Genomic DNA, 57,671 nt, shown 5'->3' with positions numbered 1-57,671 from the left:
AGCCGGATAATCGCCGCTTGTGCCTTGTTGTTGATCGCTCCCAACTCTTCTAACCTCATTCCCTCTAATAACACTAAAAGCTTGTAAAAATCAGTTCTAGCTGTCTGATCCTTAATCAACATCGGGTAAAGGGCATAAACTTGTTGAGATACATACTCAGATGATAAACGCCCCTTCTCTACTTTTCTGAATAATCGTTTAATATCTGCTAACACTGCTTTGTTGTCAGTCCGTATAGGAATCAAGCGATAAGCGAGTAGAACACCCACAACCGCTGTCAAATTCGCAATAGCTGTATTGGTGTAGGAGATAAAGTCCATTGATGGCAGGTTAGTGAGAGGGATATAGTTTGCCCAGAAAATAAGTAATAACATGCAAACCAGTTTGAAGGGCGTTCGTGAAACCATAAAGTGGTAACTCACAAGGAGCAGGAAAACGAAGACCATTGAAAAAAACAAGCCTGGTGCACCAAGAGGTGCATTTACAAAAGTAACGATATACCCAAAAAGAATTGCAATGGGTTGTGCTTTTAAAATAGCAATGTTCCCCATATTGGCATTTGGTATTGTCGCCATCATCGAACAAACTATTCCAACTAGTAGCAGCGCGTTCATACCGCTAGTCCATTGAAGCTCTATCCACATATATGAAAAAACCAGCATCACAACGAGTGCTCTAATCATGTTTCGTAGCATATTGGGGACATCGATATAACTCGTCAGCTTAATCGTTCTCGGCGGAGTTAAGGTTGAATTTTGTCTGCATTCCAATTGAAGCCAAATGATATCTTTGATAAATATCAACAACTGACTATTGATAATTTGTGCTTTATTTCCCCCTTCTACCTTTAGTTTATCAACTATTGATCCTGCATCAGCGTCTGGTTGAGCCGCATCACGAATAGCGCTCATAAGAGAGTCTAACGTTTGAGTTCGACCATCATGTTTTAACAGTGATACCAGCTTTAATGTGCTAAAAGCGATGGAGACACAGTGGACTAAAGAGAGTTTTTCTATCGGCTGTTTGACAGGATTGCCACTTGAGGCAATTAAAGACTCCATCGGTAGCTGCTTGTTTTGCGCTACTAGGCCTAGGAATTTTGTTAAAGCTGTATGAGAAGCACCTGAGCTCTGTGATTGAATCAAAGCTTCAACTAGCTTCATTGTAGCCGTTTTTATCTCATCCAGACGCTCTGTATCATCACCAGCAGGAATGATGAAGCACACCACTTGAGTCACTCCTACACCAAGTAAGATACCAATGGTTCTAGACTGCGTCACATCAAAAGCATGAAAGAGATCGGGAGATACCGTAATCGGAAAACCAACGACTGAGGCCGTCATCCCCGCCATTGCAAACAAATACGCATAGTTTGTGTCATATAGGCTGGCTAATCCCACACATAATACTATCCAAATAATCATGAGCGTGTTAAATAGCCATGGATCAACTAGAGCTGAGGAAGCAATAAAGAGCACGTATCCACAACCTAGTAATGTCCCTACAACTCGCGTCAATGATTTGAGTAGGCTCGCACCTTGGCTATTAGACATCAGCATCATAATGATGGTGACCATCGCAGCGCTGCTTGATTCGACATTAAGCCTTAGACACAACAACCAAGTTATAATAACACTCAACGATACAGACAGCGCAAAAGCCATTGCCTTTTTATCTTGCCAATAACTCATTTATGGCTGGACCCTAACTGTGACAGTGGTGCCCGCAATAAGCCTGACCTCCTCGACAACATCTGAGCTAATGCTAATTCGGACAGGTACTCTTTGGCCCAATCTAACCCACGGGATTGTGGGCTGGACATTCGGGATTAATCCAGACTGATCAGAGCTTTGATCAACAATCGCTCGCCCAATACTATCGATTTCCCCTACAACTTCATCCGAAGAAGTGTACGGGTAAATCATCACTTTCTGACCTTTCTTGATGTGTTTTACTTTTGCTTCATTAAAATAACCGAGCACGTAGTATGAATCAGCTTCAACAAGAGCAACAAAGGTTTCACCCACATTAATATAGTTTCCGACGCGCTGCTTCAAATTAGTGACAAAACCATCTTTAGGCGCCAGCACCTTTGTTCTCGTTAGGTTTAGTTTTGCCTGTGCTAGGTCGGCCTCCACTTTTGCTACTGTTGATTGCTGAGCTTCAACTTCCAGCTTTTCATTAAGCACTTGTTTCTCAGACACAAGTTTTTTGGGTAGCAAAGATCTGTTACGCTCATAGTTATTCTTGGCCTGCTTCAGTGTTGCTTTCGCTTGTGCAAGCTCAGCTTCTATCTCATTTAAGTGGTTAACATAGTCGGTCTCCTCAATGTCGAATAGCGGGCTGCCCTTAGATACATAGTCATTGTCCATAACATGAATGGCTACAATTTCTCCGGAAACTTTAGGCGCAATCTGAGAGATTTCAGCTCTTACTCTGGCATCTCTCGTCCAAGGATCATTCATATAGAGTGACCAAACTTCATTTCCCATAAATGCAGCCGTCACAATAAGAACCATTGGGAGTATAAATCTGACCATAAATCACCCCATTTTAGCTTGGAGGAAAAAGTAGAAAATCACTATGAAGATGGATAGTTCACAGATAGCTGGATGCCACACGTTCCATCGATACAGTAAAGGTAAGTATGCCATCCGAGCGAAAAGCCAAACACCAATACTCACCAGCAGAAGCTGAAAAAACGCGGGCAGGTAATAAGCATCAAATAAAATGATGTCCTTCATTGGTAATCCTTTGGAATTGCGTTACTTTTAGGCTAGTAGAGTGCTATAAGTATTTCCAACTAAATACGATAACCTCGATAGGTTTACTAATCCCATTTCGCGACAAACTACAAATTGTTGCAATTTGAAACGGAGCGTTTTGCAGAAAATTGATGTCAAACACCTCTATTTTTTATTTCGATGCTATTGTTCGTTCGTTGTAAGTTTTTAAAGATAAATCATGCCAAACAAGTCTAAAATCGCCAGTTTTGAATGCGCCAGAGTTCTAGCATTAATCGCCGTCATTTCCATCCACTGCCAACTTTTTATGGATTATGGTTTTGTTAACGGTGAGCCTTGGCTTAACTACATCACCAATCAACTTGCTCGATTTGCCGTTCCGTTGTTTTTCCTTATTGCTGGATATCTTATCTATCCCAAGCTAAACGAAAAGCCATATCAAACCACCAAGGCTTACACTTTGCCTTTGATGCTCATTTGGGTGATTTGGAGCGCGATTTATTTAGTATTGCCTTTCAATTTAGCCGTAGTGGCCGAACATGGTTATTTAGCTGAGCGTCAAGGTTATTGGAACTACTTGCTACAAAGTCCGCTCAACTCACTGTTTGAAGGCGGATTAGTACACTTGTGGTTTATTCCATCGCTTGCGTTAGCGGTTTTAATGATTGCATGGTTTGTAGACAATAAGTGCCGATCACTTCTACTGCCATTCGCCGCCATCTTCTACGTTCATGGCTTAATGGCGGGCAGTTACTTGAACATTACCGAAATCGAAACACCGATCTTTAGTCGAAATGGGCCATTTTTTAGCTTTTTGATGGTCGCAATAGGATTTGAAGTAAGACGTAGAGAGTGGTCAATAACCTCGACACAAGCGGTGGTGCTTGCGTTGTTTGGCATGTTGCTGCACTTCTTTGAAGCGTTTTATCTCAACTCTCTTGGGCAAGTGTTCAACATGAATGACTTCCTACTTGGCACCGTTTTTTGGTCGACTGGCATTTTCTTCTGGCTTCTGAATCATCCAAACTTGGGGAACCATAAAGTCTGGCATGACCTGGCGAAGTGGGTACTTCCTATTTATGTGGTACACCTGCTCGTCACTATCTACATGAATAATATTGCGGGAATGTTGGGCGCAACCCAGTGGACACGTGATCTCATTGTGTTCTTTGGAACGCTATTTGGCTCGTACCTGTTAGTTATCTTGTTAGAAAAAACACCACTTGCATTTAAAAAGCTAAGAGGTCTGCCTAAACCAATTACGCCAAGCTCTTGTGAACCTCGATAAGACCTGTTAGAAAGTGTCCAATTTCAATGATTGGACACTGCAATGAGCCACCCATCTCATCTAGAACTTCTTCTTAATACTCGTCGCTCTGTTCGTAAATACGACCAGAGCGCGACCTTTGACCACAATGCCGTTAAAAAGGCCCTTGAACACGCCACGCTAAGCCCGAACAGTAGCAACATGCAGATGTGGGCCTTCCACCGTGTGATCAGCGAAGACAAACGTGCTGCATTGAGTGAAATCTGCATGGGGCAAAATGCCGCTAAAACCGCAAACGAATTGGTTGTGGTGACGGTGACACCAAACAAATGGAAGCAGCGCGCCAAGATGAATGCTGACATTGTCCGCAGCAACTTTAACGGCCGCGAAGATGAGACCTCAAAGCGAGCATTTAAGTATTACGACAAACTGATCCCAATGGTTTATAACAATGATTCGCTTGGCATCCGTGGGATAGTGCGCAAAATATACAGCTTCTGGCTTGGCAGAAACAAACCGATGGTGCGTGAAGTCAGTAAGGAAGACGTTAGAGTCTGTTTACATAAGAGTGCAGCTCTTGCCTCTATGACCTTTATGTTGTCAATGCGCGAGCAGGGCTATGACACTTGCCCGATGGAAGGCTTTGACTCGGTAAGAGCAAAACAACTTCTCGGCTTAGGTGACAATGATGAAATTACCATGATCATCAGTTGTGGTGTCCGTACCGACGAAGGTATTTACGGCGAGCGTCACCGCGTTCCCAACGAAGAGGTGATTTTTAGTCACTAAATGGGGTAAAGGCTCATACTTAAAACTGATAGTATTTAGCTATCAATATAATACTTACAATCGATTTAACCTAAGTTGTTATTACTCATATACTGGCCTCAACGAAACAAGATTCCACTCTGATTCAAAGAGGACAGTATTATGAAAAACACTAATTTTATCGGTCTAGACCAAGCAGCTTCTGACTCTATTGCGATTGAACTTAATCAGCTACTCGCTAACTATCAGGTGTTGTACATGAACACTCGTGGTTATCATTGGAATATTAAAGGTGAACAGTTCTTCGAATTGCACGCTAAGTTCGAGGAAATCTACACGGACTTACAAACTAAGATCGATGAGCTTGCTGAGCGTATTCTGACTATTGGTCATACTCCAGACCATGGCTTTAGTCGCTATCTAGAGCTAAGTGCAATTGAAGAGCACCAAAATGCCTTTCGTGGTAAAGAGTGTGTCTCTGGTCTAGTGAATGGTTTCTCAGTGCTTATCAATAAACAGCGTGAAATCCTAGAGCAAGCTGGCGAAGCGAGTGACGAGGGTACTGCAGCATTGATGGGCGACTATATTCGCGAGCAAGAGAAACTACTCTGGATGTTGAATGCCTATCTTCAATAATTCGACCGCAACAAAAAAGGCGCTTAAGCGCCTTTTTTGTTATCAATCTGTCTGCGAGTTTAGCGTGATATTCCCTGAATATCGATATTGACCATCTGGCCAAAGATGGGTTGGATAATGATAGTCTCTAGACTCCATTAAAGAAACTAAGTCTGGCAATAAATGCCTCAACTCTTTGCGACTTTTGACTCGCATTTCATCACTTTGCAAATCAGCACTGGACCCTAAATACGCCGCAGTTGCCAAGTAAAAGAACTCAACGGTTTTGCACGCATCATCACACGTTGGGTCATCATAACTGTACAATCCCTTTTGCTCGGCTAGCTGCCATTGCTTATACAGCGCACTTTGTTTTGCCTTTTTGTCGCTAAATACCGCTGGTAAATACGGCTGCCAACCCGCATTGACTATTAAATGATGTATCTCTTCTTGCGACGCATCTCGCCCAAACGTCGGTGCAGTTTCATCGGCGGATAAATCTTGCCCTAACATATGATCAAAGTAGGGCTCGAGCTTTTCAAATGCGTCATCACTAAAGCCCGATTGGCTCATCAACAAAGTAGCGTGATTATTCCGAAGCGGCTCAATGATATTAGGTTCATCAATCTGACCGTTTTGATCGTTGTCTAGCCATTGTGCGGTCACATTGGCGGCATGTTTTAGCTTATCTTGGGGTACTGACGAGGTGGCACAAATCGTAACCACGTCAAAGACTCGGGCTTTCTGGGTAAAGAAATCACCCGGGCACCCAGCAACTGGCGATTCGACAGAAGAAAACTCTCCCGCACTAGATAATGTACTGAAAAATAATAGTAAACCTATACAACGTTTCATCCCTGTTCCTCACGCGTTGCTCATTTCTGATCCTCATTCTAATAACAGCGATAAAGACTTACTGTATTAACAGGTCATTAATTGTCAGTGTGAGCCATTATTCCATTGCCTTAACAAATTAAATAGGTAACAATTATATTGTATACAACTTAATTTTAAGGATATCGATATGATCAAGCTTCACCATCTCAATCACTCTCGTTCAAAACGAATTATTTGGCTGCTAGAAGAGCTTGGTCTCGATTATGAAGTAGTACCATATCAGCGTGACTCAGTTACGTTTCTTGCACCGCCAGAGCTGAAGTCGGTACACCCACTTGGCAAATCTCCAGTGATCGAATTAGACGGCCAAATCATCACAGAATCCGGTGCTATTACTGAATATCTTATCGAGCGATTTGGCGCAGACCAATTGGCACCAGCTCGTCAAAGCCCTATCTACGCCGATTATCTGACTTGGCTACACTTTGCAGAAAGTTCTGCGATGCTTCCGCTACTTCTGAAAGTGTTTCTTGCAAAAGAGCCTGCAGAAACCGCCTTCCTATCAAGCTATGCAGATATGGAACAAAACAAAGTATTAGATTTTTTGAATCAAAAACTTGAAGGTAAACGCTATCTGATTGAGGATCGTTTGACTGGTGCAGACATCATGATGTCGTTTGTGGTAGATGTTGTCACCAATTTAGGCGTCATTAGCCAATACGCTAACATTCAACGCTACTCTGAACAGCTCGAACAAAACCCAAACTACCAAAAGGCTATGGAAGTAGAGCAAGCGAATAATCGTTAAGTTTAACGCTAAAAATAAGCGGCTGTAGAAAAGAAAAAACCGTCACTCCCAACTATGAAAAGAGTGACGGCTAAGTGCTGAAACCAATCTGGATAAGTGGCGATGGAGTCACTTATATAGATTGACCTCACCTCAGTGTCCGGTTTGTTGAGTGCTGAGTTCAACTCAACGGAGCTGAGAGGACGGTATAGCCAGTTCTTGTTTTAGAAACATCAAAGCCTTCATTGGTGAATATGAGCCTTTAAGGTTTCGTTGCCGGGTTCGCCCTGTTAGCTAATGAGATTCGAGCCTCATCGTTGCTTGTGTTATTTCTTGTCTTCTGGTTTGAACTCTTCGTCATCATCCACGGTCAGTGGTTTTCCATCTGGTCCAAAAATCGCAATCGCACTACCCAAACTCACTAGTCGCATCGCCAGTGATGGAGAAACTGCTTTCTGGACCCCTTTCTCTGCCAAGATTTCGCCTTCCCAAGCTCGGTCCATGTAGCGACCACTTTGTGTAAACTCAATAACTGTTCTCATGATCTTTCCTCCGGTTTTAGTATCTAGCTCGCGCAACGGTAAGTTCTACCGCTCGTAGTTGAGCCAGTGCTTTTGCTAGTTCGAGCTGTGCCTGAGCAAAATTAACGTCGTCGGTATACTTGTTAATGTTCTCTTCGGCTGCGCGGCGCGCCGCTTCCGCTCGAGCTTTATCAATATCTTTGCCGTGTAATGCCGTATCTGCGAGTACGGTAACCACGTCAGGCTGTACTTCTACCAAGCCGCCCGATACATACAAGATCTGCTCTGGTTGCTTGAGATCACCAAGGATTCTTGCAACACCTGGCTTGATCTTGCTGATTAATGGGGAGTGGCCGGGACGAATCCCGAGCTCACCATCCGCTCCGGCAACGGCGATTGCATGAGCTGGCCCTGAATACAGCGTCCCTTCCGCACTCACCACATTGAGTTGAAAGGTTGTTTGTGAAACACCTATTGCCATCACGTCACCCCTTACAGTGTTTTCGCTTTCTCAAGCACTTCGTCGATAGAACCGCAGTACATAAATGCTTGTTCTGGGATATCGTCATATTGACCGTTAAGCAAACCTTGGAAGCCCGCAATAGTGTCTTTCAAAGGAACAAACACCCCTGGCTGTCCAGTAAATACCTCAGCTACGTGATACGGCTGCGTTAAGAAACGTTCTACCTTACGAGCTCGAGATACCAGTTGCTTGTCTTCTTCAGAAAGCTCATCCATACCCAAGATGGCGATGATGTCTTTGAGTTCTTTATAACGTTGCAGCGTTTTTTGTACCGCTTGCGCTGTGTCGTAGTGCTCTTGACCAATTATTTGCGGATCAAGCTGGCGAGACGTTGAGTCTAGCGGGTCGATAGCAGGATAAAGGCCAAGTGCTGCAATGTTACGTGACAGTACAACCGTGGCGTCCAAGTGAGCAAACGTCGTTGCTGGCGATGGATCCGTTAAGTCATCCGCTGGTACGTACACCGCTTGAATCGAGGTAATCGAACCATTCTTGGTAGAGGTAATACGTTCTTGTAGTACACCCATCTCTTCCGCCAGCGTTGGCTGATAACCTACTGCTGATGGCATACGACCTAGAAGCGCTGATACCTCCGTACCCGCCAAGGTGTAACGATAAATGTTATCCACGAATAGCAGTACATCACGACCTTCATCACGGAAGCGTTCCGCCATGGTTAAGCCTGTCAAAGCAACACGAAGACGGTTACCCGGTGGCTCGTTCATCTGACCATAAACCATGGCCACTTTGTCTAGAACACCTGCTTCTTTCATCTCGTAATAGAAGTCGTTACCTTCACGAGTACGCTCACCAACACCTGTGAACACCGAAAGCCCTGAGTGCGCTTTCGCGATGTTGTTGATAAGTTCCATCATGTTGACGGTCTTACCTACACCAGCGCCTCCGAACAGACCGATTTTACCGCCCTTAGCAAATGGACAAATCAAGTCGATAACTTTCACGCCAGTCTCAAGTAGTTCAGTACTGTTTGACTGATCTTCGTAGCTAGGCGCTGGACGGTGAATCTCATACGACGCTTGTTCGCCAATTGGACCACACTCATCGATAGGTTGGCCTAGAACGTTCATAATACGCCCTAGTGTTTCCTCACCTACAGGTACGGTAATTGGACTACCTGTAGTTTCTACTTGCAGACCACGTCTTAGGCCATCGGATGAGCCCATTGCGATACAGCGAACCACACCGCCACCAAGTTGTTGTTGTACTTCTAAAACAAGTGAGCTGTTTTCATCACCTACGACTTTTAGAGCGTCGTATACTCGCGGACCGCTGTTTTGTTCGAACTCTACGTCGACAACGGCACCGATGACTTTGACAATTTTGCCAATACTCATAATCTTACCTCTGAATCCTGTTACACCGCTTGAGCGCCGGCGGTAATCTCACTCAACTCTTGAGTGATCGCTGCCTGACGTGCTTTGTTGAACACGAGTTGCAAGTCATCAATTAACTGACCTGCATTGTCCGTTGCGGCTCTCATCGCAACCATTCGCGCTGCTTGTTCACAAGCAATGCTCTCTACCACACCTTGATACACAAGAGACTCAACGTAGCGCAGCATCAAATGGTCCAAGATATCTCTTGGTGCTTGCTCGTAGATGTAGTCCCAACGTGTCTCTTTTTCCGCTTCTTCTTGCTTAGGAAACGGTAACAGCTGCATCACGGTAGGTTGTTGCGTCATGGTGTTTACAAATTGGCTATAAACCAGAAATAGTCGGTCTATCTGCCCTTCTGCGTAATGCTCCATCATGGCGTGGACAGTACCCAGTAGCTCTTCGAGCTTTGGGTGGTCTCCCAAACCTGAGGTTTGAGCAATGACACGCCCTGATGATTGAAAAAAGCTGATTGCTTTTGAACCAATCAATGTGGTGTCAACTTCGACACCTTGCTCCTGCCAGCTTTGCATTTCAGACAAAACTTTTCGGAACAAGTTGGTATTTAAACCGCCACATAAGCCTCGGTCTGAAGAGATAATGATGTAAGCAACCCGCTTAACTTCTCTCTCTTGCAGATACGGATGGCTATATTCCAACGTACCGCCAGACACGTGACTGATTACTTTTTTCATGTTGTCTGCATAAGGTCGAGACGCTTCCATATTGTCTTGAACCTTACGCATTTTGCTTGCCGCCACCATCTCCATCGCACTGGTGATTTTCTGAGTACTTTGAATACTCGCAATCTTGGTGCGTATCTCTTTGGTATTTGCCATTACTGACTCCTACTTGGTTGATGGTTAATATTGCAGCGCAGAAAACTCTTCTAGCAGCGTATAAAGCTTGCCTTCGATTTCCTTGTTGTAATCACCAGTTTTGTTGATCTCTTCGAGTAGATCAGCTTGAGTCTGTTTGGCAAAAGCCACCAAACCATCTTCAAACTCCGCGAGCTTGTTCAGTGCCACATCTTCCAAGAAACCCTTTTCGGCTGCGAAGATGACTAATGCTTGATTCGCAACAGACATTGGTGCGTACTGCTTTTGCTTCATGAGTTCAGTCACTTTTTCACCGTGGTCAAGCTGCTTACGAGTCGCTTCATCTAAGTCAGATGAGAACTGCGCGAAGGCAGCTAGCTCGCGGTACTGAGCCAATGCGGTACGAATACCTCCAGAGAGCTTCTTGATGATCTTGGTTTGTGCTGCACCACCTACACGCGATACTGAGATACCAGGGTCCACAGCAGGGCGTAAGCCAGAGTTAAACAACTGAGTCTGCAAGAAGATTTGACCATCGGTAATTGAGATAACGTTAGTCGGTACAAACGCAGATACGTCACCCGCTTGTGTTTCGATGATCGGTAATGCGGTTAACGAGCCAGTACGACCTTTAACTTCACCATTAGTAAAACGCTCTACATAACCCTCATTAACTCGAGCTGCGCGCTCTAGAAGACGTGAGTGAAGATAGAAAACATCACCTGGGAACGCTTCACGACCCGGTGGGCGTTTTAGTAGTAGTGAGATTTGACGGTAAGCAACAGCTTGTTTAGACAGGTCATCGTAGATGATCAATGCATCTTCGCCGCGGTCACGGAAATATTCACCCATGGTGCAGCCTGAATATGGTGCCAGGTATTGTAATGCAGCAGATTCTGATGCTGACGCCACCACAATAATGGTGTTTGCTAGTGCGCCATGCTCCTCTAGCTTACGAACCACGTTAGCAATCGTTGAGGCTTTTTGGCCAATCGCGACATAAATACATTTAACGCCAGTGTCACGTTGGTTGATGATGGCATCGATAGCCATCGCCGTCTTACCTGTTTGACGGTCACCGATAATCAGCTCACGCTGACCTCGACCGATTGGCACCATAGCATCAACCGCTTTGTAACCAGTTTGAATTGGCTCATCCACTGATTTACGGTCGATTACACCCGGTGCAATCACTTCTACAGGGTCAAAGCGTTCAGCTTTCACTTCGCCTTTGCCATCGATAGGCTGACCTAAAGTGTTCACCACACGGCCAAGCAGCGCAGGGCCAACTGGCACTTCTAAGATACGACCCGTACCACGGACCTTCATCCCTTCACAAAGGTCAGCATAAGGGCCCATCACTACCGCACCAACAGAGTGGCGTTCTAAGTTAAGCGCTAGGGCAAAACGGTTATCTGGTAACTCAATCATCTCACCTTGCATAGCATCCGCAAGACCGTGAATGGTGATAATACCGTCACTGACCGAAATGATGGTTCCTTCATTTCTCGCCTCACTCGCCATGTCAAAATTGGCGATGCGCTCTCTGATCAGTTCACTAATTTCATTTGAATTCAATTGCATCTCTTTCCCCTACTATGCGTGTAGGTTGACAGCAAGACGGTGTAACGATGAGTAAATACTTCCATCTAACACCTGCTCGCCCGCTTTAATCATCACTCCACCAACAAGGGATGGATCAATTTGCTGTTCTATCGTTACCGTTTTGCCAAACTTAGCTTCAAGCGCGTTCTTAATGTCCACCAATTGGTCTTGTTCCAATGGCTCTGCGGTGTAAACCAAAACTTCCATGGTTTTTTCATATTCCGCTTTCATTTCAAAGAACAGCTCAACAGTGGTTGCCAGTAGCTTGAGTCTCTTGTTTTCAGCCATAACACGTAAGAAGTTCTTAACGTATTGGCTAAGCCACTCATCACACGAGGTCAGTATCATATCGAGCAAGACTTGCTCTGAACTTTCTTCTTCAAGGTCTTCAATCACCTCGACGACCGCTGGCTGTGATACCACCATTTTTAAAAGCCCTAACGCTTGTCCCCACTCATCGAGCAGTGCCTCATCAAGGGCAAAGTCAAACGCAGCTTTGGCATAGGGTTGAGCAATTGAGGTAAAGTCATTCATCTGATTTACCCCTACATTTCGCTAATCATGTGCTCAACAAGCTCACGGTTACTCTTAGAATCAAGGTTTTTGCGAATCAGTTTGCTGGCACTTTCAATCACTAAATCTGCCATTTCAGATTTCAGCTCCTGACGAACCTTGCTCTTTTCGCTCTCTACCTCAGCTTTACCTTCAGCGATGATTTTCGCTTTCTCTTTTTGCGCTAGCTCTGCCGCTTCTTCCACTAATTGGTTTTGACGTTGCTGTCCTAACTCAATAATGGATTGTGCTTTTTCGCGCGCTTCCGCAACGATGCTCTCACCGTTTGCTTTTGCTAGTTCAAGTTCTTTTGCCGCGGCTGCAGTATTCTTAATACCAGTCGCGATTTCGTCTCGACGCTCGTCAAGCAGTGTTACCAATGGTGGCCACACATATTTCATGCAAAGCCAAACAAAGATAACGAAGGAGATTGCTTGACCCAGCATGGTTGCATTTAGGTTCATAACATCCTCACCAATGTTTACTTATTAAAAATCAATTAAGCCACTGCGAAGATGATGTAGAGGCCAATACCAACACCAATCATAGGAACCGCATCCACTAGACCCATCATGATGAAGAACTGAGTACGAAGCATCGGGGTTAAATCTGGTTGACGTGCCACACCCTCTAGGTATTTACCGGCAAGGTTACCGATACCTGCTGCCGCACCCGCCGCACCAAGACCAATTAGAAGTGCACCTGCTACATATAAAACAGCACTTACAATATCCATAACAACTCCTGAGAAATATATTTAGTAAATTAAGTTTGAATTAGTGATGTTCTTCTACTGCCATGCCCATATAGACAACAGTGAGAACCATAAATATAAACGCTTGTAATCCGACAATTAATATATGGAACAATGCCCACGGAACACTTAACGCCCATTGCATCCACCATGGCATTAGTGCGATAAGAATAAATATCATCTCACCCGCATACATATTGCCAAATAGTCGCAGACCTAATGAAATAGGTTTTGAAATTAGTGTGACTAATTCAAGAACCAGGTTCACCGGATATAACAAAGGATGTGAAAATGGCTGAGTAGTCAGTTCTTTAATAAATCCTTTTATGCCTTTATGTTTAAAGGTATAACCAAGGACTAGAATAAATACTCCTAACGCCATTGACATGGTGACATTAACATCCGCTGATGGTAGGTCTCTAAAGTGACCAAGTCCTATTGCTCGGGTAAAGGCTGGAATAAAATCGATAGGTAATAAATCGATAGCATTCATCAAGAATACCCAAACAAAGATAGTCAGAGCCAATGGACCTATTAGTTTATCTTGTGCTTGGAAAATTTCTTTTACCAGTCCGTCGACAAACTCAAACACCAATTCAACGAGACATTGCAATCGGCTAGGAACCCCACTTGTCGCCTTGGAAACCGCATAGCGAAAGCCTACGATAAAGACGATACCCAGTAACCAAACCATCAACATTGAGTCTAGGTTTATGCCCCAAAAACCATCACCCGAAGTCCAGAACGTCAAATGGTGTTCAATATAGTCATGTGCTGATTGAACGTTTTCCATTACGCTTTCCTCTGTAGTTCAATGGTTTGCTGATCTTTAAGCATTGGACTGATAAAGAAACCTAATACCGTAATGCAATATCCGGCTAATACAGTAACGTTACTCAGTTCCATAAATCGAAATGTCAAAATGAACATCACTATGGTGTAGATCATCTTGATATTGCGACTCAAACGCATCAGATCTTTTAAATTTTGTTGCGGCTTATATTTAGCTTTTAGCGACGCGAATATCATGCCTATGAACGGAGGTACAACTGCAATAATCACCCCGATTAACGCCGATTCTATATCTAGTTTGTCTTTAAAAAAGAGCTCGTAGAGTATAAATACCGACCCAAGCATCAACTGGCTGTATAATATCCGCTTCCCAGCTAGCATTATATCTTCGCTGGGGATACTAGCTTGCATCAGCAATCCTTAATTGTATTTAAAACATATTGATAAATTTAATTACCTACTAAATTAATTAATGGATAACTAAATTTATCATCGACGCAAAATGTAGTTATTTATCTACACAGCTTGCGAGAAGAAAGATACACCCAACAAAGTGATAATATAAATAATAATTAGCGAAACTTATCATTTCATTTTTGGAGGATTTATTTATTTGTATTCCATTAATGATCAAGCTACGTTTATATAGTAAGCCAATACTTACAGACTAACTTATTCACAAGGATGTGAACTCTTTAGTTATTTACATTTAACCTTTACTATTTTTTGATAAATACACTTATCAACTTAGATTATATTTGCTTAATTATATTTCACTCCTTGATCGTTTATTCTTCCCCACCCAACAGAATAGACTTTCAAGGAGTGATTTTTTTATTTCTAGTCCTTATAAATTTTCCTTCTACCACCACGCTTCGTTAATGTAACGCTTTGTCACTCAAGTTAACTACATTAGTAACAACCTAGCGACAAATCACTCAACAATCCCACCGCCAACCCTTATATATCAATGCCTTAATATGTTTTTATACATTCTTACATTTGTTCATTTTCAAAAATAGAAAGTAAGATATCAGTGATAGAGATCACATAGAGAAGTGCTATAACACTAATACTGATTATCTTGTAAACAATATTACTCATGGATACTCTCTTTGTATTTAAGATTTATCTCATTTACGGACTAGCATTTATAACGCTATTTTTCGCGATATTACTGCGCGATATGTCCAGCAGTGAAATAAAAATTGCTAAAGTTCTTCCTTACTTAGGCATTTCTGGATTGGTGCTTGGCTTCCATGAGTGGAGCGAATTGTATCTTGCTATTTACCAACAAGAGTTCGTCATTACGAAACCGATGGAAGTACTACTTCTATTAAAGTTTGTTATTGCCTATCTTCCTTTAAACCTATTCGCATGGAAGATGACCGAACTTCTAGATGCCACTATTGCTAAAACCGTTCGCCGTGTCTGGTTAGGCCTAGCGACTCTCTTACTCGCGGTTTCCTTCTATCAGTTTTCTACTCAGGATTTTTACGCCTTTACCATTAGCGCCACTCGCAACGCACGACTCCTTTTTAGCTTGATCGCTAGTTGTGTTGCAGGGGTTGGTCTTGCGTTGTATTCAAAACAGTTAGAAGAACAAGATGTTCCCAACCATCTGTACTTCTTGCTATCTGGCATTGCCTTTTTCATATACGGCCTCGGCAGCGCCCTTGTTTTTGCTCAGTATGGAGCTTGGGTCTTGGTCTTCCGCTGTGTTGGTGCTGTCATGCTATTGGCAACACTGTGGCAAGCATTGAAGATGTTTGATCTCGAAAGAAAACAACAAATAGAAGAGGCACTATCACTGTCTTTACAAAATCAGAAGTTAAAAGAGCTTGGAGAACTATCTTCAGCCATCGCCCATGAAATAAAAACACCTATTAGCAGTGCTCTTATGAGTTGTGATTTGTTAGAGCAGAATCGCGAGAACCAAGAAATCGCAGACCGTCAAATCGTCCGTATACGTCGAGGACTTGAGCGAGCGGCTTGCATAAGCCAAGAAGTACTACGTTACTCACATCAGCACAGTATTGAGCGGGAGCGAGTGCATGTTGAGAGCATAGTGAATGCCGCTCTCGATATGCTTCGCTACCGTCTTGCTCAATATGACCTGACGTTAGATATCGACCCTAAACTCTATGTCAGAGGCGATAAAGCCTTGCTTGAAGAAGTCGTTATCAACCTTGTATCCAATGCTCTTGATGCCAGCGCCAATCAACGCAAGCTGGCCATCAGAGTTCAAAAAGATCATGACAAAGTGTCATTGAAAGTACGCGACTGGGGTACAGGAATGTCCCCTAAAACCTTAGAGAAGGCGACACAACCTTTCTTTACCACTAAACCAAAAGGCAAAGGTACCGGTATGGGCCTTGCCCTCGTTAAACAAATTGCCACACAACATAACGGCTCTATTACATTCTCGAATGTTTGCCCGGGGCTACTTGTTGAGTTCAAACTACCAGGAGTTAAATAATGAAACTGCAACTACTTTTAGCTGAAGATGATACGGACTTAAGAGAAGTATTGGAGGAAGCATTGTCACTTGAAGGCTTTGAAGTCACCGCCGTCGATAATGCCGAAGATGCTCTTGATCTCGCGAAAGAAAAGACGTTTGACCTAGCCCTATTTGATGTGGTGATGGGTGGAATCACTGGCATTGATGCGCTGACAACACTACGCCGATTCCAACCCAATATTGGTGTAATTGTCACTACCGCATTTGCTACGGTAGACCTTGCGGTTGACGCCATGAAAAAAGGCGCTGATGAGTTTCTGACTAAACCATTTAACCTTTCCGCACTCTCCGTCACACTCAAACGTGTTCATGCAGAGCGCTCTCCTAAGGACGTGCAAAATGCCGAGTCTCGTGACCAAGTATTCAGCGCACTATCGAACCCAATTCGCCGCACCGTAGTGAGACAACTAAAAGTACACCACAAAATTAAGTTCATGGATCTATGCCGAATTGTCGGTATCGAGGATCATACGAAATTCAACTTCCACTTAAGACAACTTGTAAACTGTGGACTAGTAACTAAGGACAACGGCAAGGTATACACTTTAACTACTTTGGGCCAGCAGGTTTATACCAGCATGCTTCAATAAGTTCGACAAACAGTAATCAGTTCTTGGTAGGCACTTCTATCGCGAGAGTGCCTACTCGATCTTACAGGAGCCATTTGTGTGCTTTCGAATAGAGAATAATCACTCAGATAACTCTGAAATTGCCTCCTGTAATTCCTCTTCAGCATCCGCTAGTTTGCGCTCCTTTTTTTTGATTTTTTTCTGATCACCCTTAGCTTTTGCTTGCTCCAGATCTTGAGCTCTTTCCGCTACCTTTTTCTTCTTGCTCTCCACTTTCTGCATTCGTTCCTCATAGAGCTTTTCATCAGTGCAGTAATTTTGAACATTCTCTATGGCTAATTCGAGGCTTTGGATCTCATGAGTGTTGTTATACTTTTTAGCATATTCCAGCTTGGTTTTGAGTCGCTGCTCTTTGGCCGCACACCCCGTCAACGCTTCTTGGGCAGACACACTGCCACTAACGGCTACGGTAAGTGCTAGCAAGGTCAATGTCATTTTTCTCATAGTGTACCTCAATAGATTATGTCTCTTAGAATTCGGATAAAGAAACTAGTGGCATAAAAAACAAACACCATTTAGCTTAACGCTAAGATACTACATGTAAAGATTAATTATCTAAATTGGCATAAATTGGAGCCATGCGCCCAAAATGACGCATGAGTGCATACACATGACGTATTTTTCTATCAATCGCATACTGCTTATAAATACACTCTAGATATTCATAGGTTCACGTTCACGGACAAAACACAAACTGTACAACACTGGAACAACCAATAAGACAATCGGTAACGAAAACAATAAACCATAGCCTAATGTTAACGACATCGGCCCCATATAAACGTCAGTGCCACCGATACCGTAAGCGAGTGGTAATAAGCCCACTACTGTTGTCAGCGAGGTTAATAATATTGGGCGCAGTCGACTTACGGACGCCTCTATAACCGCATCAACACCACAATTTCCATCAGCTCTTAGTTCGTTGATTCGATTAATGAGAACCAAAGCGTTATTCACAACGACTCCAGTCATTCCGAGTACCCCTATCAGCGCAAATAAAGACAACGCTTGAAAGTGCACAACCAATGCCATCAACGATGCAACAACAGCAAATGGAATCACTGCCATTACTAAGAGTGGTTGTAGTAGCGAATTAAACATGATTGCGAGAACGAAATAGATCGCCACCATAGCGGAAGGAAAAGCAACAATAAATCCACTCATGGTTTCATTAGTTTTTTCCGCTTCGCCGCCAATATCAATAGTTACTGTAGCAGCGTATTTACCCTGTAGTTCAGTAAGTAACTCGTTCGACAGCGCTACTGAACTTAGGGCATCATCCGTTATCTGTGCTGTTACTGTCACTTCTCGCTGTCCATTGTAATGTTTGATCAGTCTAGGGGAGTCAATTTGCTCTACTCTTGCCAAACGACTCAAAGGGACTTGTTTTCCATCTGAGGTATAGATCTTTGTTGTCGCTAACTTTTCTAGAGATCGGTAGTCTTCATTTAAAATCATACGGATATCGACTTCTCGGGTGCTTAACCAGGTGGAAGTGATTTTCTCGCCATCAAAGGCAATACGTAGTGTATTGGCAAGGTCCGCTACCGTGAGTCCATATTTCGCTAGCCATGTGTGCTGTGGCACTATTTTTAATTGAGGATCTTTTAAGGCTTCACTGTTAGTAACATTCGCAAGACCAGAGTGCTCGGCTAACCATTTAGATACCAACTCGACCGCTTGTTGACGATCATGCTCCAATCCTCCCAAGACACGTACTTCGATAGGCTCTCCTGGAGGCGGTCCTCCTGCATCAATGGAAAACTTAACAAACACCTGGTCACTGTAACTGGCAACCTTACGATTCAGTTCAGCGACGATCTCATCTGCTGTGCGCTTTCGTTGGCTATAATCACTCAAGTTGATTCGACCTGTACTCACTGGCGATTGATAAGTCATTTCAAAACTTTCGAGTTCGTCTACGGGTAGTGACTTTATTGCCTGCTCGATTCTCGCATGCATTACGCGAACATTTTCTAACGAAGTTCCCGGCTTTACCTCGGTATGTACCTCTACATATTTTGCAGCTTGTGAAGGAAAGATATCTAATTTAAGAGTCATCACAAGACTCATCCCAGCTAATGCAACAACGATCACCGCGGTAATAACAGACTTTTTGTAGCGAAGACATTTGGTCAACATCCGCTGATACCAGCCAGCTACCTTAGTGAATTTGCCTGAAGTAGCACGCTTTGATTCTAACGATCCAGAAAGGTGTGCAGGTAAGGTGAAGGTACATTCACCAAGAGAAAACAACAGTGCGGTAATAACCGTAATTGGGATAACGACAATCACTTTCCCCATAATGCCAGGAATAAACACCATCGGAATGAATACCAAGGCCGTGGTCGTCAAGCTGGCCAAAATAGGCTTAATGACCGCTTTAGTTCCCTCAATTGCAGCTTCAACTCCCTGTTTCCCCGCCTCTTTTTGTTGATAAATGCTTTCGGCAACAATCACTGAATCATCAACAATGATTCCTATAACTAACAACAATGCCGCCAAGGTAATACTATCGAGATTCAGCCCAAGCATCGGCAATACGATCATGACACCCAATATGCAAAATGGAATTGAAATAGAAACCCAAAAAGCAACTTGTCTTTTAAGTACCATGCTCAAAACTAGTAATACTAAGAGCAGGCCAATAGCACCGTTAGTCGACACGATAGTAAAGCGATTGCTCATGTCATCAGCGAGGTTCATTCCATATTGGAAAACGAACTGCCCCTGGTACGTAGTTTGTTCTTGCTCTAGCAACGCTTTGATACTGGCGACCGTTTTAGTGATATCCGCATTGCCGCTGTTAGAGATATCGAATAACACCGCATCTTGACCATTGATCACTCCTTGTTGCGTCGCTTTCGCAAAGGTATCAATCACTTGTGCAACATCGGAAACTTTCACTATAGTGCCGCTAGGGAGCGCCTTAATAACGATATTTCCAATTTCCTGCGCCGATTGCACTTGAGTCATCGTGATCAGCTTTTGCTCGCTGTTTTTAGCACGTACCATTCCGCCCGATTGTGACAAGTTCGACTGAACAATTGCATTACTTATCTCGGCAAACGTTAATTGATAACGACTCGCCTTTGTTGGATCAATCTCTACCCAAAACTCTCGCTCGCTATACCCAGAGAGTGTGACGGTTTGAACACCTGAGAGTGCGCTTATCGCACGTTCTAAGTGGTACGCATACTCTTGTAACTCTCCATTCCCTTGCGTCTCGCCAACAGCACTGATGCCGAACGATAGAACAGAAAATGAAGATGTTTGCTTTTGAGTCACTAGTGGCGGGTTAGTGATATCTTTCGGTAAACCACTCACTCTATCGACGGCTTGTTGAATATCGCGCATAACTTGTGTGGAATCGACATCTGGAAGAAACTCCAGTTCTATTGCAGAAAAGCCATCCACAGATTGAGAGGAAAAAAAGTTAATACCTTTTACCGTGCGTAACTCTTTCTCCAATGGATTAGTAACATTGACTTCAACATCGGAAGCCGTTGCTCCTGGGTAATGGGTCGTCACCTCAGCGGACTCGAAGGCAACATCGGGGTATTCTTGCAGTTTAAGAGTGTATAGTGAAATCACTCCCATCATTAATACCATAATCGTAATAATTCGGGCGAGAAACGGGCGCTGAGCAAAATAGGAGATTAAAGAAAACATGGTCAAAATCGCCTCTTATTTCACTGAAGTTGTGATTTGCGAAACATCGGTCGTGGCATACATCGACATACCTGGTATCAGCTTAAAATCAGCATTTTTTATATCAACTTCAATCGGATAAGCCATATGCTGAACATCCATTTCCACTCCTATACGAGCAATGGACGACACCACTTTTTGCTCTGGACTTGTCTCTGCCCAAAGTTCTATCGACTGCCCCACCGATAGCAAAGACATATCATGCTCACTAGCTAACAGACGTACCGTCAACGTATCAATATTCACAAGTCGATAAAGCAAATCACCTTGGTTTACCCAAGCACCAACTTGTGTATCACGGCTCACCACAAAGCCTTCGATATCGGCTCGGATACTTGTCTCTTCGAAGTTTTTCTGAGCAATATCAAGTTCAATTTGTGCCAGCTTAACTAATGCTTTGGCATTGAGGTAATCAGCTTTGGCGATATCAAGCTCATTGACAGATAAGTTGTTGTTTTTAATAAGCTCTTGATAACGTTCGTATACGGAACGTTTGAGTTTGAGCTCCGCTTGTGCTAGTTCCAAATTGGCCGTAGTGCGTGCTAGTTCAAACTGAAAGTCTTGCTTTTTGATTTCAGCTATAACCGTGTACTGCTGAACCTTATCACCGACCTCTACGTCCATGGTTTCAATTACGCCATTGACTTCGGCAACCACATTTACCGATGACAAACTGACAGTTTGCCCAATTAGTTCTATGGCTTGAGCCCAAGGCGCCACCAGACTTAAAGCCAAACAAACTAATGATTTTGGTGTTTTCATATCACACACTCCCTTAGTAAATAAGAGCAGTGTGCAGGAGTCGATGTCGAGTTTTTGTCAAAGCGGTTTTACAACTTAACAATCGCGTTTCGACAAAAAATCGACACAAATTTGCTATCATCAATTCACGCTATTGAATTGGAAACATATATGAGTGTGTTATCTGGCAGCCAGATCTTAGTCGTAGAAGACAATGAAGAACTACAAGGCATATTGGCGGACTTTCTTGAAGTCAAGCAAGCGGAAGCGGACTTCGCAAGCAACGGCGAGTTAGGCCTATCGCTTGCTTTATCTCATGCGTTCGATGCCATTATTCTAGATGTAATGATGCCAAAAAAAGATGGAATGCAGGTGGCACGAGAACTGCGCCTTAAAGGCTGCACGACACCTATTCTTATGCTGACAGCACTAAATGGGCAATCTGACCTATTGACCGGTTTCGATTCTGGAGTTGACGACTTTCTCACTAAGCCATTCCAGTTTCCTGAACTCGAAGCCAGACTTACCGCGCTAATTAAACGCTATCGTGGTCAAGTTGCCAAAAGCATGCTTAGATTTGGCGATATTGTTATTGATGAAAAAAGCCATCAAGTGACACGACAAGGCGAAAACATAGAGTTAAGCCCAGCGACCTATCAAATACTAGTCGCCCTAGTAAAAGCTCAAGGTGAAGTGGTATCGAGAGAGTCATTAATTCAGACTCTTTGGGGGGAAAATGTGCCCGATAAAGACGTATTACGAAGTCATATCTATTTACTGAGGAATGTCTTAGATAAGCCGTTCGACTTTCCATGCCTGATGACGGTACCTAAATTTGGCTTCAAACTGGTAATTCAATGATGAAAAGGTCAAAGTCACAACCTAGTTATTACTCCATAAAACAAGTCAAAGCTCGCTTGTTACGAACCTTCTCTCTCATCGCTTTGGTCACTTCTTTTCTGGTCTTCTTTGCCTTTTCGCTTCACTTGGCTCTGGAGGAAGACGACCAGATCGAACATCACCTAGTCTCATTTGAAGAAATTGCTCAATCCTACTATCAACTTCGCCAAGTAAATCAGGCTCAGCTCAGTAAAAGCGTTACCGCGTATTTTGATGCTAATATGCTACCGAAAAGAATCGCACGACAAGGGCCTTTCCCATTAGGAAAAGTAACGAAATACAATACCTTCCTCGAAGATGGCTTTTTGGTCTATCACACCAAGTTTCAGTTTAACGAGCAAACTATTCCGCTTTACCTCACCATTGATTCGAGAGCGATGGACTTTGGAGATGACTCTTGGGACACATTGATGATCATTTCAATGCTACTGATGGTCTTTCTGATTTTTGTCTTGCGGTTATCGCTGAAAAGGGTCTTCGACACATTAATGTCGCCAATCTCATCCCTCAGCCACCAACTCGCAAGCAACCAAGACGGAGCATTCTCTATCACAGAGCATTCAATTTTAGAGCTGCAAACACTCACCGAGCATCTTAATAGTTACACGCAAATGAAAGAGCGTGTCGCCAAACAAGAGCTTATGTTTGCCAAATATGCGAGCCACGAGTTGAAAACGCCCATTGCCGTTGTATTGGGTGCCGCCAACCTACAGGCAATGAAACAAGATGAGGCTTTTCAAACCAAGCAACGTGAACGCATACTCAAAGCAGCGAACGGTATGCAACAGACCGTGGAACTGCTACTAAACATCGTTAAACAAGAAAATGCGAGTCCCGATAGCTTATCGACCAAAGTCACTGAACAAGATTTGGAGCTAGCAAAATACTATTCAAGTGCTTCAAAAGACACAAAAGTAACGGTGCAGGTCGAAGAAGGGACAGCGGTTAACCTACCATTGATAGCCGTGAGAATGATAGTCGGAAATTTGCTAGACAATGCCATACGTTTTACAGCCAAAGGGGAGGTTTCCGTCCGTATCTCATCTCAGGAAATTTGCATTACTGATAACGGCAGTGGACTGAACAATAATAACGATATTGAGCATGGGCTGGGGCTGCTGATTGTTCATCGGATCGCAGAAAGCTATGGCTGGCAATTTACACTTTCGAACAATATTAACGGTAATGGATGCTGCGCGAGACTCATACGGATTGATAGCTAGACGCAAACGATAGGAACCAACTCGTTCCTATCGTTACACGATCATCACCCGTAATCCTCAGTTGTCGCTAGATTGCTTGACTAGATCTGGGAACTGTTCGAACAAAAAGTCTAAGAACAAGCGAATGCGTTTGGGTTGATATTTTTTACTCAAATAGACCACGTTCAAATCCGCACTTGATACCGTTGTCGACGCATTGAAGTTTTTCATATAACCGTTAAGTACTGTTACCAAACGACGATGGTTAATGTCTGCCTGAACATCCAATAGTGATTTAAGAGCAATACCCGCTCCCTCTAACGCCCATCGACGAATCACTTCACCATCATCTGAAAAACGTTTGGGCGTTACCGTAATGGATTTTCGTTGGTCATTTTCTCGAAAGTGCCACGTCTTTAACTCTTCGTTATGACGCAACATCACTAAACAATCATGTCCAACCAAATCTTGAGGGGTAATAGGAGTGCCCCGCTTTGCTAGGTATTCTGGCGAGGCACACAACACACGGCGACTGGACGCTAATCTGCGAGAGATGAGGTTACTATCTGCCATTTCCCCATAGCGAATGACAATATCCATACCCGATTCGTTAACGTTCGACAGGTGGTCATTGAGGTAGAGATAAGGAATGACGTCAGGATAGCGTTCTGAAAACTCATTGAGAATGGGTACAATGTATTGTTTGCCAATGTCTTTTGGCGCAGACACTCTCAGCGCGCCTTTTACCTCTTTAACGCCACTTTGGATAATATTTTCCACTTCATTAACGTTATCCAATATATCCAAGCAAGCTTTGTAGTAGAGTTCTCCTGAGTCAGTTAACGACACGTGGCGAGTGCTTCGATTAAGCAGTTTAACGCCATAACGCTCCTCCAAAGCCTGAAGCCTAGCCGTCATTGAGGCTGGCGACAATCCAAGGTCTCTGCCCGCAGCCGCTAACCCTTGGTGCTTAACAATGCTCGCGAACATCTCCATATCTGAAAACTTATCCATAGGCACTCCATTATTTAACCAATCCGAATAATGATTTCGTATTTTACCCAATTATAAAACTAAGTCGAATAAATATAATGGGCGTTATCAAATGAAGTCATCGAATTGGGAGAAACAATAATGAACCGCGAAAAAACAACTTACGTCATTCTAGGTGGCACCTCAGGTATTGGAGAAGCTATCGCTCAGCTCGTTAATCACGAAGAGAATATCGTCCATATTGCTAGTCGCTCAACTGGTCTAGATATCAGCAACGAGAAAGAGATGCACTGCTACTTCGAATCCATCGGTGCTTTCGACCACCTTATTGTCACTGCAGGATCAGCGGCGCCTGCAGGCAAAGTAACCGATGTAGCCATTGACGATGCTAAAGGAGCATTTGACGTCAAATTCTGGGGCTCCATCAACGCTGCAAAACAAGCTGCTCGCTTTATCAAGCCAAATGGCACCATTACGTTTACGACGGGCATGTTATCTCGAAAAGTCGTTCCTAACACTTATGCAAAAACCGCGATGAATGCCGCACTAGAAGCCGTGACAAAGATCTTGGCTAGAGAACTAGCGCCAATTCGCGTCAATGCCGTCAGCCCTGGCTTAACAAAAACCACCGCATACAAAGGGATGGATCAAGCAACCCGCGATACCATGTACGAAAATGCCAAGAACAATCTACCTGTTGGCAAAGTTGGTGAAGCGCAAGATGTCGCAAAAGCGTATTTGTTTGCTATCGAAAACACCTATATGACTGGCGCCATTATTGATGTCGATGGCGGCGCGTTAATCAACTAAGTCAAAACCAAGCCTACTCTTATTACAGGTATTCAACATGAAGCTTTATATCTATGACCATTGCCCGTTCAGTGCACGTGTTCGCTACGTGGCGGGAATGCTCAACTTATCACTGGATATTGTCACACTAGATTATGACGACGATACAACTACAAAAAATATCATCGGCAGTAAGCAAGTTCCTGTGTTTGTCACAGGTAGCGGAAAAGCCATGGCGGAGAGTCTCGATATCATCGGTTATCTGCTCGACTTAGCAGATTCGGCAGAAAACAGTACGCCATCTCAAGACGTGATGAGATGGCAGAAGGATGCCTTCTTACCACTGCAGAAAATTGGATATCCACGTTGGAGCGCCTTGCCACTCAAAGAGTTCTCCACCGCCAGTGCAAAAAAAGCATGGCGTACTAAAAAAGAAACCTATGAGCTTAATTTCAACAGCTTGTTAGAAGACACATCGCAGATCGCCTCACAAGCAGAGGTGCTGATCACTCAGGCGAATGAACTTCTCCAACTAGGTACCGGAAGTCGCAGGAAATTGGTGGACGAGGCTATTGTATTTTCCATTTTAAGAGGCTTTTTCAGTGCACCTGAAGTGCGCTGGGAGCCAAGTGTTGCCGATTGGATGGTCACTCAAAGTCAAAGTACTCAGGTGAAGTTACTCAACAACGAACAATACCAATAACTCCGAAATTCAATATTTGTGGCCTTTGCCAGTCACGACGAAGGCTACGTAAGGTGTACGATTATGGAAAGCAAAAACTACGCAAATATTATCGTTTTCACAGGATTACTCGCCGCAGCAAGTGCCATCATTAACGCCGATCTTTACGATGGTACCTGGTCTGAAGTCGCTACCATTGCCGCCGCAATAATGATTCCCGTAACTGCCTACTTCAATAGGAAGAATGTCGCACTGTCTTTTCTTTTACCACTATTTTTTACCACCATTGTCGTTAGAAATGCTGATCAACATGATTGGTCAATGATTGGTTGGATAGCGGCAATATCTTATCTGCCGTTGCTCGCACAGTGTGTTGTAGTCATGCGACGTACCTTTATCAAAGACGGTCCGACAGAAACAGCATTAAGTATGCTGCGTATATTCATCGGTATGAACTGGTTAACGCACTGTACAGAAAAACTGTTTGTTTCTTCCCACGACGCTGGCTTGGTTAACTTTTTTGCCAACGGATTTGGTAACTTGGTGGTTGGACACCCATTAACGGATTCAACCGCCAATATTCTGATTGTGCTTGGCGGCCTGGTGGAACTGGCTACTGCTATTTCATTGGGACTAGGGGTACTTTCTCGGTTTGGAGCATTCATGTCAGCAGGATATCTGATTGTTGCCCAGATAGTGGGTGGCCACTTTGCCGTTGGTTATACGTGGATTTTACCGGGTGGAGGATGGGAATTGGCGTTCTATTACTTTATGGTCACCATACCATTTATGCTTCCAAACGTAGGTGGCTCTGTCGCTTTGGAACGGATGAAGTTCGCTCGCTCTTAATCAAGTAAAACAAGGGGGACTTATCATGTCCCCTTGTTCGATAACTACTAAAAACCAGTGCCTACTTGAAAATAAATGGCGTTATCCGATTCACTGGTAGCCACATCGATCCCTGCACGCAAGCCATAGCGACGGGCTATAAGGTAACGAAAACCAACACCATAGCTATAATGGTTATTGGTTGTAAAAATCGAGTCGCCATCATCAACGGCGGTACCTAACCCACCAAAAACAGAAGCTGACCAACGCATAGTCATTTGCCAAGTTAATTGAGTCTCTAACGAGGCTGTTGTATCACCTTGGTATCGCTCTCTAGCAATGCCGCGCATATTGATGTCAGGGTATACAGGTGTTGGTAAGTAACGCTCACTGGTACTTAGCGTGTTGTATTGCCCTTTAAAACCAAGGTTCCACGATTCTCTAATTGGAAAATAGTGTATCCCTTTAAATGTGAACGTATCAAAATCGTAGTCACTACCAAGACTCTTTCTAAACAAGCGATATTCACCACTGTAATCCCCACCAGCAGAGGGGTATAAGAAGCTATTTCGTGTGTCATGTTCAACCAATAACCCCAGCATTGAAAATGTAGAATCTAATGAAGGATGGAACTCTCGCCGATGACGATCCTGCTGACGTTCGATGGAATTTAATGATAACGTAGATTGAACAAAAGCTTGTGAGATCCCTAATAACAATGGCGTGTCAGCGACTCTAAATTGCAATTTCTGTAGCTCTCCATACCCTTTCATATTCAGCTCAAACTTACTGACGTGTTCACCGCTACCATAGAAATCCATATTCACGTCACCATAAAATGCACCACCAAGATAGCGGATACTGTCACGCTTCCATGAGTGCCGATGACCCACAAATCCAGCCCAAGTACCATTATCTGTCCCAAAAGCACCACCTACAGTGATAGCTGGCGTTAGCAATTGAGCACCACCATTTACCGATGTCATCGACAACTTTCTACGCTTTTCTTTCTGCGCCTCCGATTCATGCAAGAATACTCCCATCACACCACCGCCATACCCAACGGCAGGTTCGGTCACGAGTATTGGTACAGGCAAAAAACCATAAGCATTTTCAGCTAGGTATTCACCCATATCAAACTGATGATCAACTGGATCGGTAAAACTAGTAGCAACGCTTTGACTTGAAGCGATTGAAACCGTCAAAACAATAATAGAGAGGGAAGCTCTCACGGTAAGATCCTCGTTACTGGCAACATTAGGGGAAACAACTCATGTGTAAACGTTGGCGTATAGTAACGAGGACGAAGATAAGATTTATCACTAAACAATAAGAGTGGAATAAAACTGAAATAGTGTATGACAATCAATCGCTTTATTTTTATTTTATCTAATCAGACGGGCACTTACAGACCAGCCTAAATGAAAAACAGGTGCTCTGAGAGCACCTGTTTTTCTTCAGCTAAGCAATTTTACGAATAAAGTGCTTGTTCCGTCCTCAAACCTTTTATCAGGCTAAAACACATCAATAGCAGAACAAAAGTAAACGGCAGAGCCGTTGCCACTACGCCAGACTGCAATGCTTGAAGCGCCTCTTTACCGCCAATCCATAACATTACTGCGGCAATTGCCCCTTCAATACACGCCCAAAATATCCTCTGAGGTACTGGCGCATCAATCTTGCCGCCAGCAGTGATGCTATCGATAACCAACGAGCCAGAATCCGAAGACGTTATAAAGAAAATCAAAATAAGAACAATGGAGATCACGGACAAAATAGAGCCAAATGGTAAAGCATCGTATACGTGAAATAGCGTTAGTGAAATGTCGGTTAAACCATTCGCCCCCAACTCACCTACATGATTTGCCACTTGATCTATAGCGATCCCGCCAAATACTGACATCCATATTAACGTCACTGCAGTTGGAATAAAGATAACCGCTAACAAGAACTCTCGTACCGTACGTCCTTTCGAGACTCGAGCAATGAACATCCCAACGAATGGAGACCAAGAAATCCACCACGCCCAATAGAATACCGTCCAACCATGCATCCAGACAGTGTCTTCACGGCCATGAGGACTACTGAGCGCAATGATATTTTCTACGTAACCAAGCGTTGTATTCCAGATTGACGGCAGAGCGACATCCAGACTCACAGCCGTGACAAAAATCAGCAATAAGAAGGCCACAACCATATTGATGTTACTTAGAACCTTTACTCCACCATCAATACCACGCACCACTGACATAACCGCGATTAAGGTAACAAACGCAATCACCGCCAGTTGCATACCAATGCCACCGTCTAGACCAAATACATAGTTGATGCCACTTGTCGCTTGTTGAGCACCTAAACCCAGTGATGTCGCTAGACCAAACAAAGTCGCCAACACCGCCATGATATCAATCACGTGGCCTAGCCAACCCCAAGCTCGGTCACCGAATACTGGATAGAATGCTGAGCGAATAGATAGAGGCAACCCCTTGTTGTAGGTGAAAAACGCGAGTGATAACGCCACAATAGCGTAAATACCCCAACCATGGATGCCCCAGTGAAACAGCGTTGCCCCCATAGCAAGTGATTTAGCTGCTTCCGTATTGGGCTCTACATTGAGTGGTGTTCCCCACCAGTCAGTAAAATAAGCCGTTGGCTCCGCCACTCCCCAAAACAGTAAGCCGATACCCATACCAGCCGCAAACAGCATCGCCAACCATGAAATGGTTGAATGGTCAGTTGTTGCATTTTTACCACCGATACGAATTTTCCCAAGAGGAGAAATCAATAACGCGACGGCAAAGAATAGGAAAAAATTGGTTGCCCACATGAAGAAGACATCAAAGTCATTAATGATGCCATTTTTAAGACCATTGAGAGCGTTGAGTGCGGTTGCAGGCTCGACGATAAGAAGGGAAATTAGGCTGAGAATAACAAGCGCTGCGCTTGTTCCGAATACGGGGTTGTGTATATCGAAACCCCACTTTTGAATGTTGTCCTGACCTACTTGATAGTCAGTGGTTTCGATACTGTACTTCTTTAATGCATTGTCCATAAATACTACTACTACGTGTCCAAATTGCTTTCCTCGAAAAGGAAAAAACTAGAAACCGCCCTCCATTTAATTAGAACTCTAACAATTTATTTCGGGCAAAATGCTATCACAAGCACAAAAATGATTCAAATAGCTCAATTTTTCATAGTAAAAATTAGAAAACACTTAAAATCAGCCATGAAAAGCAATGAACTCTAATCATTAGAACACAAACCAATTAACATTAGACGTGCTTTATCCCACCAATCTACATTAGTGAAAGCAGCGAATAACGGTATAAGCGTATGCCAGAAGTAACGAGGACTATTCGGTCAGCTTTTCAGCAATAAGGTAGGTGTGAAGCTCTGGGTGTTGGTCGAACTCCAAATGACGAATTGTGCAGCCAAGTTTAATGAAAAGCTCTAAAAAGCCATTAGTCCCAAGAGACGAGTAATACACTTCTGGCCCCATGAAATCATCGGTATGCTGCCCTGCTTCTTGTGTGCCTCCAAAAGAAAAAACAAACACACCGCCCGGATTTAGACTAGCAATAATCTTTGTTATAACAGGGACTTGCTGTTCTAAAGGAATATGCCAAATACTGTCCCATGCAGTGATAAAATCATAGTTACTTGGTAAATCAGCGTTACAGATGTCTTGATGATAAAAGGGAATATCTGGATAACGTTCGCGAGCAAGCTGAATCATTTTACTCGAGATATCCATCCCCTCAGGTTGAAACCCTTCTTGTTGCAACAGATTGATAAATCGTCCGGTACACCCACAACCGATATCGAGCGCCTTGCCTCTAGACGAAATAAACTCAATCGCTCGTTTATGAGCTTCGATGCCATTATCGAGATTAAACTCTTCACTTAACCACAGGTGAGTAATCTGATCGTAAGCTTTCCCTATTTGTTCTGGCGTCATCTCGTTCCCAACTTGTCTGTTTACCTGTGCACTATAGCTATCTCACTATAAAACATATTGATGTTTAACGCTTTCTTTAGAGTGACCGCCAACGAATTTTGCAGAAATACCTTTAAGCCCATCCTAGACTCTTAATGACAACCGTGGTTACTTACGTTATTGCTTACCTTATTACTCACCATGGGTAGTAGCCAAGCCGTGAACGCTTCCCAAGCAATCGTCGGTCAAGGAATTCAACTGGTTCAAGTTGGACAAGTCACACAAGCCAAGTCAAAGTTGAACCAGTTGCCACAGCCTTATTCAGGAGAAGCACTATTCTTGGCAGCGCGTATTGCAGAAGCAGAAAACAACTGGACAACAGCGATGACCTTGTATCGCGAATATTTAGCCAGTAACCCTTTTAGCGTGCACCAATTAGAAGCAAGGGCGGCATTTGCACTATTGCGAGCCTATCAAAATGATCCGTTACTTGGCGACTTCTTCACTCTAGTTAAGCTACGCGACCTAAATCATATTCAGCAACTTCAAAACACTAGCGCCAGGCTATATGCCGCACATCCGCAAGCGCCACTTGCTATTCGCGGACAGCTTCTCACCGCATACAGTTTGTTAGAGCTAGCTCAACAACCCCAAACAGCACTGCAACTTTACCTTTCCATTGCAGCAGATACTCAGAATGCCGATGCCGATTGGTACATTCAGGCATTGTTTGGGGCGGCTTTCGCAGCCATTCGCGCCAACCGTTTACCGCTAGCCCAACGATCTATCAATGACATACAGGGTAAATTGAACTCTAGTTGGGGCAACCGCAACAGCCTGTTAGCGAGAAGTTGGCAACAGCGCATCAACGCCATGACCTTCATGTTACCTCTCGCACAACAAACGACAGTATCAAAAACACCCTTTTTATGGGGAGTCGGCGCAAGGTTGCTGTTAGATAACCCTGTAGGCAGTGGTAACAACTTCGCGCCAATCTGGCACACCCTTACCAATAATGATTTACGGGTAAACAGCGTCAGTTTGTGGATCACTCAGGACAGCGATTGGAATTGGCTGCGCACAGATTTACTTCGCGGCGCTCATTTGCATGGTTATATTCCTATGATTAATTACTGGTTTTTTGGTGACAAAATCAGCCCTGACTACGTCATAGCCAATCGTCAACGTTATCTTGAACAGATCAAAAACCAGCTGATTCCGTTATTGCGAGACCTTCCTCAAGCCTATCTGATTTTGGAGCCTGAGTTTAACAAACAGGGTATTGAATCTTGGGACGAGTGGGATCCATTAATGCTGGAGGTGATCCAACTAATACGAAAAGGGGCACCGCAAGTTAAAGTAGGATTGGGGCTGGGTGATTGGGATAAACCCGGTGGCACACCGAGTTACGCAAGCGCTGAGCAAGCCATTAAAGCCAGTGATTTTGTGGCAAGTATGCTAATGCTCTCTAGTTATACTGAGCGTGCTCACGCCGCGCCAGATTGGTCCGCTTGGGTTCGAGCTTTACGACTAGGCGATAGGTTAAAAAAACGCTTCAACAAACCGTGGATGCTGGCGTACTTATCAATCGCATCTCAACCAGCATGGGAGCAACAGCAAACGGTGGAGATTGAAAAGCTGGCATTTTACCTGCCGATGCTTCGTAGCCTGGGTCTGTTTGCCCTCAATTGGTTTTCTCTTACTGATGAACCCGAGCAGCAAGGTTGGTTTGCCGAAGCAGAGCAAAGTTTTGGCCTTCTTAAAGCCAGCTACCAACCCAAGCCCGCATTGGCTGACTATCAACAACTCATCAACGCGCATCGTAACGAAAAAACGCCTCAAGTTAAGCAGTTTCACGCCAAACTAATGGCAAATCGTCAGCTCGAAATCAAAGCTCAGTTAGAACACTGGACTCGCTGGGAAGTCGTTATTCAACAAGACACCAACACATGGCTTGAAAAAGGCGTTGGTGATGCCTTTACTATTCATTGGAATGGACAAATGCTGCCAACTTGGGCTGAAAATGGCGAGGTGTCTGTAACGCTAGTCCTCAATAGTACTATTCACAACTCACTGGTAACGAACTGGAAGGCCCTTCCTATCTTCCACCAGCAAGCCTTCAATGAGCAGGTTTCACTCAACAGATGGCAAACCTGGCAGCAAGCACCGGAACAGAGCATTGCACTTGAGCAGCTAAGTTCGGGCATTCCTGCAGCCATTGAGCTTGTTCTAAAGCAGCTTACTTCCCCTCAACTCGAGGCGCTGCATATCGGGATCATCGACCAAATTGGCTTCCAACAAACCGTCTCCGCCTCTTCTTACGCCTATCAAATCGGTGAGAGCATCGCCATTTATGTCCCATTGCAACAATTCAATCGACAGTGGGTCAAATACGTCGACGGTAAACCAATATGGCGAGATAAACCCAGCGGCGTCATTTCTGTCGTATTACAAAATAGTGGCGCTGAGAGTGTGGCATTTGAAGTGAGTAGGTTGAACTACCTTAAACCGTAATTTTAGACATACCGTTAATAAAAAAGGCCACCTATGCCGCTAAACATAAATGACCTCATTTAGAAAACCGAGAGACTTATTTGCCTAACACACAAGCGTCAATCAGTGACTTAATATCTAACACGTGCTTTCTCAGCATAGACTTAGCTTCTTCAATCTCGCCATCGCTAAGCATTTGGTAAATACGTCGATGATCATCGAGAATCTCAGCATAAGCGTCTTCTGTGCTGGTTAGATGACTACGAATGGCACCAATATGGAACTGAACTAACTGGTAGCTCTTTTGCAGCAACGAGTTGTTGCAGTGTTTGAAAAAGGATTCATGAAACTCACCGTCTAACAATAAGAACGCTTTGAAGTCTTTGTTCTTAAATTTATGTTCCATTTTAACGATGCTAATTTCTAGGCTTTCCAAAAATGCTTGAGAGTCATTTCGCATTGATTCTTCAATTGCGATTGGCTCTAAATAACTTCGAAAATTGCATAGCTCAACGATAGACTTTTCATCTGGTTGAAAAACAAAACTACCTTTTTGAGGGATGATATCGATTAACCCTTCTTGCTTAAGAATAAACAGCGCTTCTCGCACAGGCGTTTTACTAACGCCAAAGGTCTCTGACAAAGACGCTTCTGAGAGTGGTTGACCTAGCTTCAATTCACCACTTACTATTGAATAGCGTAAATTCTCAGCAACATTTTCTGTTAAACTTTTAGGGCGAGTGATGACTTTCAATCTCGTTACCTCATGATTAATTCTACTGACGTTAGTCTACCCCAATATCTTATTGTTGACAGCAACTAATAAGTGGCGAGACCGGCTTGCTCATGCATGTTAATAACACATATTATATTTATGTAATTTAGCTATCTCACTAGTTGTTTCAGTGCGTTAAATCGCATTTGGTTAAAGACCTCGAGACTTAAACTAGAAACATTGCCGTCATCGCTAGGTACATACTACCGGAGTATAGAAACGCTTTTTTCTTCGATTCCGGGCTTTCGAATTGAGCTCCCAAAATGAAACCCACAAAGTACAGCGCGGCACTAGCAGCGACAAAGCCGAGTATATATAACATAACGGCTGCGTTTGTTGGCATTTCGAATAAATGCACGTAGCCATGAAAACAAGCAAAAGAGGCTAGCATATAGACTAACCATCGACTCAATTGTCGACCCGAAACACCAAACGTCAACACCACTCCTACTAAGACCACCGATAAGGCGATCAAACTCTCAAACATCGGGATATAAAAACCCGTCACTGCGATTCCGGCACCGAAAACCAAACTTAACGCAAGCACGCTAAGTGAGACCCATTTCATTGATTTGTCACGGCCAAAGTACAAGCTGCAAACTAAACCAATACCCATCATAGCTGCAACATGGTCAACACCGGAAAGTGGGTGCAGCATACCCGATAGAAATCCTACTTCAGAGTGACCGGGATGGGCACTTGCCAAAGAAGGAAAGAGTAAAGCCAATAGCATCCACGCGTTTTTCATAAACCTAGCCTTTTTGTTTATTAGAGAGTTCAAATGACGGCAACGTCTTATTGCAACCAAATTACGACAACTAACATATCAGATGCCAATGGTTATTTTTTATAAATATTTTCTTTTAATGGCATCGATCACATTTAGAGAAAAACATCATTAAACTTAGTATGACAAACTAGATAACTATCAATTTTGAACTTAAAGTATCTGACATATCACATTAAAGAAAAATCACTACCATTTTATAAACGTGGCAGATAATGACGACTCGGAGTACGAAAATGCATATTCATTTGGATCTTGTCGGTGGAATTGCTGGTGACATGTTTACAGCATCCATGCTTGATGCATTACCAGACTTGGAGTTACCGCTGCTAGCTGCTCTTGATGCGGTGAAAGAGACCGCACAAGTTAATTATTGGACTGAGAGTGCGTTAGATAAGGGCTTAACCGGTAAACGCTTCTATGTTGAAAGTCAGCATGGTGCAACGGATGACCATCACCATCACCATCACCATCACCATCACCATCACCATCACCATCACCATCACGAGCATAGAAGTTGGAAACATATACGACAGCTAATTTCTGAGTTGCCGTTAGATGAACCGATTAAAAAAAACGCGCTTGGTATCTTTGGACTTCTCGCGGAAGCAGAGGCGAAAATCCACGGTAAAAGTGTCGAGGATGTCCACTTTCATGAGGTAGGCGCGTGGGATTGTATTATCGATATCCTATCTGCTAGTTGGCTGATTGAACACTCAAAAGCCACATCATGGTCGTGCTCAGATATTCCATGGGGCGGAGGCACTGTAACATGTGCTCACGGCGATATCCCTGTTCCTGCTCCGGCGACCTTATCGTTGCTAAAGGGCTTTCAGATGATAGATGACGGTATCAAAGGAGAGCGCGTGACACCAACTGGCGCTGCCATCCTTGCATGGCTCAAGCCTTCACATAACGTAGCTAAGGGGCAAGTCTTTTACATAGGTTACGGTTTTGGCAAACGCAAACTAGATGGAAGAGCAAACCTTCTGCGAACCACCTTGCTAACAACAAAGGAAGGCTTTCACAACAACCATGAAGAAATCTGTGTCATTCAATTTGATATTGATGATATGACTGGAGAGTTACTCGCCATCGCTAGGGAGAAAATTCGCGCTCAACACGGCGTACTTGAGGTGACAGAGACCGTGGCGCATGGTAAGAAAAATCGCCATATTAATACCATAACGGTGCTCACTCAGTTAACAGTTCAGAACCCTATGATTGAGTTTATCTTCAATCATACCTCAACTCTTGGCGTACGTTATTGGACCTGCCAACGAAAGATATTACCTCGCCACCATCATCAAGTCACAATCGATGGTAGTCAATATGACGTAAAAACGGCAGAGCGACCTGATGGTACCTTGACCAGTAAAATAGAATCGAGTCAATTAGAGCAGCCCCGCATGAACCTGAGCCGTCAGATTGAAATCAAATCACTTACAGAGAAGCTAGCGACCCATGAATTCAATAAACAACAAGATTGAGAGACTAGAAAATCAGCTCCAACAACTTGGTAAGGTCACTGTTGCGGTAAGTGGCGGTGTAGACAGCATGACACTCGCCTTTGTTGCTCATCGAGTGTTAGGTGCCAACGCAAAAATGGTTCACTCCATCTCTCCCGCTGTCCCGCCACAAGACACCCAGCGGATTGAGGACTTTGCTACCAGGTACGGATGGAATATGATGTTTGTGGAAAGCGGCGAGATAGATACTCCAAACTACCAATCCAACCCTGTCAATCGCTGCTACTACTGTAAATCATGCCTCTACACGACACTCGGAAGCTTATCATTTGGACAAGTGGTATCAGGCACAAACTTAGACGATTTAGATGATTACCGACCTGGCTTAATCGCTGCAAAGGAACACCGAGTGGTACATCCTTTTGTCGACGCTTCAATCAATAAGCAAGATATCCGTGATATTGCTAATCAATTAGGACTACCTAAGCTGTCTAAGTTGCCCGCTTCTCCTTGCTTAGCCAGCAGGATAGAAACCGGTATTTACATCAATGAAAGTAACTTAAATCTGGTCAATTCGGTCGAACAATACTTACGAACCAAAGTAGAAAGTAATACGCTTCGTTGTCGTGTTCAAAAGCAGCGTTTAAGCATAGAGCTTGATACTCAAACCATAACAGCCCTAAGTGAATCTGACATTAAAGTACTAACACAGCAAATAACGGTCATAGCCAGAAAGTTTGAGGCTTCCGTTCCCATTCAGTTTATGCCCTACCAGAGAGGCAGTGCGTTTATTGGAGAGAAAGAATGTCAGGCATAATAATCGATTTTGAACGCAAGCAACGCTGTGGTGTTGAAGAAGCTATCTTATGTTCTAGCAAGAGCCCGCTTCAAATAGAACAGATTATTCAAATGGCTCTAGAACGAGATGCGCGAATGTTGTTCACTCGCTTATCACTAGAAAAGTGGCAATCTTTAAGTCCCACCTTTCATCCAAAGCTATCTTATTGCTCAGTTTCTGAAACCGCTATTTTGGGAACAATAACAGATCTCACACAACAAGAAAGCCCTATTGCTATCGTGTCAGGAGGGTCTTCGGATACTAACATCTGTCATGAAATCTTACGGACGTTAAACTATCATGGCGTGAGTGCTTCACTGTATGAAGATGTTGGAGTTTCTGCGTTGTGGCGCTTAACAAACGCACTGGAAGACATTAACAAGGCCAAGATCATAATAGCAGTCGCGGGTATGGAAGCGGCACTGCCAACAGTTTTAGCGGGTCTAACACCTAGACCTATTATTGCGGTGCCCACTTCTGTTGGCTATGGCGTGTCAAATGGTGGTGAACTCGCCCTACACTCTTGCTTAGGGAGCTGTGCTGCAGGCGTCATGACTATGAATATTGATAATGGATTTGGTGCTGCCTGCGCAGCGATCAAGCTACTAAACAGTTTCCAGCCTAATTGATCACGAAAGAAAAAGGGCTCAGATGAACCCTTTGTAACGATTGCTATTCAATCCAAGGCAATAAACTGCCTGATTCATCAAACTCAAACGCTATCGATTCCGAAATACAATCTACGCCCTCTAGCGACTCGACGACATCTTTCAGCCCTTCTGATACATAAATATTGTCGAGTTCAAGCGTGTTTTTTATCCACACGATTTTCGCATTCTGAATATCATGAATCGGTCCTGTTTTCAGCGCAAATACAATCGCTTCTCGGTCATTCCCCATAACCATAGGTATCTTTGCAGTCGCTAACGTACCCGCCGTGGCTGCGTTAGTGTACATCGCGGAGAAGTCTAGGTTTTGCACCAATTGACGAGTAGTAATGTCAGCCATGCCAATCCCAACGCCATTACCGTGAGTTGCTTCTGTAAGAGAAAGTACTACAGTGCTTGAAATATTAGGCCCAGTAAAGCCACTGACACCGGATCCCGGACGTCCTGTCACGTTCGGGTCCATCCCTTCACCGCTGATGTTCTTGCCGATTTCTTGAATAATCAGTACATCGATATCCGGTATCTTAATCGTCGCAATATTCTGCTTGGCTTTTTCCAAGTACTTCGGTTCGAGCGATAAGATATCGGCCTGTTCTACCACCTCAATATCCATTAACTCATCATAAGCATTCTCTACTAAGCCAATAGCGAAAGGCACGTTGACTTGTTCCAGCAAACGACCTCCTGCTTCAGGAATTACTCGATGAAAATTGTGGAATCCATACCGGTGAAGTGATGAAGCACCAACGTGATTCCCTAAACCAATACACAGCATTTTCAATAAACCGCTTTCGACCTGACCTTTGAAATCAGCATGAGGCTTAATTTTGTTACAGAGAATAATGCCGTCCGCTTCCATCGCCACTCTATCTAAGTAGAGCGAGACTCCATCAGACATTTGAGCAACTTCAATAACCTCCATGGAGGAAACGATAGGTACCTCCATCGAGCTTTCTGTAATGCCGTAAGTTGCCAGTATCTTGGTTTGCCCTTCAGCATTCGCCGAACCATGACTACCCATAGAAGGAACAATAAAAGGGATAGCACCATGGCGCTTTAAAAACTGTATCGTTTGTTGGAGCACTGGTATTAGCCCAGAGATCCCACGACTACCAACCGTAATGGCCAAGCGTTGTCCCTGCAAACGTTCTGGGTTAGGGTAACGTGCTAATTCTTGGTTTATACGCTGAGGAATATCTTCCAGCTTGTTTCGGCTAAAGTGCTGACGCACCTTCACCATTTTAGGCAGCTCGCACTCAAAGCCACCATCTAACGTAAACTTTATTTCTCTATCAAACATGACTTACTTCTCACCAAGAATGAAAACGAAAAGAGAGGGCATTGCCCTCCCAAACAGTGGATGTAGAATTTGTGACTACTTAGCTTTTAGATGTCACTTCTTGAATAGTTGCCATCCATGCGTCATAGACGTCAGCACCTAGTTTTTCTTTGTACTCTTGACGTACTGGCTCAGTCGCATCAATAAATAGTTGAAGTTGTTCTTCACTCAGTTCGTTCACTTGTGTACCCTGCTTCTTAAACTCTTCAATCTGTTGACCTTCTTCCGCAGACACTAGTTCCTGTTGATAAATTTCTGCGTCACGCATAGAGCCCTTGATTAATTCTTGGTCTTCTGCAGATAGGCCGTGCCAAAACTCTAGATTCATTACAGGGATGTAGAAGGTAACTACGTGACTTGTCAGGCTTACATAATCCTGTACTTCATAGAAACGCTGCGCGTAGATATGCGCGATTGGGTTCTCTTGACCATCAATCACTCCTTGTTGAAGTCCAGAGTATACCTCACCAAAGTTCATTGGTGTCGCTGAAGCGTTTAGCGAGTTAAATGTCTTAACATGCGCAGGAACCTTCATTGTTCTAATTTTCAGACCTTTTAGATCTTCAGGTGTTTCTACTGGACGGCTGTTATTTGTAACGTGACGAACACCATTCTCTAACCAGCCGATACCTTGAAGGTTCATGTTGTTAAGTTTTGTTAGTAACTGGTCGCCAGCTGGGCTATGCACCGTATCTAGTGCCGCCTGCTTGCTTGGGTAGATAAATGGAAGTTCTACTACGTCAAAGGATGGATCCCAAGATGAATAAAAAGAAGAAGGAGATACCGCCATTTGAAGCATGCCAGATTGAACACCTTCAATCATCTCACGATCAGGGCCCATTTGAGAGTTGGCAAAAATTTGGACTTCGAATTTACCCTCTGATTTCGTCTCAACGTCTTCTTTGAATTTTTCTAGAGCTCTATGTAAGTGATAGTTTTCATTAGCACCATGTCCAATTCGGATTGTCGTTGCTGACATTACAGAAGTTGATAGTGCGAGCATAGATACCGCGGTAGCCATAATTAGTTTTTTCATTGTGCCCTCGTTTCTCGTTTGCAGGGTGACTCTGGTTCATCGTTAAAGGCCGCTACATAGCGTGCAGCAACAATATAAGTATTCTTCATTCCATCTAACATCTGACATATCAGATGCTAGATGTTAATTATTACCGACTAATCTAATTATTGCTGTGAGAATGGTCACGAATATATAACGCTTTTTATTAATACTAGAAATAAAAAAAGCCTTAGTATGAACTAAGGCTCTTATTTACTACTCTAAAGTATTAGTACTATCCAATTAATTCTGTAAGGAATAGTGACAGCTCTGGTATAAATGTAACTGCCAATAATAATACTAACATCGATAATAAGAATGGAATTAATGCTCTTGATATTTTCTCTATACTTACATTAGAAACTTGGCTTGCAACAAATATATTAACTCCCAACGGAGGGGTACAGAAACCAATTGCCAAGTTAACCGTTAATATTACACCAAATACAATAGGATCAACGCCTATCTGTTTGACTACAGGTAATAGAATCGGGGTAAGTATGATAATCGCCGAAATGGTCTCCATAAACATACCAATTATCAACAACATACCATTAATTAGTAGCAATAAGACTACTGGATTATCAGACAATCCTACCAGAGTACTAGCAACCACAGATGGTATTTGTTCAAACGTAACCAAGCGACCAAATGCTGCTGCAAATACTACAAGAACTAGAATTGTTGCTGATGTTAGAGTCGAACGAGCGAATATTTTTGGCAAGTCGGAGAATGAGATTTCCTTATATATAAATAGACCACAAATCACTGCATAAACAACCGCAACCGCCCCTGCTTCAGTTGGTGTAAATACACCACCATAAATACCACCAAGAATAATACCTGGAACAATTAAAGCCCAAATTGATTCTTTAAACTGTGCACCAACACCAGCCCATGAAAATGGCGTAGGTTCCACATCCATAATAGGCTGATTGCGAACAACTACTCGGCTCATTGCCATAAAGGTAAGTCCGAATAAAACGCCTGGAATAATACCAGCTAAGAATAACTTACCAATAGAGACTTCTGCAGATACACCATAAATAATAAATGGAATACTTGGCGGAATCATAACCCCAATCATACCGGCAGATGCCGTTAATGCTGATGAGAAATCCTTTTTATAACCCTGCTGAGTCATTGAAGGAATAATATTAGAGCCGATTGCTGCCACCGTTGCTGGCGCTGAACCAGAAATAGCCGCGAAAAACATAGAAGCAATCACGTTTACGTAACAAAGAGAAGCTCGAATATGCCCAACAAGAGAATATGCAAAACCGATAATACGTGCAGATAGACCACCTTTTTGCATCAAATCACCAGCCAAAACAAACAGCGGTACAGCAATAAGTGGGAACGAGTCAGCCCCTGTCACAATTGAGCGAGCCATCAAACTTAATGGCGGCGTGCCGTCAACAAAGCTCATCACGAACAGAGAGCTCATTCCTAAACTCATTGCAATGGGCATACCTAGGATTAATAAGAGGCCCAAAGCGCAAAATAGTATAATTCCAGACATTTTATACCTCTACTGGCGATGATGTTTGTGTTGGTTTTACAACGTAAAACTGAATAATTCTAAATACGGATAGCAGCGAACCTACCGGAGCGGATGCATACATAATGGCAATTGGAAGGTTAAGTACCACTGACTTTTGCGATAGAACATAGGGAAGAGTAATAAGTTTGTAAGACTGGTATGCCATTGTTAATAAGAAGGCAACAATGGCAACATCAATCAAAATTTCTAGTACTCGTTTTGCCTTCGCCGGAAGTAGGTCTTGGAAAAACGTAACTTTTACATGCTTTCTTTCTTTAAAAGCATAGGCGATACCAATCCAAATAAACCAAATAAACGTCCATAAGGTGAGCTCTTCAGACCAAGACAATGCATTTTGAAATACATACCGCATCACTACTTGGACTGTAATTAATATTACAATTCCCGCGAGAAGTAACCCGCCAAGGGCTGCTTCTAAATTGTCATTTAACCATTTCATCATACTAGTCTCATCGTTACCTGATTACTGATATGTCAGATATCATAGACCTCAAATAACGCCAAAAACAGCCAAAAACATCAATTAAACCGTCAAATATCGAGTTTCTTGTGATTGATCACAGTTTGAAAACATCAGAATTCCGATCTTAAAATTCAACTGATATGTTAGATCTCAGATATCAAATATTACAACAAAGAGGTGATGTGACATGACTGCTGAGACCAAATTCAAAGTCTATGTATCCGACTATGACTATCCAGATCTGGAGATTGAGCGCAGTGTTTTGGAACCAATTGGCGCAGAAGTTATCGGCCTAAAATGTAAAACCGGTATTGGACTTGGTGAGTTAGCTAAAGACGCTGACGCTATTTTGCAGCAATATGCCAAAATCCCTCGCACCACTATTGAGCAGCTAGACAATTGTAAGATCATTTGCCGTTACGGCATTGGCGTGGATATTTTGGATGTAGAAGCGTGTTATGACCACGGCATCAAAGTATCTAACGTCCCAGACTACTGTATTGATGAAGTCGCTGATCACTCAATTTCACTAGGCTTGACACTGTTTAGACGCATTCCTGCCTACAACAAATTCACCCATGAAGGCCAATGGCACTGGGATATTGACGGCTTAGTTCCTAAACGTTTTCGCTCTTCTACATGGGGTTTGATTGGCTTTGGTCGCATTGCCCAAAATATTGCCAAAAAGATGACTGCATTGGGTTTCAAAGTTATCTCTTTTGATCCTTATGTATCAGGTTCTTATATGAACACCTTTGGCGTAGAGAAAGTCGATCTTGATACTCTGATCAGTACGTCTGACGTCGTTAATGTGATGTGTCCACATACACCAGAAACCGACCGCTTAATCAATGAAGATCGTCTACGTCAAATGAAGTCGAATGCCGTACTTGTTAATGGTGCTCGCGGGAAAGTTGTTGATAACAAAGCACTTTACAAAGCACTTGTTGAAGGTTGGATAGCGTCTGCCGGTCTTGATGATCCAGAAGAAGAGCCTGCGAAACTCGATAATTGGAACCCTAATGACAACCCAATTTTTGGTTTAGACAACTGTATTGTGACACCACATGTTGCTTATGTTTCACAAGAAGCTTTCCAAGAATGTCGTCGCATTGCCGCAGAAAACGCGAAAGCCGTCTTATTAGGTGGTGAGCCTCTAGATCCAGTAGCGCGTGTCAAAACTCCAATTTCGGAACAGTAATCATGAGACAAACAACTATTGCCGCCATTGAAGAGCATCAGGTGTTCGCTATCGTTCGTGGCCTTGATCCGGACAATGTTCGCCCAACGATGGAAGCACTATACAGCGGCGGAATTCGTTTAGTCGAAGTGACATTTGACCGAAAAAACGGTGACGAAAATACGTTGGCAGCACTCGATATTCTCGCCAGCGAGTTTCAAGACAAACTGATCTTCGGGGCAGGCACCGTCACTACGGTGGAGCAAGTCAAAGCTGTCAAAGCCATGGGTGGACAATTTATTGTTTCCCCGGACTTTAATGCGGACGTCGTTAAGGCAACCCGCGAATGCGATATGGTGTCCTTGCCCGGCGTGATGACACCAACCGAAGCCGTACAAGCCAATGAAGCTGGTGCTGACTTTATCAAGCTGTTTCCAGGTGGTTTGTTAGGTCCTGAGTATCTAGCTGCATTAAGTGCCCCCCTGTCGGATCTTAAATTTATTGCTGTTGGTGGTGTTGATGCAGACAACATCCCTGACTTCGCTAAAGCTGGCGCAGTTGGGTTTGGTATTGGCTCTAACTTGGTCAACAACACTCTCGTTGCAAACAACGAATTTGAAAAAATCTACCAAAATGCTTGTCGTTTTAAGCAAGCGATTGAATCTATTAGGAAGTAAAAATGGAATACGCAAAAAAAATCATTAACCCTCGTCCAGAAGTAAACGAAGAGCTCATCGCAAAATGTGCAGAAATGACTGATGTTTTGAGCGTAAGTGCGGTCTTTAGTGATGCGTTTAAACGCGATGGTGTTATGGATCACGAGATCAAATTCCGTTCATCAAACAAGCCATTTATTGGTACTGCACTTACTGTAAAACTTAAGCCAGGCGACATCGTTGATTGTCTTCCAATCTTCGACATTGCTAAACCGGGCGATGTGGTTGTTATAGACGCAAACGGCACACCAAATACCTCAATCTGGGGTGGCTTAATGTCTGGTCTAGCTCGCGCTGCAGGTGTTGTCGGTGCAGTTGTTGACGGTTCTGTTCGTGATACTGATGAGTCAAAAGTGCTCGGTTTCCCAATCGCATCTCGCTCTGTATCGCCTCGCGCAGCACACTCTGCAGAGACTGGCCGCACTGAACCAATCGAAATCAACGTACCAGTTGTTGCTGGTGGCCAAATTGTTAAACCTGGTGACCTAGTGGTTGCAGATGAGCTAGGTGTAACCGTAGTTCCTTACGAATTTGTAGAAGAAGTTTATCCAGCAGCTAAACAGCTTGCTGAAAATGAAAAGAAAGTGCGTGAAGAGATTCTTAACGGTGCAACAGTAGAGCAGCTTCTAGCTAAGTTTGGCCGCATCTAAACAATGATAGAGGCCCATTGAAAAATGGGTCTCTTCAGAGGGATATTCCATTGATCATTACAATAGATACTGGCACTACCAATACTCGCGTAGCGCTATTTGATGGTAAACAACGCGTTGATCTGGTTAAGGCGAATATCGGTGTTCGTAATACCAGTATCGACGGCAATAATCAGCAATTGATTAGTATTATTGCCAATGCTATTAGTCAGCTGAAAAAGACTCACTCTCTGCAAGATTCGGATATTGAAGCCATACTAGCTGCTGGGATGATTACCTCTAACTTAGGTTTATACGAGGTTCCACATCTTGTCGCTCCAGTTTCTCTCGAGAGCTTTGCCAACAACATCAAATCGGTCGTGATTCCAGAAGTTTCAGCTTTGCCAATCCACTTTATACCAGGCGTGAAAAACCTCGACACTGAAAACCTTCAGTCTGTTGTTGGTTTGGATATCATGCGAGGTGAAGAAGTTGAAGCACTAGCGATTGTTGATTTGTTCAACATTGAACAGGACGCCATAATTGCTCTCCCTGGTTCACACTCAAAGTTTGTTGCGGTTGATTCTAAGCAGACAATTAGAGGGTGCTGCACCACGCTTGCTGGTGAATTAAATGCCATCGTGACGCACCACACCATTCTTACCAACTCATTGGAAGACCGTTTTTCTGATACGTTGTGCAACGACTCTCTATTAGAAGGTTATCAATCGGCTGACCGTTATGGTCTTGGTCACGCTCTGTTTATGATTCGACTTCAGGAACAATTCGGTGGCAAACAGCATGAGCAGCTCGCCAGCTTCCTAATCGGTGTGATACTGCATTCTGACATAAAGGCTCTAAGCTCCGCTCCACAACTGCACTTTAACTCAGAAACTCCAGTGTACATTGGTGGCTCAGGATTGCTCTGCGAAGCGACCGCTACGCTACTTAATTACCAATTCCCTGATAACTCTGTGACTCGCTGTGAAGATGTTCATGACTTGTCAGCTATTGGCTCTATTTATGTCGCCCAGAAGGCGAACCTTATTTAGTCACTCACCCCAAGTGACCTTTCTGGAGCTTTCGACCCCAATCGAAAGCTCCTTTATTGTTTTGGAGACTCACAACATGAAAGCTCTGACCTATCAGCCTTCCATCGATAAGTTTCAGATTCAGGATTTGTCTATTCCTACTCCTAATACTCATCAAGTCTTGGTAAAAGTTCTTGCTTGCAGCTTAAATCCCGTCGATACCAAAATTATAAACTGGCACACATTGGTGAATGACATGAAGGACGATTTTGTTGTAGGCCTCGATGTGGTTGGTGAAATCGTCACTATCGGCGACCAAGTCGACAACTGGAAAGCTGGGGACAAAGTGCTATTTCACGGCAATATGTTTAGCCAGCATGGTGGCTTAGCCGAGTTTTGCTTACAAGACCATCGTACATTAACACGACTACCGAATGTTCCTATTGCAATGGCTGCCTCCACACCTTGTGCAGGTTGGACCGCGTGGCGAGCGTTGTTCGACAAACTGAAGATAAAAAACCGTAACTCAATATTCATTGCCGGCGGTTCTGGTGGCGTGGGTAGCTTTGCTATTCAAATTGCCAAGCATTTTGGGCTTGAGACAATTATCACGACCTGCTCTGGTCGCAATATTGATTACGTTAGAAGCCTCGGCGCTACTCATATCATCGATTACCAAGCACAAGATGTGGTTAAAGAAATCATGGCAATAACTCATGGTTCTGGCGTTAATATCGCCCTTGATTGTGTGGGTGGCGAATCTGAGTTTTATTGTGCGGAGGCACTGGAATTTGACGGCGAGATGGTAGAGCTTGTCGGAACAGCAGACCTAAACCAATATCGACAAGCCAAAGCAAGAGGTTTAGGAGTTCATCAACTGAGTCTGGGCGCTGGCTACAATAATGGCATCAAAGGTCGGAACTCAATTTTAAAGGCGGGAGAGTCATTCAACCTATTGCTCAATCAAAACGCGATTAAACCTCCTCACATTCAAACCATCGATCTTGAACAAGCAGCTCAAGCGCTAATGGAAATGAGAAAGCAGAGGACGGTTGGCAAAATTGTTGTCATGTTCCCAAAGGCTGAATAAGGAGAAAAGCTATGGTGCGTTCTGTCAGGGGAGAATGGTATCTACTTATCGCTACTCTTTTTGCTGCCGTTGGCTGGGTCGCGTCAAAATATGTTTTACAAGAGATGGCTAGCAGCGCCTTTATCGGGGGGCGTTTTCTTATTGCTAGCGGGCTATTGCTTCCTTTTTGTTGGAAGGAACTAAGACATATCTCGATGACATTGACTCTGAAGCTGAGCGCCATCGGTATCTTGCTAGCATTATCGATTCACGTTTGGGTCTACGCTGTCAGCATCACCAAAAGTCTCTCCGAGGGAGCATTTATCATGAGCTTGGCGATGATTATTGCTCCGCTCACTCGCTGGGTATTGTTCCGGCAACGTCCCAACAGAGCATTCTGGCTTTCCTTGCCTATCGCTATAGTAGGCATGGTCTTTCTCACCCTGACAAATGGTTGGAGGATTGATATCAGTCAGGGGTACTTTTTGCTTTCTTCCTGCCTTTTGTCCGTTCATTTTGTCTTAAACAAACGCGCCAGTAGCGCCGCATCCCCATTATCTTCTATTTGTTTGCAAATGTGGGTGGTAGGAATGAGTGGTTTGCTACTTTATCTCATTCATGGTGCGCCTTCCCTGCTTTACTCTGGCAATACTTGGGTTTGGTTCGCAATCGCGACTTTTGTCGCAACTGCATTGAGATACTTAACTCAGACTGTAGGTCAGCACTCAGCCAATATTGAAGTCGCAGCACTAATTATGATCTTGGAGCCTATATGGACACTGATTATGAGCGTAACCTTACTCGGTGAATCACTAAGTGGCTACAAATCACTCGGTAGTGGATTAGTCGTATTGTCCTTGTATCTTTATATTCGTCTTTCTAGGCGGAGGTAGTGTGCGTTTCAGGAAGCAAGTTAAAAGCATTCAAAACCGTTTCTTTTGAATGCTTTTAGTTTTATCGATTAATGAACACGAAGTCTGTCGGTACTGGGCAAAGTATTATTTGAGGGTTTTGCTGTAACTTTCCATTTTGTTTGTCGATCTTAAACCGAGCAATCGTGTCAGAGTTTTGGTTACCCACAACCACATAATTTCCATTAGGTTCTATTGATAAGCCCCTTGGAATACAACCTTCTGTCGAAACCCAGTCGATTGCCGTCACCTTGCCAGATTCTCCGCACACAGCATATACCACGATACTGTTCATTCCGCGGTTAGTGGCATAGATATAACTCCCATCGTCATTAATACAAATTGCTCCTCCAGTATTACCTCCTACGGGAACTTTGCCTGGATTGGTTGGGTCAAATATCGGTCGTTGAAAGTCTGTGTCTGCTGGTAGCAGAGACGTTGATTGTTTCCAAACCATACTCCCAGTCGCTTCATTAACAATGAAGACATCTAACGTTGACGACAGCTCATTGAGTACAAAAGCAAACTGACCATTGGGATGATTGACCATATGGCGAGGTCCACTACCAGAAGCCACTTGTGTTGAAGCTTGAGCGATGGGAGACAGCACCCTATCTTCTTGCTGTATTGACCATGTGTAAATTTTATCACTCCCTAAATCGACGCCAAATAAGAACTTTCCTGAAGGATGGGCCGTCATCATATGTGGATGTGATGCTGATTGACGATTAGGGTCGGCACCTATTTTGTCCAACTTAATAACGACTTCATCAGCCATTAAACCGATTGAACCGTCTTGCTCAATTTGATGAGCAATAAAGTTTCCGGTTCCATAATTGGCACTTACTAAATAGCGGCCACAAGGCGCAACCTCGCAATGACAAGGCCAATTACCATTGGTAGATTGCGTGTTCAAAAAGGTTAATAAACCGGTGTGAGCATCTATTCGATATGCACTAACTCGACCTTCCATCTTCCTATCATCCACGCCCAACTCATTGACACAATATAGGATGGACTGTTCAATATTACATGCTAGATAAGAAGGATTGGCGGACTCCATGACTTGAATAAGTTCGTGGTTACCGCTGTCGTCAATCTCATACACTGATATGCCCTTGGCTGTACTGACCGTGTCTGAGCCAGGTGCAGAATGAGGGTAAGTATAGCTAGCTACATACATATACTTCTTGTGTGTCGACGGACTTTTGTGAGCATCAATCATTCAATATTCCTTTTACAACATCACCTAAGCGAAGAAACTTCGCTTAGGTGAAAGGTCTTTATGCTTTCGCTGAGCTTAGTTCGCTCTGCTCTTCTTCGTTCGACTGCGCTTTCCAGTGCTGCTCAATCTCTTCAAGCGACATTCCTTTGGTTTCTGGCATCACTTTGAGTACAAAAAAGATCTGCGGTACCAGAATTAGAGCAAAGAAAATGAAAATTGCGCCAACAGGGATGATTTCTCGAAGCATCGGGAAGAACTGGTTCAAGAATGCTTGGCACACCCAAATAGTGATAGTGGCAATCGCGACGGCTCGACCACGCACCTTAGTTGGAAAGATCTCGTTCATAATAACGAACTTGATAGGTCCCATTGAGAAGGCGAAGAATGCGACAAATGCACACATCAAGAATACAAGAGCAAAGCCCGTGTCATAGTTATTCAAGAACAGAATACCGATCGCTGTATGAGCCAAGATCACACCAACAGTACCTGTAAGAAGCAGTTTTTTACGACCGGAAATATCCATGAGCCAAAGCGCCACTACGGTAAACAGCACATTTACAATGCCAATGATAGCAAAGCCGCCTAACGAATCACCCAGTGAAAGTCCTGCTTTTTCAAGAATGGTAGGCCCATAAAAGAACACAACTGTGATCCCACTCATTTCAGAGAAGATTGATAATGCAACGGCAATCGTTAGTGCCGTTTTATAACCACCCTTGAATAAATCAGAGAACTTACCCGTTTCTTCCGAGATAACCTCTTTAATTTCACTGATCTGCTTTGATGCCCATTGCTTACCAGCCACTCGTGAAATGATCTGTTTGGCTTTATCTTCTTGGCCATTACTAATCAGCCAACGAGGTGACTCTGGGATTAATAAACAAAGTAGTACAAAGAAAATGCCCGGGATACCTTCCGCCAAAAACATTCCACGCCAAGGCTCTGAACCGAACAACCAGCCTAAGGTGCCTTCTAATTCTCCGCTTGCGATAAGAGAGTCTGACCAGTTCTTAATCGCTGCGTTAGAGAAGAGTGATATCATTATCCCAACTGTGATAGCGAACTGGAACAAAGTAACCATTCTACCCCTCACATTGGCTGGAGAGATTTCAGCAATGTAGAGAGGCGATACCAGCGTCGCAACGCCTACCCCAAAGCCACCAATTAATCGGTAAAAGATTAACGAGTTAGCATCGGAGGCAAACGTACAGCCCATAGCTGAAATGAATAGCACTAACGCTGCCAAAAATAAGTTGTTTTTCCTGCCAAAACGGTCACTTAATTTCCCTGCAACCGCCGTCCCTGCAATAGCGCCAACTACCGCACTACTGACAAAAAAGCCTTCCTGCCATGGCAAAAATCCGAATTGAGCTTTTACCAGACTTATCGTCCCTGAGATAACAATTAAGTCAAACCCAAAGAAGAATCCACCTAAGGCAGATACTAAACAGATAAACCAGAGGTAGTGATTACTCCCACTCATATTTTTTCATTCCTTTTGTTTGTTATTTTTAATTAAAAGCTTGGTTTGTTTACCCATTTCCCTAGAGATGGAATGAACCTTTGTCCTAGCCAAGCAATGCACTCTTTAATTCTTATCGTTATAGGTAATTCAGCTGTTGCACTGTCCTGAGGTTGGTAACCGATCTGTTGAGCCGAACTTTCAAGACACCATTTCATGCCTTTGTTGTTTGACATCAGGTTAACAACGACGTGACCTTCAACTTCAGCAAAAAGTGAACGCTCCATTCCATGCAGATAATCTCGGTCACTCAGCCACATTAGTTGCCCCCAACGCCCCATTTCCATGTGCGCACCAGGCTGGTTATCATGAGTCCATTGAGTCCAGCCAATTCTTGCGCTGACCACACTCATGTCATATTGCTCACTAAAGAAATTACCCATACGTTCACCAACTAATTTGGTTACGCCATAAGGGTTTACAGGATTAGGTAAGATGTCAGGTGTAAGGCGTGCATCGACAAATCGATAGCCACCTACAACCCAATTGGAACTGGCGAATACAAAACGCTTCACACCATGTTTTGCCGCTGCTTGAAAAACATTGATAGTCGCATCGATATTATTGGGAATTGCTGAGTCCCAATTACATTGATTATCTCGGTCTGCAGCTAAGTGGACTACACCATAACAATCTGCAAATACATCCGCCCAAGCGTCATCATATTGGGTAATGTCACCAACAATAATCTGGGGATTATCACTTGGTCTTATATCAAGACCCCACACATCCAGTTGATCGTTTTGCGATAAGTACTCATATAGCTTGTTTCCCAGATGACCTGTCGCACCTGTTATCACAATTTTTCTCATACATTCACTCTATATTAAACTCATTAACATTTCGCAAACTAATATATCAGATGTTAGATATGATATTTCGATCGAGGTCATATTTAGAAAAATGCAGTTTAATAACCCAAAATAGCCGGAATATTAGAAATCATAAGTTACAAATAATAATATTTATAGCAATTGATTCTATTTTGGTTTTATAGACAGAGTGATATGTAATTCAGAATAGAGTAGTAGCAGGATACGAACCTTAAACAAAGCTTGATCGAATTAAAAATCTAAATCGCCGTTCTATAAAGAAAGCGGATACTTTATAAAAATGTTGCAGATTTAACCGGAAATTAAAGAGATATTTTATTTAGGTCAATTCAAGCTACTTTGTTAGACTTCGCGCTTTATTTCCCTTGAGTAATGTATGCTCATAAGCATCGTCTTACTAATCACCGACTGATGTAAGGACTTTTCATGATGACAGATGAAGAAAGAATCGAACTCCAACAAAATAACCCATTACATGGCCTTAAATTAGAAACAATGTTGCAAGAGCTAGTGGACTTTTATGGGTGGGATATTCTTGATACAGCGATGCGCTTTAACTGCTTTCATACTAACCCGTCGATTGCTAGCAGTGTGAAATATCTCAAGAAGACCGAGTGGGCACGAGAAAAGTTAGAGAACTTCTATCTGTATCGTTTTAAGCGTATGCCTCGTGCCTCTGCTGAAGAGTACGATTTACCTCCACGTGCGCGCACTTTTCCTCATGGATTAGAACCTAAAGAACCAATGGCACTGACCGTTGATTCAATTTTGAAGTCTCAAGCGAAAGCTGCCTCTGCTTTCAAAAACCGCTCATCTCGTGGACGTCATTCTCGCTGATAAGCACATTCATAAACTATGAATAAACAACAGCCGCAGCCCTTTTAAGGGCGCGGCTGTTATGATAATAAATAGCAAGAAAATTGCTCACAGAGACTTCACTCGTGTAGGTAGAAACACTTCTCCCAACATACATCTCACGCTACCTCCACCAATGTTCTCAATGGTAGAAACATCAAAAGGAAGCAGTTTTCCGTGGGTAGACAATTGCTGTTTTTGTGCGGGACTGAACGCATCGAATGCGGATTTAGACATCGCGATCACCTTGTCACCATTAACCGTTTCAAGTTGCAAAATATTGCCGCAAAACTGATTAACTTGCTCAAGTGTAATATCAATCACCTGCTTTGTGTTTGCCAAAGACTTCACTACAAATCGACGTTCGTATTCAGGGATCACTTCTGAGCAAATCACCGCAAAGTGCTCACCAACCGCCATCATCACATTGGTGTGGTAGATCGGTTGCCCAGATGGCAGAGCCGTTTGAAATGATACGACGCGATGATAACCAATGCGCTTAGCGTAGTCTTCGAGTGCTTCTCGCTCGCATCGTTGAGAGAGTGCCGCATAAATCGTTTTGTTAACATGATCTTTTACCATCACACCCGTGCTCTCCAAAAAAGCACCTTGCTCGATGTAATTGGTCAACGAGTCCACTGCGACTACTTTTCTTCCCGCAGCTCCAAGACTATCAATCAGCGCCTGTGGCCTCACTTCTTGTTGCCGATTCTTACAAGCCATAGGGAAAGTATAGAAGGCACCTTCATGGGTGGTGCTAAACCAGTTGTTCGGAAAGACTGCATCAGGTGTTTCACTGGCATCCATAGGATAGTCAAACTCAACCACTTGAACGCCAGCGCGGCGCAAGCCAGAGACCATCGCTTTAAACTCAGACATTGCATTTTGCTTCACAGAATCGGCATCAAGAGAAACTTGGTGTTGAAATTCATTATCGGCAGCTGTCTGTGCATTAAAACCAAACTCCTTCGGCGGTACCATCACCACACAATTGGCATTTTGAATTGATTGACCAAGATGCGTCGGCTCAGTTGTTTCGATACTAACTGTCATTCCATGATTCATAGAGGGTCCACTTAACTACTTTTGCGTGCAACAATCTTTAAATTGTAAATAATGTGTTAAATATTAATTTACTGAATACATGACTTTTTCGTTTTTTCAGTACTGTTAATTACTGTTTATCTTTAAAAATACAGTAATAATCACTGCAACCTTTGCCGTAAACCTACTTTCATCAACGGAGTAAGTTAACGGTAAGATGAGAGTCACAGCCAATATTCTGCTGTTAAGTTGCTACAATTGTTGAGCAGTTTGGTTAAAGGTTATACACTGTTTCATATCTGAATTTTCAGACTTCTTTCTCTTGTTCTAACCCGCGAAATGGATCTTTCGCCATGTAAAATTACATTATAAATTCGCTCTTACTATTACTCTTATCCTCGGATTGGAGGATTTTCTGTCTCTTCTCGAAAGCCCTGAATGAACGTTGAAACACGGGCTTTCTAACGATTTAGGTGAATCATGTTTAAGCGCTTTGAAAATTTCACAGAAGCTTTTCCAAAGCAAGAACCCGATCAGCCGCCTGAGGGCATTTTTGCCTTTTGTCGACACTACACACGTGGCTTTGAAAAACCATTACTGCTTATGGCGCTGCTCAGCACGACAGTGGCTATTATCGAGGTTGCCCTTTTTGGATTTATGGGTGAGCTTGTTGACTGGCTGACTTCGAGTAATCCTGAAACCTTTATGGATGAAAACGGCGCAACACTTATGTGGGTGGGTCTGGTGATATTGTTTGTAATGCCTGCGTTAATCTTGGTGTATTCATTAATTACGCACCAAACCTTGCTCGGCAACTACCCAATGTCTATCCGATGGCAAGCGCACCGTTACTTACTCAAGCAAAGCTTATCGTTTTATCAAGATGACTTTGCTGGACGTGTCGCTACTAAGGTGATGCAAACGGCTCTTGCTGTACGTGAAACAGTCATGAAGACGGCGGACGTGTTTATCTATGTTTCCGTTTACTTTACTTCCATGTTGGTAATTTTGGCACAAGCTGATTTACGTCTAATGTTACCTATGCTTTTTTGGCTTTTTGCATATATTGGTATCCAAATATACTTTGTACCAAAGCTCAAAAAAGTGGCGTCTGAGCAAGCCGATGCACGCTCTTTAATGACAGGTCGTATCGTTGATAGTTACACCAATATCTCTACCGTTAAACTGTTTTCGCACAGCCGTCGTGAAACTGAGTACGCGGAAGAAGGCATGGAAGGCTTTTTAGATACCGTTCATCGTCAAATGCGTTTGGTTACTGGCTTTGACGTTGCCGTTCAACTGGCCAACTACATTCTACTGTTCTCAATCGCAGCAATTTCTATCTACCTGTGGATGGGCAGTGCGATTACCGTCGGCTCAATTGCTATCGCAATCAGTTTAGCACTACGTATTAACGGGATGTCGATGTGGATCATGTGGGAAGTGGGTGCACTGTTTGAAAACATGGGTACGGTTGTTGATGGTATTAAAACCCTATCAAAACCTATCGCTATCCAAGACGAACCAAATGCTAAACCAATTAAGGTCGATCAAGGCGGTATTGAGTTCGATGACGTCAGCTTCCACTATGGTGAGAACAAAGGTGTCATCAGCAATTTAAACCTCAATATTAAACCAGGTGAGAAAGTCGGCTTAGTCGGTCGCTCCGGCGCAGGTAAATCCACCTTAGTGAACTTGCTACTGCGTTTTCACGATGTTGAAGGTGGCAGTATTCGTATTGATGGACAACCCATTGATAAAGTTACCCAAGATTCACTGCGCAGCAAGATCGGAATGGTGACGCAAGATACATCGCTGCTTCACCGCTCGATTCGTGACAACATCTTATATGGTAAGCCTGATGCAAGCGAAGAAGAACTTTTGGCTGCAACTCGCCAAGCTCATGCACATGAGTTCATCGATACCCTAACCGACCCATTTGGTAACGCAGGCTACGATGCTCAAGTAGGTGAACGTGGTGTAAAATTGTCTGGCGGTCAAAGGCAGCGTATCGCTATCTCGCGTGTACTGTTGAAAAACGCACCGATTCTTATTTTGGACGAAGCCACCTCAGCACTTGATTCCGAAGTAGAAGCAGCCATTCAGGAAAGTCTCAACGAGTTAATGGAAGGGAAAACGGTTATCGCGATTGCGCACCGACTCTCTACTATTGCCGCAATGGATCGCTTGATTGTTCTGGATAAAGGTGAAGTCATTGAGGAAGGTTCTCACCAAGAGCTTATTAACCACGGTGGTATTTACGCGCAGCTATGGGCTCACCAAACTGGTGGTTTTATAGGTGCGGATGAGGACAACGAACAAGATATCGTTGCCTAACCCTCACCCCTGTGAAAAACGGAGCTCATTCGAGCTCCGTTTTTTATTTACACTTTTATTTCAATAACATATGAGAACAAACCTGCAACAATGTGACCCACTTTTGAAATTTACACTCTCATCAGATTATGCAAACTTTTTCCTACCCAGATCAGTATTTGGTTTGCCATTGATGCGCATTATAACTCTGTCGTTATAAAAAAGGAGTTGTTATGTTTTATGTTCATATGCTGCTACTTTTGGCAGTAATATTTGTAGGTATTCGGTACGGTGGTATCGCTTTTGGTTTGCTAGGCGGACTGGGCGTCTCCATTTTAAGCTTCTTCTTTGGTATCGCACCGGGACAACCTCCCATCGGTGTTATGCTTATCATCCTTGCTGTCGTTGCTGCTTCCGCTACATTGGAAGCCACAGGCGGCCTCAAACTGCTAGTAAAGTACGCTGAAATCTTGTTGAGAAAGCACCCTTCAAAGGTGGTTTTTCTCGGCCCTCTATGTACTTACTCTCTAACAGTTCTAGTCGGAACTGGTCACTCTGTTTACCCACTGCTTCCTGTTATCTATGATGTCAGCATCAAGCGTGGAATTCGCCCCGAGCGTCCAATGGCCATCTCTACCATTGCGTCGCAAATGGGTATTACTGCAAGCCCAATTGCTGCAGCGGCGGCTGTAGTTATGGCAACAGCGGCCACTAACAACTTGGACATTACTTTAGGTCAGGTATTGCTCGTCACTATTCCGGCGACTCTTACTGGCGTTCTCATCGCGGCGACGTGGAGCCTTAAGCGTGGTAAAGATCTTAACGATGATCCAGAGTTTTTAGAACGTTGTAAAGATCCACAGTTTAAAGCGCAATTAATTGATACTAGTGAAGCAAGTACAGGTGCTGCTGGACAACAAGAAGATCAAAAAGCAAAACGAGGACTGACAGTCTTCTTGCTCGGTATTCTAACGGTTATCTGCGTTGCCATGTTTGGCAAAGATTTAGGACTACTGCCTGATGGCGTGAGTACATCCACAGCACTGCAATTTTTGATGCTGTCGGTCGGTGCCATTATCTTGCTAACCACAAATGTTGACCCTAAAAAAATCGTCAATACCAATGTGTTTATTGCTGGTATGAGCGCCGTCATTATCATCTTTGGTATTGCTTGGATGAGTGACACCATCATTGCTCACAACAAACCGTACATTATTAGCTTGGTTGAAGATGTCGTTCAAACTCATCCTTGGACATTTGCTATCGCCATGTATGCCTCTTCGGTATTCCTTAAGAGTCAAGCTGCCGTTCTAACCATCATGTTACCGCTTGGTTTTGCTTTAGGTATTCCTGCAGAAGTACTAATCGGTGTACTACCGGCTTGTTACGCTTACTACTTCTTCCCATTCTATCCGTCAGACTTGGCAGCCATCACGTTTGACCGCTCTGGAACAACGAAAATCGGCAAATACATCCTGAATCATAGCTTCTTGATCCCAGGTTTCATTGGCGTATTTGTGGCAACTTGTATTGGTTATGCACTATCTACCGGCGTATTGCCAATCTGGTTATGGGCTATTGCGGTTGCTGGATTAGCCTTCGCTGTAAACAGCTATATGAATCGTTTGAGCAGTGAAACACTTAAACTGGCTTAATCGATAATCACCACACTTCAAACGGAGCAATTTAGCTCCGTTTTTTTAATATAGATGCTAACAACCACTCTTCGTAAAGCTCGCTGTACTGCTTTTAGCCAAAATTTACACCCTGTAGCACATTGTGAACCCTCTCACAGGCAGCAGAATCCTCTCTTAGTTTTCAATTAGTTATTTTTGCGCTTAGTGTTTGTTATGCCCATAAAATCCACTATGTAGCAAAAATGTTACAAAACTGACTATCACTGCCCTTCTTTGCTAAATCCTTGAGTCAGTTTCTTTTTCTTCGCTAATTAGCCAAATTTTATAGAGGAAC

Annotated in this window: 55 protein-coding genes (1 of these 55 only partly in view); 24 read left to right on the top strand and 31 right to left on the bottom strand. The window is 43.5% G+C overall.

Annotated elements, in window-relative coordinates:
- The 3 genes in view from VME0621_RS23740 to VME0621_RS26950 are tightly spaced (at most 27 nt apart) and all read right to left on the bottom strand, a layout consistent with a single transcriptional unit that may run on beyond the window.
- Positions 1-1,664: the 5' portion of an FUSC family protein gene (locus tag VME0621_RS23740; protein WP_231893001.1), read on the bottom strand. It extends 169 nt beyond the left edge of the window; 1,664 of the gene's 1,833 nt are visible here — the first part of the coding sequence; its start codon is at positions 1,662-1,664; its stop codon lies beyond the left edge, outside the window.
- A gap of 27 nt (positions 1,665-1,691) precedes the next feature.
- Positions 1,692-2,540 carry an efflux RND transporter periplasmic adaptor subunit gene (locus VME0621_RS23735; RefSeq protein WP_231892998.1) on the bottom strand — a complete coding sequence of 283 codons (849 nt, stop codon included), beginning with the start codon at positions 2,538-2,540 and terminating at the stop codon, positions 1,692-1,694.
- 3 nt (positions 2,541-2,543) lie between these two features.
- Positions 2,544-2,744, bottom strand: a complete 201-nt coding sequence (locus tag VME0621_RS26950; protein WP_231892997.1) for a hypothetical protein — start codon at positions 2,742-2,744, stop codon at positions 2,544-2,546.
- Between the two features lie 220 nt (positions 2,745-2,964).
- Between VME0621_RS26950 and VME0621_RS23730 the strand changes: the two genes are divergently transcribed.
- The 3 genes from VME0621_RS23730 (at position 2,965) to VME0621_RS23720 (ending at position 5,415) form a co-directional block, all read left to right on the top strand.
- Complete coding sequence (locus VME0621_RS23730) at positions 2,965-4,032, top strand: acyltransferase (RefSeq protein ID WP_062461958.1); 1,068 nt, start codon at positions 2,965-2,967, stop codon at positions 4,030-4,032.
- Positions 4,033-4,074: 42 nt separating this feature from the next.
- Positions 4,075-4,800 carry a nitroreductase family protein gene (locus tag VME0621_RS23725; protein WP_062461955.1) on the top strand — a complete coding sequence of 242 codons (726 nt, stop codon included), beginning with the start codon at positions 4,075-4,077 and terminating at the stop codon, positions 4,798-4,800.
- Positions 4,801-4,941: 141 nt separating this feature from the next.
- A complete protein-coding gene (locus VME0621_RS23720) occupies positions 4,942-5,415 on the top strand; it encodes a Dps family protein (RefSeq protein WP_038230808.1) in 474 nt (157 codons plus the stop codon).
- Positions 5,416-5,457: 42 nt separating this feature from the next.
- On the opposite strand, the gene VME0621_RS23715 is transcribed toward VME0621_RS23720, so the two are convergent.
- A complete protein-coding gene (locus VME0621_RS23715; protein ID WP_062461953.1) occupies positions 5,458-6,249 on the bottom strand; it encodes a hypothetical protein in 792 nt (263 codons plus the stop codon).
- A 169-nt stretch (positions 6,250-6,418) separates the two neighbouring features.
- Here VME0621_RS23715 and VME0621_RS23710 point away from each other — a divergent pair, with 169 nt between their 5' ends.
- A complete protein-coding gene (locus VME0621_RS23710) occupies positions 6,419-7,039 on the top strand; it encodes a glutathione S-transferase family protein (RefSeq protein WP_062461950.1) in 621 nt (206 codons plus the stop codon).
- Positions 7,040-7,344: 305 nt separating this feature from the next.
- Here the strand turns inward: VME0621_RS23710 and VME0621_RS23705 are convergent, their stop codons facing one another.
- Genes VME0621_RS23705 through VME0621_RS23660 form a run of 10 tightly spaced genes read right to left on the bottom strand, consistent with a single transcriptional unit; the run spans position 7,345 to position 14,388 of the window.
- Positions 7,345-7,560: a hypothetical protein gene (locus VME0621_RS23705; protein WP_051868391.1), complete on the bottom strand. Its 216-nt coding sequence runs from the start codon at positions 7,558-7,560 to the stop codon at positions 7,345-7,347.
- A 16-nt stretch (positions 7,561-7,576) separates the two neighbouring features.
- Positions 7,577-8,020 (bottom strand): F0F1 ATP synthase subunit epsilon, encoded by a 444-nt coding sequence (locus VME0621_RS23700; protein ID WP_006070145.1) that lies wholly within the window; start codon positions 8,018-8,020, stop codon positions 7,577-7,579.
- Between the two features lie 11 nt (positions 8,021-8,031).
- Complete coding sequence (atpD, locus tag VME0621_RS23695) at positions 8,032-9,417, bottom strand: F0F1 ATP synthase subunit beta (RefSeq protein WP_006070146.1); 1,386 nt, start codon at positions 9,415-9,417, stop codon at positions 8,032-8,034.
- A 20-nt stretch (positions 9,418-9,437) separates the two neighbouring features.
- A complete protein-coding gene (gene atpG, locus VME0621_RS23690; protein ID WP_031493101.1) occupies positions 9,438-10,295 on the bottom strand; it encodes a F0F1 ATP synthase subunit gamma in 858 nt (285 codons plus the stop codon).
- A gap of 24 nt (positions 10,296-10,319) precedes the next feature.
- Positions 10,320-11,858 carry a F0F1 ATP synthase subunit alpha gene (gene atpA / locus VME0621_RS23685; RefSeq protein WP_038230813.1) on the bottom strand — a complete coding sequence of 513 codons (1,539 nt, stop codon included), beginning with the start codon at positions 11,856-11,858 and terminating at the stop codon, positions 10,320-10,322.
- Positions 11,859-11,870: 12 nt separating this feature from the next.
- Positions 11,871-12,413: a F0F1 ATP synthase subunit delta gene (locus VME0621_RS23680; protein WP_038230814.1), complete on the bottom strand. Its 543-nt coding sequence runs from the start codon at positions 12,411-12,413 to the stop codon at positions 11,871-11,873.
- A gap of 11 nt (positions 12,414-12,424) precedes the next feature.
- Positions 12,425-12,895: a F0F1 ATP synthase subunit B gene (locus VME0621_RS23675; RefSeq protein ID WP_006070150.1), complete on the bottom strand. Its 471-nt coding sequence runs from the start codon at positions 12,893-12,895 to the stop codon at positions 12,425-12,427.
- Positions 12,896-12,930: 35 nt separating this feature from the next.
- Positions 12,931-13,167, bottom strand: coding sequence for a F0F1 ATP synthase subunit C (atpE, locus tag VME0621_RS23670; RefSeq protein WP_004727739.1), 237 nt, complete (start codon positions 13,165-13,167; stop codon positions 12,931-12,933).
- Between the two features lie 40 nt (positions 13,168-13,207).
- Positions 13,208-13,978: a F0F1 ATP synthase subunit A gene (atpB, locus tag VME0621_RS23665; protein ID WP_006070151.1), complete on the bottom strand. Its 771-nt coding sequence runs from the start codon at positions 13,976-13,978 to the stop codon at positions 13,208-13,210.
- Complete coding sequence (locus VME0621_RS23660; protein ID WP_006070152.1) at positions 13,978-14,388, bottom strand: ATP synthase subunit I; 411 nt, start codon at positions 14,386-14,388, stop codon at positions 13,978-13,980. Before VME0621_RS23660 ends, atpB begins: the two co-directional genes overlap by 1 nt.
- 691 nt (positions 14,389-15,079) lie before the next feature.
- On the opposite strand from VME0621_RS23660, the gene VME0621_RS23655 reads away from it, so the two are divergent.
- Positions 15,080-16,456 (top strand): sensor histidine kinase, encoded by a 1,377-nt coding sequence (locus tag VME0621_RS23655; RefSeq protein WP_006070154.1) that lies wholly within the window; start codon positions 15,080-15,082, stop codon positions 16,454-16,456.
- Entirely contained in the window at positions 16,456-17,088 is a 633-nt protein-coding gene (locus tag VME0621_RS23650) for a response regulator (RefSeq protein ID WP_006070155.1), read from the top strand. The genes VME0621_RS23655 and VME0621_RS23650 overlap by 1 nt, the downstream gene beginning before the upstream one ends.
- A gap of 99 nt (positions 17,089-17,187) precedes the next feature.
- Here VME0621_RS23650 and VME0621_RS23645 read toward each other — a convergent pair whose 3' ends face one another.
- The 3 genes from VME0621_RS23645 to VME0621_RS23635 form a co-directional block, all read right to left on the bottom strand.
- Entirely contained in the window at positions 17,188-17,571 is a 384-nt protein-coding gene (locus VME0621_RS23645; RefSeq protein WP_062461947.1) for a DUF1090 domain-containing protein, read from the bottom strand.
- A 210-nt stretch (positions 17,572-17,781) separates the two neighbouring features.
- A complete protein-coding gene (locus VME0621_RS23640) occupies positions 17,782-20,799 on the bottom strand; it encodes an efflux RND transporter permease subunit (RefSeq protein WP_062461945.1) in 3,018 nt (1,005 codons plus the stop codon).
- A gap of 15 nt (positions 20,800-20,814) precedes the next feature.
- Positions 20,815-21,600, bottom strand: a complete 786-nt coding sequence (locus VME0621_RS23635; RefSeq protein WP_062461943.1) for an efflux RND transporter periplasmic adaptor subunit — start codon at positions 21,598-21,600, stop codon at positions 20,815-20,817.
- Positions 21,601-21,750: 150 nt separating this feature from the next.
- Between VME0621_RS23635 and VME0621_RS23630 the strand changes: the two genes are divergently transcribed.
- Positions 21,751-22,440, top strand: a complete 690-nt coding sequence (locus tag VME0621_RS23630) for a response regulator transcription factor (protein WP_062461940.1) — start codon at positions 21,751-21,753, stop codon at positions 22,438-22,440.
- Complete coding sequence (locus VME0621_RS23625; protein ID WP_062461937.1) at positions 22,437-23,702, top strand: sensor histidine kinase; 1,266 nt, start codon at positions 22,437-22,439, stop codon at positions 23,700-23,702. Before VME0621_RS23630 ends, VME0621_RS23625 begins: the two co-directional genes overlap by 4 nt.
- Positions 23,703-23,759: 57 nt before the next feature.
- Here VME0621_RS23625 and VME0621_RS23620 read toward each other — a convergent pair whose 3' ends face one another.
- Positions 23,760-24,695, bottom strand: a complete 936-nt coding sequence (locus tag VME0621_RS23620) for a LysR family transcriptional regulator (RefSeq protein ID WP_038230823.1) — start codon at positions 24,693-24,695, stop codon at positions 23,760-23,762.
- Between the two features lie 120 nt (positions 24,696-24,815).
- Between VME0621_RS23620 and VME0621_RS23615 the strand changes: the two genes are divergently transcribed.
- The 3 genes from VME0621_RS23615 (at position 24,816) to VME0621_RS23605 (ending at position 26,994) form a co-directional block, all read left to right on the top strand.
- Positions 24,816-25,484 carry an SDR family oxidoreductase gene (locus VME0621_RS23615; RefSeq protein WP_062461934.1) on the top strand — a complete coding sequence of 223 codons (669 nt, stop codon included), beginning with the start codon at positions 24,816-24,818 and terminating at the stop codon, positions 25,482-25,484.
- 37 nt (positions 25,485-25,521) lie between these two features.
- Complete coding sequence (gene grxB / locus VME0621_RS23610; RefSeq protein ID WP_006070163.1) at positions 25,522-26,166, top strand: glutaredoxin 2; 645 nt, start codon at positions 25,522-25,524, stop codon at positions 26,164-26,166.
- Between the two features lie 63 nt (positions 26,167-26,229).
- A complete protein-coding gene (locus VME0621_RS23605; protein ID WP_062461932.1) occupies positions 26,230-26,994 on the top strand; it encodes a DoxX family protein in 765 nt (254 codons plus the stop codon).
- 47 nt (positions 26,995-27,041) lie between these two features.
- Here the strand turns inward: VME0621_RS23605 and VME0621_RS23600 are convergent, their stop codons facing one another.
- The 3 genes from VME0621_RS23600 to VME0621_RS23590 form a co-directional block, all read right to left on the bottom strand.
- Positions 27,042-28,205: a BamA/TamA family outer membrane protein gene (locus tag VME0621_RS23600; RefSeq protein ID WP_062461929.1), complete on the bottom strand. Its 1,164-nt coding sequence runs from the start codon at positions 28,203-28,205 to the stop codon at positions 27,042-27,044.
- 239 nt (positions 28,206-28,444) lie between these two features.
- Positions 28,445-30,025 (bottom strand): BCCT family transporter, encoded by a 1,581-nt coding sequence (locus VME0621_RS23595; protein ID WP_062461926.1) that lies wholly within the window; start codon positions 30,023-30,025, stop codon positions 28,445-28,447.
- Positions 30,026-30,328: 303 nt separating this feature from the next.
- The gene (locus VME0621_RS23590) at positions 30,329-30,934 is read right to left on the bottom strand and encodes a class I SAM-dependent DNA methyltransferase (RefSeq protein ID WP_062461923.1); all 606 of its coding nucleotides are present in this window, start codon (positions 30,932-30,934) and stop codon (positions 30,329-30,331) included.
- A 159-nt stretch (positions 30,935-31,093) separates the two neighbouring features.
- Between VME0621_RS23590 and VME0621_RS23585 the strand changes: the two genes are divergently transcribed.
- Positions 31,094-33,427: a hypothetical protein gene (locus VME0621_RS23585; RefSeq protein ID WP_197498266.1), complete on the top strand. Its 2,334-nt coding sequence runs from the start codon at positions 31,094-31,096 to the stop codon at positions 33,425-33,427.
- A gap of 76 nt (positions 33,428-33,503) precedes the next feature.
- Here VME0621_RS23585 and VME0621_RS23580 read toward each other — a convergent pair whose 3' ends face one another.
- Both VME0621_RS23580 and VME0621_RS23575 read right to left on the bottom strand, forming a co-directional pair.
- A complete protein-coding gene (locus tag VME0621_RS23580) occupies positions 33,504-34,160 on the bottom strand; it encodes a GntR family transcriptional regulator (RefSeq protein WP_006070170.1) in 657 nt (218 codons plus the stop codon).
- A 187-nt stretch (positions 34,161-34,347) separates the two neighbouring features.
- Positions 34,348-34,929 carry a HupE/UreJ family protein gene (locus VME0621_RS23575; RefSeq protein WP_062461917.1) on the bottom strand — a complete coding sequence of 194 codons (582 nt, stop codon included), beginning with the start codon at positions 34,927-34,929 and terminating at the stop codon, positions 34,348-34,350.
- A gap of 275 nt (positions 34,930-35,204) precedes the next feature.
- On the opposite strand from VME0621_RS23575, the gene larC reads away from it, so the two are divergent.
- The 3 genes from larC to larB are packed head-to-tail and all read left to right on the top strand — an operon-like array spanning position 35,205 to position 37,904.
- Positions 35,205-36,458: a nickel pincer cofactor biosynthesis protein LarC gene (gene larC, locus VME0621_RS23570; protein ID WP_062461914.1), complete on the top strand. Its 1,254-nt coding sequence runs from the start codon at positions 35,205-35,207 to the stop codon at positions 36,456-36,458.
- A complete protein-coding gene (larE, locus tag VME0621_RS23565) occupies positions 36,433-37,254 on the top strand; it encodes an ATP-dependent sacrificial sulfur transferase LarE (RefSeq protein ID WP_062461911.1) in 822 nt (273 codons plus the stop codon). The genes larC and larE overlap by 26 nt, the downstream gene beginning before the upstream one ends.
- Positions 37,242-37,904 carry a nickel pincer cofactor biosynthesis protein LarB gene (larB, locus tag VME0621_RS23560; protein WP_006070174.1) on the top strand — a complete coding sequence of 221 codons (663 nt, stop codon included), beginning with the start codon at positions 37,242-37,244 and terminating at the stop codon, positions 37,902-37,904. Before larE ends, larB begins: the two co-directional genes overlap by 13 nt.
- 43 nt (positions 37,905-37,947) lie before the next feature.
- On the opposite strand, the gene VME0621_RS23555 is transcribed toward larB, so the two are convergent.
- The 4 genes from VME0621_RS23555 to VME0621_RS23540 all read right to left on the bottom strand — a co-directional run bounded on the left by VME0621_RS23555 (position 37,948) and on the right by VME0621_RS23540 (position 42,345).
- Positions 37,948-39,243, bottom strand: coding sequence for a nickel pincer cofactor-dependent isomerase, group 22 (locus VME0621_RS23555; RefSeq protein WP_062461908.1), 1,296 nt, complete (start codon positions 39,241-39,243; stop codon positions 37,948-37,950).
- Between the two features lie 79 nt (positions 39,244-39,322).
- Positions 39,323-40,318, bottom strand: a complete 996-nt coding sequence (locus VME0621_RS23550) for a TRAP transporter substrate-binding protein (protein WP_062461905.1) — start codon at positions 40,316-40,318, stop codon at positions 39,323-39,325.
- Between the two features lie 256 nt (positions 40,319-40,574).
- Positions 40,575-41,861, bottom strand: coding sequence for a TRAP transporter large permease (locus VME0621_RS23545; protein WP_062461902.1), 1,287 nt, complete (start codon positions 41,859-41,861; stop codon positions 40,575-40,577).
- A gap of 1 nt (position 41,862) precedes the next feature.
- Positions 41,863-42,345, bottom strand: coding sequence for a TRAP transporter small permease (locus VME0621_RS23540; protein ID WP_231892996.1), 483 nt, complete (start codon positions 42,343-42,345; stop codon positions 41,863-41,865).
- A 208-nt stretch (positions 42,346-42,553) separates the two neighbouring features.
- On the opposite strand from VME0621_RS23540, the gene VME0621_RS23535 reads away from it, so the two are divergent.
- The 6 genes from VME0621_RS23535 (at position 42,554) to VME0621_RS23510 (ending at position 47,884) form a co-directional block, all read left to right on the top strand.
- Positions 42,554-43,567, top strand: coding sequence for a C-terminal binding protein (locus VME0621_RS23535; RefSeq protein WP_006070179.1), 1,014 nt, complete (start codon positions 42,554-42,556; stop codon positions 43,565-43,567).
- A 2-nt stretch (positions 43,568-43,569) separates the two neighbouring features.
- Entirely contained in the window at positions 43,570-44,223 is a 654-nt protein-coding gene (locus tag VME0621_RS23530; RefSeq protein ID WP_062461899.1) for a bifunctional 4-hydroxy-2-oxoglutarate aldolase/2-dehydro-3-deoxy-phosphogluconate aldolase, read from the top strand.
- Between the two features lie 2 nt (positions 44,224-44,225).
- The gene (locus VME0621_RS23525) at positions 44,226-44,912 is read left to right on the top strand and encodes an RraA family protein (protein WP_006070181.1); all 687 of its coding nucleotides are present in this window, start codon (positions 44,226-44,228) and stop codon (positions 44,910-44,912) included.
- A gap of 50 nt (positions 44,913-44,962) precedes the next feature.
- Positions 44,963-45,943, top strand: coding sequence for a 2-dehydro-3-deoxygalactonokinase (locus tag VME0621_RS23520; RefSeq protein ID WP_062461897.1), 981 nt, complete (start codon positions 44,963-44,965; stop codon positions 45,941-45,943).
- A 76-nt stretch (positions 45,944-46,019) separates the two neighbouring features.
- Positions 46,020-47,012: a zinc-binding dehydrogenase gene (locus VME0621_RS23515; protein WP_062461893.1), complete on the top strand. Its 993-nt coding sequence runs from the start codon at positions 46,020-46,022 to the stop codon at positions 47,010-47,012.
- Positions 47,013-47,023: 11 nt separating this feature from the next.
- A complete protein-coding gene (locus VME0621_RS23510; RefSeq protein ID WP_062461890.1) occupies positions 47,024-47,884 on the top strand; it encodes a DMT family transporter in 861 nt (286 codons plus the stop codon).
- A 61-nt stretch (positions 47,885-47,945) separates the two neighbouring features.
- Here VME0621_RS23510 and VME0621_RS23505 read toward each other — a convergent pair whose 3' ends face one another.
- Genes VME0621_RS23505 through VME0621_RS23495 form a run of 3 tightly spaced genes read right to left on the bottom strand, consistent with a single transcriptional unit; the run spans position 47,946 to position 51,464 of the window.
- Positions 47,946-49,127 (bottom strand): lactonase family protein, encoded by a 1,182-nt coding sequence (locus tag VME0621_RS23505; RefSeq protein WP_062461887.1) that lies wholly within the window; start codon positions 49,125-49,127, stop codon positions 47,946-47,948.
- 58 nt (positions 49,128-49,185) lie between these two features.
- Positions 49,186-50,613, bottom strand: coding sequence for a sugar porter family MFS transporter (locus VME0621_RS23500; protein ID WP_062461884.1), 1,428 nt, complete (start codon positions 50,611-50,613; stop codon positions 49,186-49,188).
- A 32-nt stretch (positions 50,614-50,645) separates the two neighbouring features.
- A complete protein-coding gene (locus tag VME0621_RS23495; protein ID WP_062461882.1) occupies positions 50,646-51,464 on the bottom strand; it encodes an NAD-dependent epimerase/dehydratase family protein in 819 nt (272 codons plus the stop codon).
- 447 nt (positions 51,465-51,911) lie between these two features.
- On the opposite strand from VME0621_RS23495, the gene VME0621_RS23490 reads away from it, so the two are divergent.
- Complete coding sequence (locus VME0621_RS23490; RefSeq protein WP_062461879.1) at positions 51,912-52,322, top strand: VF530 family protein; 411 nt, start codon at positions 51,912-51,914, stop codon at positions 52,320-52,322.
- Positions 52,323-52,409: 87 nt separating this feature from the next.
- On the opposite strand, the gene VME0621_RS23485 is transcribed toward VME0621_RS23490, so the two are convergent.
- The gene (locus VME0621_RS23485) at positions 52,410-53,393 is read right to left on the bottom strand and encodes an arginine deiminase-related protein (protein WP_062461876.1); all 984 of its coding nucleotides are present in this window, start codon (positions 53,391-53,393) and stop codon (positions 52,410-52,412) included.
- Positions 53,394-53,864: 471 nt separating this feature from the next.
- Between VME0621_RS23485 and VME0621_RS23480 the strand changes: the two genes are divergently transcribed.
- Together VME0621_RS23480 and VME0621_RS23475 are read left to right on the top strand one after the other, a co-directional pair.
- Positions 53,865-55,721: an ABC transporter ATP-binding protein gene (locus VME0621_RS23480; protein WP_038230834.1), complete on the top strand. Its 1,857-nt coding sequence runs from the start codon at positions 53,865-53,867 to the stop codon at positions 55,719-55,721.
- A 212-nt stretch (positions 55,722-55,933) separates the two neighbouring features.
- On the top strand, positions 55,934-57,355 hold the full coding sequence (locus VME0621_RS23475; protein ID WP_038230835.1) for an anaerobic C4-dicarboxylate transporter: 1,422 nt from the start codon (positions 55,934-55,936) through the stop codon (positions 57,353-57,355).
- The last annotated feature ends 316 nt before the right edge of the window (positions 57,356-57,671 follow it).

The organism is Vibrio mediterranei (assembly GCF_900088415.1).
GTDB lineage: Bacteria > Pseudomonadota > Gammaproteobacteria > Enterobacterales > Vibrionaceae > Vibrio > Vibrio mediterranei.
Note: the sequence above shows the minus strand (reverse complement) of the source record. Positions and strands in the feature narration are given on the sequence as shown.

What these genes read in the sequence shown, in the direction of transcription:
- VME0621_RS23735 (WP_231892998.1), bottom strand. Translation starts at nt 2,540, where the DNA reads ATGGTCAGATTTATACTCCCAATGGTTCTTATTGTGACGGCTGCATTT.
- VME0621_RS26950 (WP_231892997.1), bottom strand. Translation starts at nt 2,744, where the DNA reads ATGAAGGACATCATTTTATTTGATGCTTATTACCTGCCCGCGTTTTTT.
- VME0621_RS23730 (WP_062461958.1), top strand. Translation starts at nt 2,965, where the DNA reads ATGCCAAACAAGTCTAAAATCGCCAGTTTTGAATGCGCCAGAGTTCTA.
- VME0621_RS23725 (WP_062461955.1), top strand. Translation starts at nt 4,075, where the DNA reads ATGAGCCACCCATCTCATCTAGAACTTCTTCTTAATACTCGTCGCTCT.
- VME0621_RS23720 (WP_038230808.1), top strand. Translation starts at nt 4,942, where the DNA reads ATGAAAAACACTAATTTTATCGGTCTAGACCAAGCAGCTTCTGACTCT.
- VME0621_RS23715 (WP_062461953.1), bottom strand. Translation starts at nt 6,249, where the DNA reads ATGAAACGTTGTATAGGTTTACTATTATTTTTCAGTACATTATCTAGT.
- VME0621_RS23710 (WP_062461950.1), top strand. Translation starts at nt 6,419, where the DNA reads ATGATCAAGCTTCACCATCTCAATCACTCTCGTTCAAAACGAATTATT.
- VME0621_RS23705 (WP_051868391.1), bottom strand. Translation starts at nt 7,560, where the DNA reads ATGAGAACAGTTATTGAGTTTACACAAAGTGGTCGCTACATGGACCGA.
- VME0621_RS23700 (WP_006070145.1), bottom strand. Translation starts at nt 8,020, where the DNA reads ATGGCAATAGGTGTTTCACAAACAACCTTTCAACTCAATGTGGTGAGT.
- atpD (WP_006070146.1), bottom strand. Translation starts at nt 9,417, where the DNA reads ATGAGTATTGGCAAAATTGTCAAAGTCATCGGTGCCGTTGTCGACGTA.
- atpG (WP_031493101.1), bottom strand. Translation starts at nt 10,295, where the DNA reads ATGGCAAATACCAAAGAGATACGCACCAAGATTGCGAGTATTCAAAGT.
- atpA (WP_038230813.1), bottom strand. Translation starts at nt 11,858, where the DNA reads ATGCAATTGAATTCAAATGAAATTAGTGAACTGATCAGAGAGCGCATC.
- VME0621_RS23680 (WP_038230814.1), bottom strand. Translation starts at nt 12,413, where the DNA reads ATGAATGACTTTACCTCAATTGCTCAACCCTATGCCAAAGCTGCGTTT.
- VME0621_RS23675 (WP_006070150.1), bottom strand. Translation starts at nt 12,895, where the DNA reads ATGAACCTAAATGCAACCATGCTGGGTCAAGCAATCTCCTTCGTTATC.
- atpE (WP_004727739.1), bottom strand. Translation starts at nt 13,167, where the DNA reads ATGGATATTGTAAGTGCTGTTTTATATGTAGCAGGTGCACTTCTAATT.
- atpB (WP_006070151.1), bottom strand. Translation starts at nt 13,978, where the DNA reads ATGGAAAACGTTCAATCAGCACATGACTATATTGAACACCATTTGACG.
- VME0621_RS23660 (WP_006070152.1), bottom strand. Translation starts at nt 14,388, where the DNA reads ATGCAAGCTAGTATCCCCAGCGAAGATATAATGCTAGCTGGGAAGCGG.
- VME0621_RS23655 (WP_006070154.1), top strand. Translation starts at nt 15,080, where the DNA reads ATGGATACTCTCTTTGTATTTAAGATTTATCTCATTTACGGACTAGCA.
- VME0621_RS23650 (WP_006070155.1), top strand. Translation starts at nt 16,456, where the DNA reads ATGAAACTGCAACTACTTTTAGCTGAAGATGATACGGACTTAAGAGAA.
- VME0621_RS23645 (WP_062461947.1), bottom strand. Translation starts at nt 17,571, where the DNA reads ATGAGAAAAATGACATTGACCTTGCTAGCACTTACCGTAGCCGTTAGT.
- VME0621_RS23640 (WP_062461945.1), bottom strand. Translation starts at nt 20,799, where the DNA reads ATGTTTTCTTTAATCTCCTATTTTGCTCAGCGCCCGTTTCTCGCCCGA.
- VME0621_RS23635 (WP_062461943.1), bottom strand. Translation starts at nt 21,600, where the DNA reads ATGAAAACACCAAAATCATTAGTTTGTTTGGCTTTAAGTCTGGTGGCG.
- VME0621_RS23630 (WP_062461940.1), top strand. Translation starts at nt 21,751, where the DNA reads ATGAGTGTGTTATCTGGCAGCCAGATCTTAGTCGTAGAAGACAATGAA.
- VME0621_RS23625 (WP_062461937.1), top strand. Translation starts at nt 22,437, where the DNA reads ATGATGAAAAGGTCAAAGTCACAACCTAGTTATTACTCCATAAAACAA.
- VME0621_RS23620 (WP_038230823.1), bottom strand. Translation starts at nt 24,695, where the DNA reads ATGGATAAGTTTTCAGATATGGAGATGTTCGCGAGCATTGTTAAGCAC.
- VME0621_RS23615 (WP_062461934.1), top strand. Translation starts at nt 24,816, where the DNA reads ATGAACCGCGAAAAAACAACTTACGTCATTCTAGGTGGCACCTCAGGT.
- grxB (WP_006070163.1), top strand. Translation starts at nt 25,522, where the DNA reads ATGAAGCTTTATATCTATGACCATTGCCCGTTCAGTGCACGTGTTCGC.
- VME0621_RS23605 (WP_062461932.1), top strand. Translation starts at nt 26,230, where the DNA reads ATGGAAAGCAAAAACTACGCAAATATTATCGTTTTCACAGGATTACTC.
- VME0621_RS23595 (WP_062461926.1), bottom strand. Translation starts at nt 30,025, where the DNA reads ATGGACAATGCATTAAAGAAGTACAGTATCGAAACCACTGACTATCAA.
- VME0621_RS23590 (WP_062461923.1), bottom strand. Translation starts at nt 30,934, where the DNA reads ATGACGCCAGAACAAATAGGGAAAGCTTACGATCAGATTACTCACCTG.
- VME0621_RS23575 (WP_062461917.1), bottom strand. Translation starts at nt 34,929, where the DNA reads ATGAAAAACGCGTGGATGCTATTGGCTTTACTCTTTCCTTCTTTGGCA.
- larC (WP_062461914.1), top strand. Translation starts at nt 35,205, where the DNA reads ATGCATATTCATTTGGATCTTGTCGGTGGAATTGCTGGTGACATGTTT.
- larE (WP_062461911.1), top strand. Translation starts at nt 36,433, where the DNA reads ATGAATTCAATAAACAACAAGATTGAGAGACTAGAAAATCAGCTCCAA.
- larB (WP_006070174.1), top strand. Translation starts at nt 37,242, where the DNA reads ATGTCAGGCATAATAATCGATTTTGAACGCAAGCAACGCTGTGGTGTT.
- VME0621_RS23555 (WP_062461908.1), bottom strand. Translation starts at nt 39,243, where the DNA reads ATGTTTGATAGAGAAATAAAGTTTACGTTAGATGGTGGCTTTGAGTGC.
- VME0621_RS23550 (WP_062461905.1), bottom strand. Translation starts at nt 40,318, where the DNA reads ATGAAAAAACTAATTATGGCTACCGCGGTATCTATGCTCGCACTATCA.
- VME0621_RS23545 (WP_062461902.1), bottom strand. Translation starts at nt 41,861, where the DNA reads ATGTCTGGAATTATACTATTTTGCGCTTTGGGCCTCTTATTAATCCTA.
- VME0621_RS23540 (WP_231892996.1), bottom strand. Translation starts at nt 42,345, where the DNA reads ATGATGAAATGGTTAAATGACAATTTAGAAGCAGCCCTTGGCGGGTTA.
- VME0621_RS23535 (WP_006070179.1), top strand. Translation starts at nt 42,554, where the DNA reads ATGACTGCTGAGACCAAATTCAAAGTCTATGTATCCGACTATGACTAT.
- VME0621_RS23530 (WP_062461899.1), top strand. Translation starts at nt 43,570, where the DNA reads ATGAGACAAACAACTATTGCCGCCATTGAAGAGCATCAGGTGTTCGCT.
- VME0621_RS23525 (WP_006070181.1), top strand. Translation starts at nt 44,226, where the DNA reads ATGGAATACGCAAAAAAAATCATTAACCCTCGTCCAGAAGTAAACGAA.
- VME0621_RS23515 (WP_062461893.1), top strand. Translation starts at nt 46,020, where the DNA reads ATGAAAGCTCTGACCTATCAGCCTTCCATCGATAAGTTTCAGATTCAG.
- VME0621_RS23510 (WP_062461890.1), top strand. Translation starts at nt 47,024, where the DNA reads ATGGTGCGTTCTGTCAGGGGAGAATGGTATCTACTTATCGCTACTCTT.
- VME0621_RS23505 (WP_062461887.1), bottom strand. Translation starts at nt 49,127, where the DNA reads ATGATTGATGCTCACAAAAGTCCGTCGACACACAAGAAGTATATGTAT.
- VME0621_RS23500 (WP_062461884.1), bottom strand. Translation starts at nt 50,613, where the DNA reads ATGAGTGGGAGTAATCACTACCTCTGGTTTATCTGTTTAGTATCTGCC.
- VME0621_RS23495 (WP_062461882.1), bottom strand. Translation starts at nt 51,464, where the DNA reads ATGAGAAAAATTGTGATAACAGGTGCGACAGGTCATCTGGGAAACAAG.
- VME0621_RS23490 (WP_062461879.1), top strand. Translation starts at nt 51,912, where the DNA reads ATGATGACAGATGAAGAAAGAATCGAACTCCAACAAAATAACCCATTA.
- VME0621_RS23485 (WP_062461876.1), bottom strand. Translation starts at nt 53,393, where the DNA reads ATGACAGTTAGTATCGAAACAACTGAGCCGACGCATCTTGGTCAATCA.
- VME0621_RS23480 (WP_038230834.1), top strand. Translation starts at nt 53,865, where the DNA reads ATGTTTAAGCGCTTTGAAAATTTCACAGAAGCTTTTCCAAAGCAAGAA.
- VME0621_RS23475 (WP_038230835.1), top strand. Translation starts at nt 55,934, where the DNA reads ATGTTTTATGTTCATATGCTGCTACTTTTGGCAGTAATATTTGTAGGT.